The sequence below is a fragment of the Corynebacterium variabile genome (assembly GCF_006539825.1).
GTDB lineage: Bacteria > Actinomycetota > Actinomycetes > Mycobacteriales > Mycobacteriaceae > Corynebacterium > Corynebacterium variabile.
This window is the reverse complement of record NZ_BJNT01000012.1, coordinates 1-55,510: the sequence shown is the minus strand read 5'-3', so window position 1 is coordinate 55,510 and position 55,510 is coordinate 1. Positions and strand designations below refer to the sequence as shown.

At 66.9% G+C, this 55,510-nt stretch carries 55 protein-coding genes and 1 pseudogene (1 of these 56 cut by a window edge); 29 read left to right on the top strand and 27 right to left on the bottom strand.

Features of this window, described 5'->3' with window-relative positions; genetic code table 11:
- Positions 1 to 528: the 3' portion of a CoA transferase subunit B gene (locus CVA01_RS07980; RefSeq protein WP_141329889.1), read on the top strand. It extends 120 nt beyond the left edge of the window; only the last 528 of its 648 coding nucleotides appear in the window; the start codon falls outside the window, past its left edge; it ends in the stop codon at positions 526 to 528.
- Positions 529 to 916: 388 nt separating this feature from the next.
- Here the strand turns inward: CVA01_RS07980 and CVA01_RS07975 are convergent, their stop codons facing one another.
- Positions 917 to 2,677 (bottom strand): helix-turn-helix domain-containing protein, encoded by a 1,761-nt coding sequence (locus CVA01_RS07975; RefSeq protein ID WP_170209729.1) that lies wholly within the window; start codon positions 2,675 to 2,677, stop codon positions 917 to 919.
- Positions 2,678 to 2,779: 102 nt separating this feature from the next.
- On the opposite strand from CVA01_RS07975, the gene CVA01_RS07970 reads away from it, so the two are divergent.
- The 6 genes from CVA01_RS07970 (at position 2,780) to CVA01_RS07945 (ending at position 9,256) form a co-directional block, all read left to right on the top strand.
- Positions 2,780 to 4,087 (top strand): hydroxymethylglutaryl-CoA reductase, degradative, encoded by a 1,308-nt coding sequence (locus tag CVA01_RS07970; protein ID WP_280528068.1) that lies wholly within the window; start codon positions 2,780 to 2,782, stop codon positions 4,085 to 4,087.
- On the top strand, positions 4,080 to 4,511 hold the full coding sequence (locus CVA01_RS07965) for a hypothetical protein (RefSeq protein WP_141329885.1): 432 nt from the start codon (positions 4,080 to 4,082) through the stop codon (positions 4,509 to 4,511). The genes CVA01_RS07970 and CVA01_RS07965 overlap by 8 nt, the downstream gene beginning before the upstream one ends.
- Complete coding sequence (locus CVA01_RS07960) at positions 4,508 to 5,893, top strand: tripartite tricarboxylate transporter permease (protein WP_244938204.1); 1,386 nt, start codon at positions 4,508 to 4,510, stop codon at positions 5,891 to 5,893. The genes CVA01_RS07965 and CVA01_RS07960 overlap by 4 nt, the downstream gene beginning before the upstream one ends.
- Positions 5,894 to 5,908: 15 nt before the next feature.
- Positions 5,909 to 7,702, top strand: a complete 1,794-nt coding sequence (locus CVA01_RS07955; RefSeq protein ID WP_141329883.1) for an acyclic terpene utilization AtuA family protein — start codon at positions 5,909 to 5,911, stop codon at positions 7,700 to 7,702.
- 27 nt (positions 7,703 to 7,729) lie between these two features.
- Positions 7,730 to 8,929 carry an acetyl-CoA C-acetyltransferase gene (locus tag CVA01_RS07950; RefSeq protein WP_141329881.1) on the top strand — a complete coding sequence of 400 codons (1,200 nt, stop codon included), beginning with the start codon at positions 7,730 to 7,732 and terminating at the stop codon, positions 8,927 to 8,929.
- Between the two features lie 72 nt (positions 8,930 to 9,001).
- Complete coding sequence (locus CVA01_RS07945) at positions 9,002 to 9,256, top strand: hypothetical protein (protein ID WP_141329879.1); 255 nt, start codon at positions 9,002 to 9,004, stop codon at positions 9,254 to 9,256.
- A gap of 178 nt (positions 9,257 to 9,434) precedes the next feature.
- Here CVA01_RS07945 and CVA01_RS07940 read toward each other — a convergent pair whose 3' ends face one another.
- The 10 genes from CVA01_RS07940 to CVA01_RS07895 all read right to left on the bottom strand — a co-directional run bounded on the left by CVA01_RS07940 (position 9,435) and on the right by CVA01_RS07895 (position 16,310).
- Positions 9,435 to 10,160: an ABC transporter ATP-binding protein gene (locus CVA01_RS07940; protein ID WP_141329877.1), complete on the bottom strand. Its 726-nt coding sequence runs from the start codon at positions 10,158 to 10,160 to the stop codon at positions 9,435 to 9,437.
- Complete coding sequence (locus CVA01_RS07935) at positions 10,157 to 11,056, bottom strand: ABC transporter permease (RefSeq protein ID WP_141329875.1); 900 nt, start codon at positions 11,054 to 11,056, stop codon at positions 10,157 to 10,159. Before CVA01_RS07935 ends, CVA01_RS07940 begins: the two co-directional genes overlap by 4 nt.
- Positions 11,053 to 12,042, bottom strand: coding sequence for an ABC transporter substrate-binding protein (locus CVA01_RS07930; protein WP_141329873.1), 990 nt, complete (start codon positions 12,040 to 12,042; stop codon positions 11,053 to 11,055). Before CVA01_RS07930 ends, CVA01_RS07935 begins: the two co-directional genes overlap by 4 nt.
- Before the next feature lie 26 nt (positions 12,043 to 12,068).
- Positions 12,069 to 12,380, bottom strand: a complete 312-nt coding sequence (locus CVA01_RS07925; protein WP_141329871.1) for a 4Fe-4S dicluster domain-containing protein — start codon at positions 12,378 to 12,380, stop codon at positions 12,069 to 12,071.
- On the bottom strand, positions 12,377 to 12,700 hold the full coding sequence (locus CVA01_RS07920) for a hypothetical protein (protein ID WP_141329869.1): 324 nt from the start codon (positions 12,698 to 12,700) through the stop codon (positions 12,377 to 12,379). The genes CVA01_RS07925 and CVA01_RS07920 overlap by 4 nt, the downstream gene beginning before the upstream one ends.
- The gene (locus CVA01_RS07915; protein ID WP_141329867.1) at positions 12,688 to 14,052 is read right to left on the bottom strand and encodes an FAD-dependent oxidoreductase; all 1,365 of its coding nucleotides are present in this window, start codon (positions 14,050 to 14,052) and stop codon (positions 12,688 to 12,690) included. Before CVA01_RS07915 ends, CVA01_RS07920 begins: the two co-directional genes overlap by 13 nt.
- 105 nt (positions 14,053 to 14,157) lie before the next feature.
- A complete protein-coding gene (gene brnA, locus CVA01_RS07910; RefSeq protein ID WP_141329865.1) occupies positions 14,158 to 14,397 on the bottom strand; it encodes a type II toxin-antitoxin system BrnA family antitoxin in 240 nt (79 codons plus the stop codon).
- Entirely contained in the window at positions 14,384 to 14,647 is a 264-nt protein-coding gene (locus CVA01_RS07905) for a BrnT family toxin (RefSeq protein ID WP_141329863.1), read from the bottom strand. The genes brnA and CVA01_RS07905 overlap by 14 nt, the downstream gene beginning before the upstream one ends.
- Positions 14,648 to 14,699: 52 nt before the next feature.
- The gene (locus CVA01_RS07900; protein ID WP_141329861.1) at positions 14,700 to 15,395 is read right to left on the bottom strand and encodes a hypothetical protein; all 696 of its coding nucleotides are present in this window, start codon (positions 15,393 to 15,395) and stop codon (positions 14,700 to 14,702) included.
- A 204-nt stretch (positions 15,396 to 15,599) separates the two neighbouring features.
- Positions 15,600 to 16,310: an SDR family NAD(P)-dependent oxidoreductase gene (locus CVA01_RS07895; protein WP_141329859.1), complete on the bottom strand. Its 711-nt coding sequence runs from the start codon at positions 16,308 to 16,310 to the stop codon at positions 15,600 to 15,602.
- 164 nt (positions 16,311 to 16,474) lie between these two features.
- Between CVA01_RS07895 and CVA01_RS07890 the strand changes: the two genes are divergently transcribed.
- The 4 genes from CVA01_RS07890 to CVA01_RS07875 all read left to right on the top strand — a co-directional run bounded on the left by CVA01_RS07890 (position 16,475) and on the right by CVA01_RS07875 (position 19,171).
- The gene (locus tag CVA01_RS07890) at positions 16,475 to 17,398 is read left to right on the top strand and encodes a hypothetical protein (RefSeq protein ID WP_141329857.1); all 924 of its coding nucleotides are present in this window, start codon (positions 16,475 to 16,477) and stop codon (positions 17,396 to 17,398) included.
- Positions 17,399 to 17,497: 99 nt separating this feature from the next.
- Entirely contained in the window at positions 17,498 to 18,004 is a 507-nt protein-coding gene (locus CVA01_RS07885; protein WP_141329855.1) for a hypothetical protein, read from the top strand.
- Positions 18,005 to 18,126: 122 nt separating this feature from the next.
- Positions 18,127 to 18,606 carry a hypothetical protein gene (locus CVA01_RS07880; RefSeq protein ID WP_141329853.1) on the top strand — a complete coding sequence of 160 codons (480 nt, stop codon included), beginning with the start codon at positions 18,127 to 18,129 and terminating at the stop codon, positions 18,604 to 18,606.
- A gap of 283 nt (positions 18,607 to 18,889) precedes the next feature.
- Positions 18,890 to 19,171, top strand: coding sequence for an antibiotic biosynthesis monooxygenase family protein (locus tag CVA01_RS07875; protein WP_141329851.1), 282 nt, complete (start codon positions 18,890 to 18,892; stop codon positions 19,169 to 19,171).
- On the opposite strand, the gene CVA01_RS07870 is transcribed toward CVA01_RS07875, so the two are convergent.
- From CVA01_RS07870 to CVA01_RS07860, 3 genes are all read right to left on the bottom strand, one after another.
- Complete coding sequence (locus CVA01_RS07870) at positions 19,172 to 20,536, bottom strand: dicarboxylate/amino acid:cation symporter (RefSeq protein ID WP_141329849.1); 1,365 nt, start codon at positions 20,534 to 20,536, stop codon at positions 19,172 to 19,174.
- Between the two features lie 68 nt (positions 20,537 to 20,604).
- Positions 20,605 to 22,323 (bottom strand): lipase family protein, encoded by a 1,719-nt coding sequence (locus CVA01_RS15260; protein ID WP_244938203.1) that lies wholly within the window; start codon positions 22,321 to 22,323, stop codon positions 20,605 to 20,607.
- A gap of 12 nt (positions 22,324 to 22,335) precedes the next feature.
- Positions 22,336 to 22,686: a hypothetical protein gene (locus CVA01_RS07860; protein ID WP_141329847.1), complete on the bottom strand. Its 351-nt coding sequence runs from the start codon at positions 22,684 to 22,686 to the stop codon at positions 22,336 to 22,338.
- A 290-nt stretch (positions 22,687 to 22,976) separates the two neighbouring features.
- Here CVA01_RS07860 and CVA01_RS07855 point away from each other — a divergent pair, with 290 nt between their 5' ends.
- Together CVA01_RS07855 and CVA01_RS07850 are read left to right on the top strand one after the other, a co-directional pair.
- Positions 22,977 to 23,783: an N-acetylmuramoyl-L-alanine amidase gene (locus CVA01_RS07855; protein WP_141329845.1), complete on the top strand. Its 807-nt coding sequence runs from the start codon at positions 22,977 to 22,979 to the stop codon at positions 23,781 to 23,783.
- Between the two features lie 172 nt (positions 23,784 to 23,955).
- Complete coding sequence (locus CVA01_RS07850) at positions 23,956 to 24,330, top strand: GNAT family N-acetyltransferase (protein ID WP_141329843.1); 375 nt, start codon at positions 23,956 to 23,958, stop codon at positions 24,328 to 24,330.
- Positions 24,331 to 24,333: 3 nt separating this feature from the next.
- On the opposite strand, the gene CVA01_RS07845 is transcribed toward CVA01_RS07850, so the two are convergent.
- Entirely contained in the window at positions 24,334 to 25,341 is a 1,008-nt protein-coding gene (locus CVA01_RS07845) for a DUF726 domain-containing protein (RefSeq protein ID WP_280528069.1), read from the bottom strand.
- Positions 25,342 to 25,691: 350 nt separating this feature from the next.
- Complete coding sequence (locus CVA01_RS15455; protein ID WP_280528067.1) at positions 25,692 to 25,817, bottom strand: hypothetical protein; 126 nt, start codon at positions 25,815 to 25,817, stop codon at positions 25,692 to 25,694.
- Between the two features lie 93 nt (positions 25,818 to 25,910).
- Between CVA01_RS15455 and CVA01_RS07840 the strand changes: the two genes are divergently transcribed.
- Complete coding sequence (locus CVA01_RS07840; protein ID WP_141329839.1) at positions 25,911 to 26,957, top strand: Gfo/Idh/MocA family protein; 1,047 nt, start codon at positions 25,911 to 25,913, stop codon at positions 26,955 to 26,957.
- Here CVA01_RS07840 and CVA01_RS07835 read toward each other — a convergent pair.
- Both CVA01_RS07835 and CVA01_RS07830 read right to left on the bottom strand, forming a co-directional pair.
- Positions 26,938 to 27,927, bottom strand: coding sequence for a hypothetical protein (locus CVA01_RS07835; protein WP_141329837.1), 990 nt, complete (start codon positions 27,925 to 27,927; stop codon positions 26,938 to 26,940). The two genes, CVA01_RS07840 and CVA01_RS07835, sit on opposite strands and share 20 nt — an antisense overlap.
- A 34-nt stretch (positions 27,928 to 27,961) precedes the next feature.
- Entirely contained in the window at positions 27,962 to 28,228 is a 267-nt protein-coding gene (locus CVA01_RS07830) for a hypothetical protein (protein ID WP_141329835.1), read from the bottom strand.
- Positions 28,229 to 28,298: 70 nt separating this feature from the next.
- Between CVA01_RS07830 and CVA01_RS07825 the strand changes: the two genes are divergently transcribed.
- Both CVA01_RS07825 and CVA01_RS07820 read left to right on the top strand, forming a co-directional pair.
- Positions 28,299 to 29,399 carry a glycerate kinase gene (locus CVA01_RS07825; RefSeq protein ID WP_141329833.1) on the top strand — a complete coding sequence of 367 codons (1,101 nt, stop codon included), beginning with the start codon at positions 28,299 to 28,301 and terminating at the stop codon, positions 29,397 to 29,399.
- The gene (locus CVA01_RS07820; RefSeq protein ID WP_244938202.1) at positions 29,381 to 30,178 is read left to right on the top strand and encodes an SGNH/GDSL hydrolase family protein; all 798 of its coding nucleotides are present in this window, start codon (positions 29,381 to 29,383) and stop codon (positions 30,176 to 30,178) included. The genes CVA01_RS07825 and CVA01_RS07820 overlap by 19 nt, the downstream gene beginning before the upstream one ends.
- A 15-nt stretch (positions 30,179 to 30,193) precedes the next feature.
- Here the strand turns inward: CVA01_RS07820 and CVA01_RS07815 are convergent, their stop codons facing one another.
- The 3 genes from CVA01_RS07815 to CVA01_RS07805 are packed head-to-tail and all read right to left on the bottom strand — an operon-like array spanning position 30,194 to position 34,326.
- Positions 30,194 to 31,672, bottom strand: coding sequence for an NAD-dependent succinate-semialdehyde dehydrogenase (locus CVA01_RS07815; RefSeq protein WP_141329831.1), 1,479 nt, complete (start codon positions 31,670 to 31,672; stop codon positions 30,194 to 30,196).
- A 10-nt stretch (positions 31,673 to 31,682) separates the two neighbouring features.
- Positions 31,683 to 33,209 carry a permease family protein gene (locus tag CVA01_RS07810; protein WP_218024562.1) on the bottom strand — a complete coding sequence of 509 codons (1,527 nt, stop codon included), beginning with the start codon at positions 33,207 to 33,209 and terminating at the stop codon, positions 31,683 to 31,685.
- Positions 33,210 to 33,219: 10 nt separating this feature from the next.
- The gene (locus CVA01_RS07805) at positions 33,220 to 34,326 is read right to left on the bottom strand and encodes an alcohol dehydrogenase catalytic domain-containing protein (RefSeq protein ID WP_141329829.1); all 1,107 of its coding nucleotides are present in this window, start codon (positions 34,324 to 34,326) and stop codon (positions 33,220 to 33,222) included.
- Between the two features lie 109 nt (positions 34,327 to 34,435).
- Between CVA01_RS07805 and CVA01_RS07800 the strand changes: the two genes are divergently transcribed.
- From CVA01_RS07800 to CVA01_RS14915, 5 genes are all read left to right on the top strand, one after another.
- Complete coding sequence (locus tag CVA01_RS07800; protein WP_141329827.1) at positions 34,436 to 36,097, top strand: helix-turn-helix domain-containing protein; 1,662 nt, start codon at positions 34,436 to 34,438, stop codon at positions 36,095 to 36,097.
- Positions 36,098 to 36,105: 8 nt separating this feature from the next.
- The gene (locus tag CVA01_RS07795; RefSeq protein ID WP_141329825.1) at positions 36,106 to 37,110 is read left to right on the top strand and encodes a pirin family protein; all 1,005 of its coding nucleotides are present in this window, start codon (positions 36,106 to 36,108) and stop codon (positions 37,108 to 37,110) included.
- Entirely contained in the window at positions 37,107 to 37,343 is a 237-nt protein-coding gene (locus tag CVA01_RS15255; protein WP_244938201.1) for a carboxymuconolactone decarboxylase family protein, read from the top strand. Before CVA01_RS07795 ends, CVA01_RS15255 begins: the two co-directional genes overlap by 4 nt.
- A 111-nt stretch (positions 37,344 to 37,454) precedes the next feature.
- Complete coding sequence (locus tag CVA01_RS15450) at positions 37,455 to 37,583, top strand: carboxymuconolactone decarboxylase family protein (protein WP_280528066.1); 129 nt, start codon at positions 37,455 to 37,457, stop codon at positions 37,581 to 37,583.
- 295 nt (positions 37,584 to 37,878) lie between these two features.
- On the top strand, positions 37,879 to 38,025 hold the full coding sequence (locus CVA01_RS14915; protein WP_014009534.1) for a hypothetical protein: 147 nt from the start codon (positions 37,879 to 37,881) through the stop codon (positions 38,023 to 38,025).
- 27 nt (positions 38,026 to 38,052) lie between these two features.
- Here CVA01_RS14915 and CVA01_RS07785 read toward each other — a convergent pair whose 3' ends face one another.
- Positions 38,053 to 39,639, bottom strand: coding sequence for a PucR family transcriptional regulator (locus tag CVA01_RS07785; protein WP_244938200.1), 1,587 nt, complete (start codon positions 39,637 to 39,639; stop codon positions 38,053 to 38,055).
- 97 nt (positions 39,640 to 39,736) lie between these two features.
- On the opposite strand from CVA01_RS07785, the gene CVA01_RS07780 reads away from it, so the two are divergent.
- The gene (locus tag CVA01_RS07780) at positions 39,737 to 41,239 is read left to right on the top strand and encodes a CoA-acylating methylmalonate-semialdehyde dehydrogenase (protein WP_141329821.1); all 1,503 of its coding nucleotides are present in this window, start codon (positions 39,737 to 39,739) and stop codon (positions 41,237 to 41,239) included.
- Between the two features lie 9 nt (positions 41,240 to 41,248).
- The gene (locus CVA01_RS07775) at positions 41,249 to 42,631 is read left to right on the top strand and encodes an aspartate aminotransferase family protein (protein ID WP_141329819.1); all 1,383 of its coding nucleotides are present in this window, start codon (positions 41,249 to 41,251) and stop codon (positions 42,629 to 42,631) included.
- A gap of 14 nt (positions 42,632 to 42,645) precedes the next feature.
- On the opposite strand, the gene CVA01_RS07770 is transcribed toward CVA01_RS07775, so the two are convergent.
- The gene (locus tag CVA01_RS07770) at positions 42,646 to 44,157 is read right to left on the bottom strand and encodes a lipase maturation factor family protein (RefSeq protein ID WP_244938199.1); all 1,512 of its coding nucleotides are present in this window, start codon (positions 44,155 to 44,157) and stop codon (positions 42,646 to 42,648) included.
- An 86-nt stretch (positions 44,158 to 44,243) separates the two neighbouring features.
- Between CVA01_RS07770 and CVA01_RS07765 the strand changes: the two genes are divergently transcribed.
- Together CVA01_RS07765 and CVA01_RS07760 are read left to right on the top strand one after the other, a co-directional pair.
- On the top strand, positions 44,244 to 45,104 hold the full coding sequence (locus CVA01_RS07765) for a MetQ/NlpA family ABC transporter substrate-binding protein (RefSeq protein ID WP_141329817.1): 861 nt from the start codon (positions 44,244 to 44,246) through the stop codon (positions 45,102 to 45,104).
- Positions 45,101 to 46,471, top strand: a complete 1,371-nt coding sequence (locus CVA01_RS07760; RefSeq protein WP_141329815.1) for a M20/M25/M40 family metallo-hydrolase — start codon at positions 45,101 to 45,103, stop codon at positions 46,469 to 46,471. Before CVA01_RS07765 ends, CVA01_RS07760 begins: the two co-directional genes overlap by 4 nt.
- An 87-nt stretch (positions 46,472 to 46,558) precedes the next feature.
- On the opposite strand, the gene CVA01_RS07755 is transcribed toward CVA01_RS07760, so the two are convergent.
- Positions 46,559 to 47,422, bottom strand: coding sequence for a sulfurtransferase (locus tag CVA01_RS07755; RefSeq protein WP_141329813.1), 864 nt, complete (start codon positions 47,420 to 47,422; stop codon positions 46,559 to 46,561).
- A gap of 84 nt (positions 47,423 to 47,506) precedes the next feature.
- Between CVA01_RS07755 and CVA01_RS07750 the strand changes: the two genes are divergently transcribed.
- From CVA01_RS07750 to CVA01_RS07735, 4 genes and pseudogenes are all read left to right on the top strand, one after another.
- Positions 47,507 to 48,265, top strand: coding sequence for a DUF1684 domain-containing protein (locus tag CVA01_RS07750; protein ID WP_141329811.1), 759 nt, complete (start codon positions 47,507 to 47,509; stop codon positions 48,263 to 48,265).
- 19 nt (positions 48,266 to 48,284) lie between these two features.
- Complete coding sequence (locus CVA01_RS07745) at positions 48,285 to 49,271, top strand: nucleoside hydrolase (RefSeq protein WP_141329809.1); 987 nt, start codon at positions 48,285 to 48,287, stop codon at positions 49,269 to 49,271.
- Positions 49,272 to 49,415: 144 nt separating this feature from the next.
- Positions 49,416 to 50,507, top strand: coding sequence for a 2,3-butanediol dehydrogenase (locus CVA01_RS07740; RefSeq protein ID WP_073884765.1), 1,092 nt, complete (start codon positions 49,416 to 49,418; stop codon positions 50,505 to 50,507).
- Positions 50,508 to 50,539: 32 nt separating this feature from the next.
- Positions 50,540 to 51,714 (top strand): annotated as a pseudogene (locus CVA01_RS07735) (benzoate/H(+) symporter BenE family transporter).
- Here the strand turns inward: CVA01_RS07735 and CVA01_RS07730 are convergent.
- From CVA01_RS07730 to CVA01_RS07720, 3 genes are read right to left on the bottom strand one after another with little or no spacing between them, the layout of a single operon-like run.
- A complete protein-coding gene (locus CVA01_RS07730) occupies positions 51,686 to 53,341 on the bottom strand; it encodes an ABC-ATPase domain-containing protein (protein ID WP_141329807.1) in 1,656 nt (551 codons plus the stop codon). The pseudogene CVA01_RS07735 and the gene CVA01_RS07730 sit on opposite strands and share 29 nt — an antisense overlap.
- An 11-nt stretch (positions 53,342 to 53,352) precedes the next feature.
- Positions 53,353 to 54,438 (bottom strand): LLM class flavin-dependent oxidoreductase, encoded by a 1,086-nt coding sequence (locus tag CVA01_RS07725; RefSeq protein WP_174775623.1) that lies wholly within the window; start codon positions 54,436 to 54,438, stop codon positions 53,353 to 53,355.
- 45 nt (positions 54,439 to 54,483) lie between these two features.
- A complete protein-coding gene (locus CVA01_RS07720; protein WP_170209727.1) occupies positions 54,484 to 55,398 on the bottom strand; it encodes a nitroreductase family protein in 915 nt (304 codons plus the stop codon).
- Between the last annotated feature and the right edge of the window lie 112 nt (positions 55,399 to 55,510).

The window sequence follows — 55,510 nt, the reverse complement described above, 5'->3', positions numbered from 1 at the left end:
CACGTCGTCCTCCACAGTGAGAACGGCATTCTCGGCACCGGCCCGTACCCCACCGAGGAGCAGCTGGACGCCGACCTCATCAACGCCGGAAAAGAAACGGTGACGGTGAACCCTGGTGCCTCATTCTTCGATTCCTCCCTCAGCTTCGGGATGATCCGTGGGTCTCACCTGGATGTCGCCGTCCTCGGCGGCATGGAGGTCTCCGAGACCGGTGACCTCGCGAACTGGATGGTGCCCGGCAAAATGGTCAAGGGCATGGGCGGTGCCATGGATCTGGTGCACGGAGCAGACCGTGTCATCGTGCTGATGAACCACGTGGCCCGTGACGGCTCGCCGAAGATCCTGTCCCGGTGCTCGTTGCCGCTGACCGGTGTCGGAGTGGTCGATCGGATCATCACCGACCTCGCCTGTTTCGACGTGACCGGTGACGGTCTGGTGCTCACTGAACTCGCGCCGGGTGTGGACATCGAGGAACTCCGGGCCAGGACGGGGCCGGAATTCTCGGTGGTCGACGAAGTGGGTGTGTGATGGCTTCATCGACAGTCGTCGCAAGAGGCCACCGCTCCGCTCCCGACGACTGGAGGGCAGGCGTCTGACCCTGATCACCGGGAGATCCAGGATGCGTTCGGTGTGATGACGGGGCTGTGGGCGACTGACCGGGCGCGGCATCCGGATGCCTATGTGTTCTGTGTTCTCGCCGCCGTGGACCCGAAGACTGCAGATCCCCTGGACATAGCACAGTGGGACTCCGACGTAGCGCAGATGTCACGGATGAACACGGCTCTGACGATGACGTTGTCATCCACGAAAGCGACTGTTTCCCCGAAGAAGGTTACGTTCACAGGCCTGAAAGACGCGGTCCGACGGGCCGGACAGCGCGGGAAAGACGACGGACGATCCTACATAGGCGGTGACGTCACACCGTGGCCCGGAGGGCGTCCAGCGTGAGTGCTGCGAGAACCACGAAAGCACGGGGATGTCGGCGCCAGGTTTCTCCGAGAAGCCGGTCCAGGCGTGCCGCCCGTTGATTGACCGTGTTGGGATGAACACCGAGGTGGACGGCAACCGTCTTCGGGCTGAGATTGTTTTCCAGGAGTGTCTTCGCGGTCTCGGCGAGGGAGGACTGATGCCTGGCATCGTAGGTGAGGACCGGGCCGATGTTCTCCTGGATGAAGCGATCGAGTGCAGCGCTGTCGGGCTCGTGGAACATGGTGGAGAATATGCTCCATTCCTCGACAGAATGTACCGAGTCTCGCACCCCCAGTGCCTCGGCGAAGTTCAGGGCCCTGCACGCGGCCATGTACTCGCCCGACGTGTGCTCGATACGCCCAACATGACCACCGACAATCACGTTGCCTGGACGGTTGCCGTCTGCCTGCCGGAGCAGCCTCTCGGTCAGCTGGCGTATGTCGAGATCCGTCGTTTCCGGTGTGATAAGGATGACCAGCCGGTCATCCACGGAGGCGAACAGCCCGCCGGACCGCTCTGTCCAGTCGGCGGCGACCTGTAGCGCGGACGGGGTGTTGATGTCACTGACAAGGGGGACCGCCCCTCGGTCATCGATGCCGTGCCGTGAGGCCCGTCGGCGCAGCTGCTCCGTCAACTGGGGTGGAGACATCAGAAGCTTGGTCACCAGTTCCGTCGCGGACCGTCGGTCGGCGGCGGCGAGTGCACGGGTTGCGAGCTGGCACAGGGACAGTGACTGTACCGCTCTTTCCAGTACACGCCCCAGATCCGAGTCGACTCTCGGGTTCTCTGGGGTGACCAAGGTTCCCAGTACCCCCTCGCCGGTCACCGCGTCCACGACCATCCACTGTCCGTCATCTGTCCTCACAGAACGCATCCGTGGTGACGGTTCCGCTGAATCAATGATGCGGCCCGCGACCTCCGGAGAGACCACCAGACCTCCTACGGAGAGGTGACGGGGTCGATGCGGTACGGACCGGTCGAGGAAGGCGACCGGGATATCGAGAGTGGAATGGATGGCCTCAAGGATCTCACGGACGGTCGCTCCCTGGATAACCAGATCGCTGAGGGTGCCGTGCACGAGGGCACTGCGGGTGAGGACATCTCTCCGGCGCTCACTCTCCGTCACGGCGTCGGAGAGTCGCGCGAGTGCGGCTTCCTTCTCCTCATCGATCTGGGCGTTGCGTACCGCTATGGCCGCGTGGGTGGCCAGTGCAGTCAGAATAAGAATGTCGTCCTCGTCAAAGCGTTGGGGCCTGCGCCGTGCAGCGAACAGCAGTCCGGTGATCTCCCCTCCGAAGACCAGAGGCACCGCCAGCAGTGTGGCGATGTCGTTGCCGGCGAGCATGTCGTCGTGGGCGGCCTCGTGGCGAATATCCTCATTGCTCAGGTAGTTCTCGACCTGGAAAGGCTCACCGGTCTCCAGGACAATTCCGCCTACGCCGTTTCCCCGGGACACCGACGTGCCCCTTGATGCTGGCGTCAGGTCACCCGACCAGGTACGGACGGCGAAGACAGTCGGGTCATCTGACGTGGGAAGGTCCAGGTAGACGCTGTCACAGCGGAGGAGATGGCGCGCACGCTGTGTGATCTCCTTGAGCACTCCGTCGACGTTTCGCAGGGTGATGAGACTGCCGGTCGCTTCGTGGACTTCACGCAGCCTGTCGTAGCGGCGGCGGAGCGCGTCGTTGTTTACATCCGGGTGTGTCATCAACACAAAACTAGTGCATGTAGTGTCTTCCGAGCACATATTGCATTGCGAAAAGCGAACTTAGAGTGATTCGGGTGTGATGAGCAGCCCATCCGGTCTGCATTGTGTCCCCGCCCATACCCGAGTGAACAGGAGAGAATCATGGTGACCAGCAGGCTGAGCGGTCTGAAGGACCTGACCGTCGAGGAGCGACGCGACCGCATCGTCGCCAATAGTCCGGTAGAGGTCGAGGACCTCGCCGTCCTCGATCCGGCGGACGGACTCGGCGTGGCCGAGGCAGATCACATGGTCGAGAACGTGATCGGTGTCCTCGGGATTCCCGTAGGTGTGGCCGCGAACTTCACCGTCAACGGCCGTGACGTCCTCGTACCGATGGCGACCGAGGAACCCTCTGTCATCGCCGCCGCCAGCAATGCCGCGCGCATTGCCCGCAGTGCCGGCGGTTTCCACACCTCGTCGAGCGGCCCCGTGATGCGGGCACAGATCCAGGTCATCGACGTTGTCGACCCGAATGCCGCGAAGATGCGCCTGCTGCAGGCCTCTGATGATCTGGTCGCCGCAGCCAACGAGGTCGATCCGATGCTCGTGTCGGTCGGCGGTGGTGCAATCGGAATCGAGGTCCATCTTGTTGAGGCTGCGGAGCAGACCTATGTCGTCGTCCACCTCATCGTTGACGTACGCGACGCCATGGGTGCCAATGCCGTGAACACCATGGCTGAGGCTCTCGCCCCGCAGATCGCCGAGATCGCCCAAGGGCGCACGCTGATGCGGATTCTCAGCAACAAGGCGGATCTTCGTCTGGCACGCGCTTCCGCTGTGTTCCCCGCGGCCGAACTGGGTGGGGAGCAGGTCGTGGACAACATCGTCCACAGTGCGGCTCTGGCGGACGCCGACCCCTACCGTGCCGCCACCCACAACAAGGGCATCACCAACGGCATCACCGCGGTTGTTCTGGCGACCGGAAATGACACCAGAGCCGTTGAAGCGGGTCTCCATTCCCATGCTGTGCGTGACGGCCGCTACTCGAGTGTCAGCCGGTTCGAGAAGAACCGCGATGGAGACCTCGTCGCGTCCATCGAGGTGCCGATGGCTGTCGGACTTGTCGGCGGCGCCACCAAGGTGCATCCCGTCGCCCGTCTGGCGGTCAAGATGACCGGCGTCACCACGGCGTCCGAGCTCGCGGAGATCATCGTCGCTGCCGGACTTGCCCAGAACCTGGCCGCGTTGCGGGCCCTGGCCACCGAGGGCATCCAGCAGGGGCATATGTCACTGCACGCCCGAAATATCGCTGTCGCGGCCGGCGCGACCACGGCTGAGGAGATCGCCGCGGTCGCCACCCGGATGGTCGAGGAGAAGAAGGTGCGGCAGGAGCGTGCCGAGGAGATCCTGGCGGAGGTGCGACGTGACTGAGAAAGAACCCACCGATCTCGCTGAGGTCTGGGGAGAGACCGTCTCCCTCCGCAACCTCGCCCTGTCGCTCGCGATCAGCGTGCCCACCACGGTGATCGTCTACTACATCGGACACGCCGTTCTGGTCCGGGCAGTGTCTGACCCGGACCGCGCGGAGACGTTCTCACTGCTCTGCGGTCTTGCGTCCGTCATCATCTGTGCCGTGCTCTGTGCCCGGCTGTTCGCACCCCAGCGAGTGCTCGTCGACGACCCGGTTGCCGACAGCTCATCTGTCGAGGACGCACTGCGGGAACTCTCCGAGGACGAAGGCGGGCTCGGAAGCGTGGCGGACCTTCCTCCGGAAGTTGTCCAGGAGATGAAGGACCTGGAACTGTACGACGCCTTTGCCCGTGCCGAAGAGAAGTACAGGAGGAACGACGCATGATGCTCGAAACCATCCTCCAGGAGCTGCCGAATGCGCTGCTCTGGGGAGTGCTCGGTGCCCTGATCTTCGGGTTGCTCGGGCTAGTCTCCGGAACCGACGAGACTGCGACGATCACCCCCATAACCTTGCTGGTGGTTCTTCTCGGAGTCTCCCCGGTCGGGATCTTCTCCTTCTTCATCGCCGCAGTCGTCGCCAAGCACATGACCCACGCAGTGCCGACGACCCTACTCGGTATCCCCGGGGACACCATGGCGATTCCCCTCATGCGGGAGGCAGACCTGCTCCGGAGACTGGGCGTCCCTCATATTGCCTTGCGCAAGGCCATCAGTGCGGCATTCATCTCCGCGATGATCGCCATTCCGGTCGCCGTCATCGTCGCCGCCGTCCTGGCCCCGGTCGCCGACATCATCGAGGAAGTTGCGCCCTGGGCATTCGTCCTCATCACGATCGTCATCGCCTACCTGACGCCGGCCCGGCTCGGCGGCGTCATGGCGATGATCCCCTTTGTCGTGCTCATCCTCGGGCTCCGGGAGTTCACCGCTGCACATGACACCTCCCTCACCATCAGCTACTTCCTCGGCATCGCGGTAGGTCCGCTCATCGTCAGTCTGTTGGGCGTCCTCACCCCGCACGGCCGGGAAGAGGCGCACAAGGACACAAGAGAGACGTACCACCTGTCCACCCCGTCGGTGAAGGAGAGGAGATACTTCCCGAACCCGTTCAAGGTACTTGACCGGAAGCAGGTCAAGTGGACGGCTTCCACCGCATTGGTCTCCGGTGGTGTCTTCGTTTTCAGCCCGGTCGCCATGACCGTGATGATGGGTGAGGCGATCCGGAAGATCCCGAAGAACGCGTACCACCGTCTGACCTCGATGATGGCGGTGAAGAACGGAACTACGGAGTCCACCTATCTCGGTGAGACCCTGGTCCCGCTTATCGCCTTCGGACTCCCGCTGAGCCCGATGGCCGTCGGGCCGGCGCAGCCGTTGTTCAATGCCCCACCCAGGTTCACCGTTGACGGAGAGTCCGGTGAGGTGAACAACCTCCACACCTACATGAACTCCTGGGAGTTCCTCGTTTTCGGACTGATGGGCGTCATTCTCGCCGGTGTGCTCGTGTACCCGCTGGTCATGCGGTACGCGCCGGCGGCGGCGAAGTTCATCATGCGTCGCGTCAGTCAGGAGGCCATCATCGCGGCCTTCGTCGCGCTGATCGTCATGATCTCCCTCTGGGAGGGCGGGGTGCTCGGCCTGCTGGTGGTGACCACCGTGGGGACCGTCGGCGGCCTTCTGACCAAGTTCCTCCGTATCCACGCCGGGGTGCAGTTCATGGGCTATTACGTGGCCGTCCTCACAGTCCCGGCTCTCCTCGACCTGTTCTAGAAGAAAGGACCGACAATGACCGTCCGAATCGCAAACTGCAGTGGCTTCCTCGGTGACCGGCTCTCCGGCCCCCGGGAGATGGTAGACGGCGGAGCAATCGACTACCTCACCGGTGACTGGTTGGCCGAACTCACCATGAGCATCCTCACCAGACAGCGTGACCGGGACCCCGGCAAGGGTTTTCCAGGGACCTTCATCTCCCAGATGAGCGGGGTACTGGCCTCCTGCGCCACGCGAGGGATCCGGATTATCGCAAACGCCGGTGGCGTCAACCCCCACGCCTGCGCAGCAGCTCTCCGGGAGGTGGTGGACGCTCAAGGTCTGGATACCGTCATCGCTGTCGTTGACGGGGACGATATCACCGAGGATTTCACCCGTAACATCGCGTCCGGGGAGTGGGCCGGATCCCACCTGACCTCCGGTCAGCCGTTCTCCTCCCTTGGAGAGACCCCGACCGTGGTCAGCGCCTACATGGGTGCCTGGGGCATCGTGGAGGCATTGGACGCCGGCGCGACCCTGGTTGTCACCGGACGCGTCAGTGACGCCTCTCCCATCGTCGCTGCGGCGGCACACCATTATGGTTGGGGGCGCGCTGATCTCGACCGCATCGCCGGTGCTGTGGCGGCAGGGCACGTCATCGAGTGCAGCGCGCAGGCCACCGGAGGAAACTTCTCCTTCTTCACGGAAATTGACGATCTCACCCACCCCGGCTTCCCGGTGGCGGAGATCGAGGAGGACGGATCCGCGATCATCACGAAGCACCGGGGCACCGGTGGGGCGGTGACGACCGAGACCGTGCTCTCTCAGCTCCTCTATGAGATTGACGGACCCCGGTACGCGAATCCGGATGTCATCGCCCGCTTCGACACGGTCTCCGTTGACCAGGTGGGAGAGGACCGTGTCCGGGTGAGCGGCGCGATCGGAGAGAGTGTTCCTTCGCAGCTCAAGGCGGGAGCGGTGTGCAATATCGGGTGGAGTGCGGCCATGTCGGTCGCCGTCACCGGCCTCAACCGGGATGCCAAGGTTGATCTCCTGCTGTCCCAGGTCTGGTCGCAGTTTCCCGAGGGTCGTGAGACCTTCGACGACGTGGTCGTCACCGTCACCGGAGGGCTGGAGGACGCGTCGCGGAACCCGCGGAACCTGGACGATGCCACCGCACTGCTGAGGATCGCCGTCGCTGGTCGGGACAAGACTCTCGTGAACCGGTTCCCCCGGGTGGTGGTGGAGCAGCTGCTCGGTGGATTTCCGGGAATGGCGCTGCCGACCCCGCCAACCAAGGCGGGGCTGCGCCAGCAGTTCTGGCCGACCCTCGTCCCCACCGAGCAGGTACCTGAGCGGGTTACCCTCGGTGACCGGCAGTGGTTCGTGAACCATGTCCCAGTCGACGGTCAGGTGGATCTACCGCTTCCCACGGTCGGAGGTGGCGGCTATGACGTCTTTAAGGCCGATGATGCGGCGCTCGTGGAGGTCCCGTTGGGGCGGATCGCGGGTGCGCGGTCAGGAGACAAGGGCGGGAACTCCACCCTCGGTCTCTGGGTGCGCACGGACGAGGCATATGAGTACCTGCGTCAATGGTGGACGGTCGAACACGTGGCGGAACTGCTGGGTGCCACAGAGGACCGGGAACTCCGACTGTGGGCAATGCCTCACCTGCGTTCAGTGGGCGTCACGGTAGTGGGTTGGCTGGGAGAGGGTGCAGCATCGAATCTCCGGATCGATCCGCATGGTAAGGGTCTCGGGGAGTATGTGAGATCTCGTCATATCCCTGTCCCGGAAACCCTGCTGTCCGCTGTTGGCCAGCATGAATGACCACCTGATTCGACAAGGAGAAAACTCATGACTTCCGCTTCAACCCCGACCCCCGAGGACATCGTCATCGTCGGTGCCGCGCGCACCGCCCAGGGCAAGATGCTCGGGGCCCTGGCCTCGAAGACCGCGGTGGACCTCGGTGCGACCGCCATCAGTACCGCGCTTGAGCGCGCCGGTGTCGCCGCTGAGACTGTCGGCCATGTGGTCATGGGTCAGGTCGTGCAGGCCGGCGCCGGTCAGAACCCGGCCAAGCAGGCGGCGGTGGCTGCCGGTGTGCCGGTCTCCACCCCCGCGGAGACGGTGAACAAGGTCTGCCTGTCGGGCCTGGACGCGGTGATCCACGGTTCCCGACTGCTTCGTCTGGGTGATGCGGAGGTCGTTGTCGCCGGTGGTCAGGAGTCGATGACCAATGCGCCGCACCTGGCCGCCGGCGTGCGTGCCGGGGCGAAGTTCGGTTCCCTGGCGCTGCAGGATTCCCTGGAGCGTGACGGTCTGACCGATCCGGTGCACGGTACCGCGATGGGTGTGGAGACCGAGGCCGGTAACACCGCCCGCGGTATCACCCGGGAGGAGCAGGACCGGGTTGCCGCACTGTCGAACCAGCGGGCCGAGGCCGCCATCGCTGACGGTACCTTCGCCGATGAGATCGCCCCGGTGGAGGTGAAGACCCGCAAGGGTACCGTCATCGTCGACACTGACGAGGGTGTGCGTCCTGGTACGACCGAGGAGGGTCTGGCGGGTCTGCGTCCCGCCTTTGCGAAGGACGGGACGATCACGGCGGCGTCCGCGTCGCAGATCTCCGACGGTGCTGCGGCGGTCGTGCTGACCACCCGCGCCTACGCGGAGGCCAACGGTCTTGAGGTGCTTGCTGCGTTGGGTGCCTACGGTCAGACTGCGGGTCCAGACACCTACCTGCACTCCCAGCCGGCGCAGGCGGTCTCCGCGGCGCTGGACAAGGCCGGCTGGGCGGGGTCGGATCTGGATTTCCTGGAGATCAACGAGGCGTTCGCTGCGGTGGTGGTGCAGTCGCTGCGGGATCTGGATTACCCGTTGGAGAAGACGAACATCCACGGTGGTGGTATTTCCCTGGGTCATCCGATCGGTGCGTCGGGTGCGCGTCTGGTCGTCGCTGCGGCCTATGAGCTGAACCGTCGTGGCAGCGGTAAGGCCGCAGTCTCCTTGTGCGGGGGCGGCGGTCAGGGTGACGCCCTGATCCTCTGGCGGTGAGCGGGGACTGGACTGATTCTGGTGCGGACCGCCCCGACGCTCCAGGGAAGTCTTCCGCATATCCTCGGCCGTATGACCACTCCGAGTCAGCAAGCCCCGCCACCACCGGATCCCGCCTACCACGGCCCGCTCGTCCCGACGCCGAAGTCGGGGGAGGAACAGATCCGTGACGGACACGGAACCACTCGTGGCGACCTGCTCGGATTTTGGAGGTGGGCGTACTCCCAGACCCTCGACAACGCGCTGCGGGGCGTCCTCGCCGAGTACCTGGTCGGGCTCGCCCTCGGTGGTCCTGACCGGGACGCCCGGGTCGAATGGGACGCCTAAGACCTGAACAGTCCGGACGGGGTGAAGGTCGAGGTGAAGTCCACGGCGTATCCGCAGTCCTGGGCGCAGGGGAGGAGGAGCCCGTTGAAGTTCGGCATCCCGGAGACCTCTGTGTGGGATCCGGAGACCGGGTCCTACGCAACCTCGCGGGTACGGCAGGCGTTGACAGCACCACCCCTCACCCCACCTCCTCGCTCACCCCCAGGTCCGCGAGCAGCTTCGCGCGCAGGTCGCTGAACCCGGGCAGTGACCGGGAGCGGCGTCGTCCGAACGGCACCCCGTACTCCGCGCCGATGGCGCCGTCCTGCAGCACCAGGATCCGGTCGGCCAGCAGGATCGCCTCATCCACGTCATGCGTCACCAGCACCACTGACGGGTTGTGCCGCTCGTGCAGGTCGGCGACCAGCGACTGGATCTTCAACCGGGTCAGTGCATCCAGCGCACCGAAAGGTTCATCCAGCAGCAGCAGGTCCGGCGACCGGATCAGCGCCCGGGCCAGCGCCACACGCTGCGCCTCACCACCGGACAGGGAGATCGGCCAGGCGTCCGCGAAGCCGTCGAGCCCCACCTCAACCAGCACCTCGGCGGCCAGGGCGCGCCTCTTCGTCCGACCGCCGGGCACTCCGACGGTGATGTTGTCCCACACCCGCCGGCCGTTGACTAGCCGTGGCTCCTGGAAGACGATCGTCCGGTTCGGCCTGGTCAGCACCGTCCCGGAGTCCGACGACTCCAGTCCGGCGAGGATCTTGAGGATCGTCGACTTGCCGCCGCCGGAGCGTCCCAGCAGCGCCACGAACTCACCCTGGTCCACAGTGAAATCCACCGAGTCGAGCACGCGGCGTCCCGCAAAGCTCTTCGTCAGCCCCTCGATGATGACGGATGTCCGCACCTGCGTGGCGGTCATTTCCGAGCCTCCTTCGAGAACTTCCAGGGCATGGTCACACGCTCCAGGACGCGCACCACGGTGTCCGCGAGCAACCCGGCGACCGCGTAGAGCACGATGCAGGCGACAACGATGTCGGTCTGGAAGTACTGCTGCGCCGAGGTCATCAGGAAACCGAGACCGGCCTGCGTGTTCGACAGCTCGGCGACGACCAGCGCCCCGAGTGCGGCGGTCATCGCGATGCGGAAACCGAGCAGGATCTGCGGCAGCGCCTCAGGGATCACCACGGTACGCACCAGCCGCGCGTGCCCGAGTCCGTACGCGCGGCCGGCCTCGATGAGCTTCGCGTCCACGTGCCGGACGCCGAGATGGGTGTTGATATACGTCGGTATCCCCGCGGCGAGGGCAATGATGATGAGCTTCGGAAGCTCATCGATCCCGAACCAGATGATCAGCAGCGGGGTGACGGCCAGGATCGGGATGGTCCGAACGATCTGCACCGTCGGGTCGATGAGCTGGTCACCGAGGCGCGACAGTCCGGAGACGATCCCCAGGAGCAGCCCGACCGCGATACCCACGACCAGGCCGATCGCGGCGCGTCGCAGGGACACGGACAGGTTCGCCCACAGCTCGCCGGACCGGGCCAGTTCAGTGAACGCGTTCCAGACCTCCCACGGTGCGGGGAACTGCTGGGAGGTGACCGCACCGGACGCGGACGCCGAGAACCAGGCAGCCACGAGCACGGCCGGTCCGGAGGCCCTGAGCAGAAGGTTCAGCCAGAACGGCTGGGCCCGACGGGCCCGCACGGTCGGCGGGACCAGGCCCGCGGTCGCCGCTGTCGGGTCGGAGGGGGATGCCGGGGTGGAGGACGCCTCCTCCGGGCGCCCGGTGCCGCGGTGCAGAACGGAGGTACTCATGAGTTCACCCACTCGTCGATGTCGAAGGGCTTCTTGACGATGCCCTGGTCCACGAGGAAGGCCAGCGAGTTCTTCAGCGTGGACACCCCGTCCGGGTCGACGCGTTCATCGCTGAAGTTCCAGGTGTTCGAGACCCGGAACGAGTTCGCCGAGACCTTCTGCTGGTCAGATGCCCAGTCAATGTACTTGTCCAGGTCCTTGCGGATCTCGGCGATGCCCGCCTGCTTGACCTCCCAGTAGGCGTCACTGATCTCCGGGTGGTCCTCACGGAACTGGTCGGTGGTCACGCTCACCCCGGTGGACAGGAGATCGGGATCATCGATCTCGGCCTTCGAGGCGACGGTGAAGTCGTTGTTCTCTAGCCACACCGCGGCGGTGTTCGCGGGAACAGCCACCGCACTCACGCTGCCCTTCTGCAGGGCGGGCAGGGCGTCCGCGAAAAGGAGGTTGACGAGGTTGCCGTTGTCCAGCGCGCCATGCCGGTCCAGCGCCGCACGCCCGTAGCGGTCGAAGTTCGACCCGAACTGTAGGCCGACCTTCCTCCCCTTGAGTTTCTCGATGCTGTCCAGCGCGGGGTCGTTGGTGAGGAACCAGATGCCAGAGGTCGGCCGGTCTACGGAGATCGGGCTGATCGTCTGTCCGTTGCCCCTGGCCTGGACGGAGGGGACGTCGCCGAGGTTGCCGAGGGTGATGTCCCCGCTCTGCAGGGCCTGGATCACCGGCGGGCCGTTGTTGAAGCCGACGTAGCGGTCGAACTCGAAGCCGTGCTTCTCGAGGATCGGTTCGGCCAGCCCGAGGGACTCGGCGTAGCCGAACGGGCCGGTGTCTCGCGGGGTGGAGCCGGCGCCGCCGTTCCACGGTAGTCCGACGGAGATCCTGGTCAGGCCGCTGTCGCTCGCGGCGTCCGAGCTGCCGCAGGCCGCGAGTCCGCCGACGAGGGCGATCCCGGTGAGGACGCCGCCGAGGCGGCGCAGGGGAATGGTCATGGTGTTCTCTTCTCAGGTCAGTCAGGTCAGTGTGTGGTGGTCTTGGTGCGGCGCCAGCCCACGGCGTCCCGGTGGCGTCCGAGGAAGTCCTTCTCGCGCAGGGACGCCAGGTCGGCGTCCCCACCGTTCCCTGGGACCAGTCGTTCGGTGGACCGGGAGGGGTCGACGAACAGGGCGTCCGCCGGGCAGTAGGTCTCGCACTGGAAGCAGGTCTGGCAGGAGACCTTGTCCGCGATGACGGGGAAGCCGTCGGGACGCAGGGTGAAGACGTTCATCGGGTAGACCTGCGCGCACAGGCCGCAGTTCGTGCAGCGCTCAGGGTCGATGACCTCGATCATGCGGCCACCTCCGCGCGGGACTGCTGACGCTGCACCCGGATCTCGTCGACTCCGGACGTCACCAGCCGGTAGGTGGCGGTCGGGTCGGTCTCTGGGTGGTCGACGCGGTAGTGCATCGCGCGGGACTCCCGACGTTCCAGCGCGGACGCCGTCGCCCACCGCGCCATCGCTGCCATACCGGCGACCTCACGGAGCCGGTAGTGCTCAGCGGAACTGCAAGGGGCGGCGTCCTGCAGATCCGACCAGACGGTGTCGAGGTTGGCGAGCATGCCGGTGAGCCGGTCTTCGGTACGGAAGACGGCGTTGGTCAGGGGAAGCATCTGGCTCCGGACGCGGTCGGTGAGCCCCCCCAATCCGGACTGCTGCTCCGTCGGTCGCCGGAGCGGGCGGACGCAATGCTGTCCAGGTGCACGCCGGTATCCTTCCTGACCTGGCCTGAGGCGTGTCGGGCGGCGTGCCGTCCCGCCCATGCTCCGGACGCCACCGCCCAGGCCAGGTTCGGACCGCCGGCCCCGGTCGCTGCTCCTGTGATCTTGTCGCGGGCGGCGACATCTCCGGCGACAAAGAGACCGGGCAGGCCCGCGGCGCAGGTCGTGTCATCCACCCGGATGCCGCCGGTACCGCGGACAGTCCCTTCGTTCACCCAGTCGATGGGGAAGAACTCGGTGAAGGGGTCGATGCCGAGCTTGTCAGTGACGGCGAAGAAGTTCGGCATGGACGAGCGCACCCGGCCCCACTGGTCCGGGGTGAACTGGGAGAACCGCGAGTACACGGTGCCGCGGACGGAGTGCTCGATGATCGGGACACGCGAATAGTGCAGGTCGGTGTAGGTGATCGGTGTGCCGCCCGCGGTCCGGTACTCGGCCTGGATAAAGTAGCCGTTCTTGTCCATGGAGGTACCGAAGGGGACCATACCCTGGAAGTTCGAGAATTCCATCGCCGCGAGATCTGCGCCAGCTTCGGCGGCCATGAGCTGGCCGTCGCCGGTGTTGGTATCTCCGCCGAGGGAGTGGCTGCGCCAGGTGGTGCCGCCGGTGGCCAGCACCACGGAGGACGCGTGGACGGTCCATCCCCGGTTGGCCTGTGTCTGGTGGCCGTGGGCGCCGGCGACGGCGTCCCGTGTGTCGGTGACGAGCAGCCCGGTGGCCGGGCTGTGGTCGAGGATGAGGACGCCGCGCTTCTTCACCTGTCCGCGCAGGAAGCGCAGGTAGTCAGGTGCAGGTCCACGGAAGTAGGGGACTCCGGAGGGGTTGTCGCCGGTGAGGTCGAGGCTGGGGACGGTCTGCTTCTTCTGGACCCGGTTCCAGCCCATGTCCGGTAGGCGGCTGATCTGGGCCCAGGTCTCGTCGAGGAACGCGTCTGTCCATGCCCAGTCGGAAAGACCACCGCCGGTGGCATCCTTGACCCCGAAGGTCTCGCGCCGCTGTGGCGCGCCGGGTGGGGTGAGCCAGTGGCCGACGCCGGCGGTGGCGGCGACTCCACTTGCCCCGCACCAGCCCTTGTCGACGAGGGTGACAGAGAGTCCATGTTCGGCGGCAGTGTCGGCGGCATTGATGGCGGCCCAGGTCGCGGCCGGGCCACCGCCGATGATGAGGATGTCGGTGCGGATTTCCAGAGCATCCTGATCGTCACGGAGGATGTCGGGAGAAGGTCGTGTGAATCGTGTGGTCATAAGACCGCTCACTGTAGACAGAGCGGTCTATAAGTGAGAAGTGTACGGACCAGGGTGAATGGAAGAGCCTGCCAATCTCATGGGCCCGGTCGTCGTTTCGTCTACTCAAGCAGCGGGATTCTTGCGCTGTTCGAGACGCTCCGCGAGCCACAGCTTGATGATCGACTGGCGTGTGACGCCAAGATGGCGGGCTTCAGCGTCCAGTGCGGCGACCATCCAAACGGGGAAATCAACGTTGACCCGTTTCTGCTCCTCGCCGGGACGACGGGCGGTGCTGAGGTCGAGGTCATCGAGGATGTCTTCGCCACGGTCAAATGCCTGATCGAAGTCCTTACTGGTCTTCATAGAGGGTTATCTCCTTCTGTCTTGCTCGCCGAACTGAGATGATGCGGATGCGATCCGGCCTGTAGGTGAACACCGCCGACCAGAACCTGCTGTTGTAGCTGGCGATCAGTAGCCAGCGGGGCTCGTCCTGCGTTCTGGCTCTGACTTCGAGACGGTTCTGATCCAGCCAGAGCTGTTGTGCTTCAGTGAAGTCAATGCCGTGCTTGACGAGATTGGATGCACTTTTCACGGGGTCGAACTCAAAGTCCACGGCGTGCTCATGGATAGAAAATATACCTTTTCTGGTACTTCATGGCCACCCCTCACCTCGCCTGCTCCACCAAATCCAACTCCAGGTACCTGCCGACCTCACGCACCCGATCGTCGTAGTCGAGGATCCGGGTGTGCTCCTCCGGAAGTCCTGCCGCGAGACATGCGTCCTTCACCACATCGCCACAGTCCCGCCAACCCCAGAACGCGAACAGTCGGTCACCGTCCGTGTCCAGAAGATCGCACCCGGCGGCGGCGAACACGGACTCGACATCCACCCACCAGTCCTCGAGGATGCCGTCGTCGCGGTCCGCCGCATTCCCGTAGGGGATGAGTTGTCCGCTGATCCCGGGGCCGGCGATCTCCCTCCGGCTCTGCTCGGCACACCCGTCGATGATGGCGAGAACACCGGGGATCAGCGTCCGGACGTGGGTGAGTACCACCGGCGCGTAGACATTGGAGTTGGCGAAGTCTTCCCAACCCTGGTTACGTCTGGCTTTCTTCGCCTTCTTCCCCCGGCGCATCCCCTTGTTCCGCTGCGCGTTCTGCTGTGCTTTCTTCTCCGCCCGGTCCTGCCCCGGCATTCCCGCGACCATCCAGGTCAGCGTGTACTCCGCCTCGCTGCGTCCTTCCTCGGAGTCGAGCGGGACGGTCTCCACCACATCCCCCGGAACCAGCGGTAGCGCGTGACAGAAGTTGGTCAGACCGCGGACGTGCGGTGGTGCACCGGGAACGAGCCCGCTGGGCACCATTTCCCCTGGGCCCGGTCCGGGCCACCTGCGGCCCGGTGATGTGATGGCCAACGGCAGTGCGTCGAGCCCGAAGTCAGGCATGAGTCTCTCGACCATGATTCCCCCTGTGATAGGTGTGTCCGGCGGCCCCTCGCCGCGGACTGGTGCCGATGGTGTCAGGTGGGAAATGTTCTGGTGGGGAATGCGGGGAAGAGGTCGGACTCAGTCTCCGAATGGATTGCCGATCAACCTGTCAACGGCTTTCTGCAGCACTGAAGGGGCGATCCGGTGTGCCCCGGTGATCAGTGCGGCATCCTTCCCGATCGCGGCGCGCGACCGACGGGCCAGTGCTGCCCTGAGGATCGCGGCGGCGACATCAGCGGCAACGTTGCGGGCGATCCGCCGACGGAACCGCTCAGCGACATCCCTGGCTTCCTGGGTTCCTGCACGATCCGCTGCCCGGTCAAAGATGGGGGTGTCGACCCCGCCCAACACACAGTCGGTGACCGTGGCTGGGGAGAGTTCCGGGCGCAGTGCAGACACCGCCATTGACAGGGCAGCTTTCGACGCGGAGTATGCGCCGTATCCGGGCGCGGTGATCAGGGAGAACGCGGAGTTGAGGACGACCACCCGCCCGCGATGCTGCCTGATCTGCTGTGCGGCCGCGCCGGCGACCGTCACCAGCCCCATGATGTTGACGTCCGTGACTGACCGGATCTGGTCGATGGATTCAGGTCGTGTAAGCAGACCGGAGGCAGCGATACCGGCGGCGTAGATCACCGTGTCCACCTCAGGATGGTCGGCGAACCAACGGTTCACCATGGCGGAGTCCGCGACATCGAATCCGGTGGAGATGTCGAGGGAGGTCACGGTGCCGCCCGCGTCCGCGCACTGGCGACACAGCTCCTGCCCTATGCCGCCCTCGCCACCGATGACGACAACCCGGTGCCCGGACCAGGCTCAGCTGTGGCGGGTGGAATCGCGGAGAAAGTGAGGGATCAGCATAGATAACAGGCTATCGGTGCGGGGAGTCTGCGGTGGTTGTCGATCCTGTGAATGAACCGTGCCAGTCTTGTGGCTCAGCTACTTTGAACATCGTGAACCGAAACAAGTTGCTCCTCACCGGTGTGCTCCTCGGCAGTGCACTGCTCGTCCTCTCCGCCTGCAGTTCCGATTCCGATGACGGGGACGCGGTGTCCTCGGAGACTGTGTCGACCGCAGGGACAACCGCGCCGGCCGTGACCGACGTCAACCCGGCGTCCTTCGAGATGGACGGACGCTACGTCTTCGATGTGCCCATGGGCGACGGGACCACCAGCCTCTGCGTGATGGCAGACAGCTCCATCACCTGCTCCGGCAAGGCTCCGGAGGACGCCCCGGACATCACGGTCGAACCGTTTCCCACGCAGCCACCGGGTGCGATCACCCTCGATGAGGACGGTCTGACCTGGTACATGCTCGAGGGCGTTCCGCCTGCCCCTGGGAAGCTGGAGCACTCCCAGCGCATCACCCACGGCGGCATCACTTGTGAGACCGACGCGGAGGGCACGCTGGACTGCGCTCTCGGCGATAACGGCTTCACCATCAACCACGAGGACGCTGCGATCAGCCTCCGCGGAACGGTCCGGGTCACCGCGGAGGCCGAGGCGCCGGAGGCTGAGGCGTCGTCGACAAAGCCCACCGCCGTGGACGGTGGTGTCGACGGTGACTACAGCTCCACCGATGAGCCGATGGGTGAGGGGACCTGGTGTGGAGTCGCCCATCCTGAAGAGACCGAGGCATACGTCCACAAGGGCTCAGTCGGCTGCCTCACCGCTCAGGAGGTGATCGCGGAGTACCGCGACCGGCGGATGTCCGAAGGTGGTGGCAACACCCTGGCCATGCAGGTCGGGGAGTGGAACTGCTCGTCACCGACGGCAATGAGTAGTCAGGAGCTGAGCGAGGAGATCTTCAACGGGACGATCCCGGTCGCCACGGTCTGCGATAACCCGGACGGCACCAGGATCGCGGCTGCAGTTTGACCGGGTGGTTGTTCGAACGCCACGCGGAGCTGTCCGGCGAGGACGCTACAACTGACGTGGACCGAGGAGTCGACCGACTCCGCTGACCTTAGGAGAGACATGACCATCACCAAGTTCACCGCCGGTGCCGTCGCACTGGCGACTGCCCTGGCACTCGCCGCCTGCAGCGACGATGACAATGAGGGCGCCGCGGGCACCACCTCTGCCGTCACCACCGACCAGGCCGCGGAGAACACGCAAGACGCCGGGGATACCGACGCCGGCGAACAGCCCGTCTCCGACATCCAGGCCGCGGTGGACACCTTCATCGGCGCCCTCGATGACCTCGGCATCGAGCACTCCGAGCCCGTGCGCGGGCAGGTCCAGCTGTCGGGAGCGAAGGCTGTATTCGACCTCACCGTCAACGGATACGACTCCGGCATCAACGTTTACCCGGATGCGGAGTCGATGGCGACCTGGCAGGAGGCCAGTGAAGCCCTCGGCGGCATCCACGTCGCCAAGGACCTGGCCGTGTTGAGCCTCAACACCACTGAGGGTGTCGCCGACTCGGCAGAGATCGCCCCGCGCATCGCCGAGCACATTGACGGCACCGCCCGCGGCGTCTAGGGATCCGACTCCACGTAGGTGCCGGAGGGTTGCAGCGCTTTCCCGTAGATGCGGCCATGGGTAGGGGAGTGCTACACCTGAGTGGGGAACAGGAATACAGTCTGCTGCCTTTCAGGAGAGACATGTCCATCAGGAAACTCACCACCGGGACCATCGTGCTGGCGTCTGCCCTGACCCTGTCCGCCTGCAGCGACGATGACGACGAGACCGCCGCGGCTACCACCACGGCCATCACCACCGACCAGGTAACCGAGAGCGCGGACGATCCTGACGCTGAGGTCGAGGCAGCCAGGGACCTCTTCATCGGTGCCCTCGACGACCTCGGCATCGAGCACACTGAGCCCGTACGCGGCCAGCAGCAGCTGGGGGATGTCGAGGCCCGGTTCGATCTCACCGTGAACGGATACGACACCGGCATCAACGTCTTCCCGGATGCTGAGGTGATGGCGGACTGGGAGGAGACCAGCGACACTCTCGACGAGATCTATGTCGCCAAGGACCTCGCCGTGCTGTCCTTCAATACCGAGGAGGGTGCCGCCGATGCGGTGGAAATCGTCCCGCGTATCGCAGAGCGCATCAACGGCACCGCCCACGGCATCTAGGAACCCGAACACTGTTCAGCGTTAGCGTTTCCGTGTGGAACGTTATGACGAAGCGGAAGTCCGCTATGCGACATGGGCAGATGTCGCCGAGCGAGGAGCGTTCCACCCGACCGGAGAGGTCTGGATCAACCCGGAGCATCCTGACGCGCACCAGTCATGATGTGCATGGTTCGGAGTGGGGTAGCCGACCCTCACCCACGAACGGGTGAGATCCCTTGACCGAGTGGTCGGACCTCATAAGATCAGAGGTGACAACCAGCTCAGAATCAAGGAGTGAAGGATTATGGCCTTCGTCAGTATCGTGGTCCTCAGCTATCCGGCAGGCATGGAGAGCGAGATCGAGGAACGGTTCGCCCACCGCCACCAGAACGTCGACAAGTTCGAGGGCTTTGAAGGCTTCGAGATGCTCCGTCCCGTCTCCGGCGGGAAGAGCTACTTCGTCATCACACGCTGGGCGGATGAGGCGTCCTACCAGAAGCGGATGGACGCCCGTGCCGAGCGCGAGGACACCGGCGAGGGCCTGTCCGTCGAGCCGTTGGGCTTCGAGGTCGTCGACCTGGGGTAATCAGTCGTCCGACCGTGCAGCGTCCTCCAGCAGGTCCTCGTCCATCTCCGCTGTGACAGTGGAACGTCCGTGGTAGACGTCGTGGTCGATCTCCTTCTCATCGTGCGCGACGAGCATGGCGACGAAGGTGTCGCCGTTGACGTTGAGGAAGGTGCGCAGGATGCCGGTGAACCAGTCCACCGCGATGAGCAGGCCGACGGCCTCGACCGGCAGATCCAGGGAGGACGCCAGGAACATCGCCACCACCGGGAACCCGCCCGGCACCGTGATCGTGCCCATGTTCAGCATGATCGACAGGAACACACCGAGCACGATGTCCCCGGCGCTGAGGTCCACGCCGCCGGCCTGGGCGAGGAACATGATGACGATCATGTAGTTGAGCACCGCGCCGTAAGATCCCATCGTCAGGCCGATCGACAGGGTGAAGTTCGCGACGCGCTGGCTCACACCGACCTTCTCGACCGTGTTGCGCAGCACCGTGGGGAAGGTGACGGCGGAGCTCGTCGTCGTCACCGCGATGACGGTCTGCTCGGCGAGCTTCGCTCCGAGCTTGACCACGTTCAGGCGGGTCTTCAGCCAGATGACCACCAGGAACGCGACCATGAGGATGAGGACGCCGAGCGCGGTGACCCCGAGGTACGACAGCGCCGAGGTGACGACCGACAGGCCCTGTTCACCGGTGAGGGACGCCAGCAGGCAGAACACGCCGATCGGGGCGACGTACATGACGTACTGGATCATCAGCAGCACCACGTTCTGAATCCCCTCGAACAGGCCGAGAAGCGCGCGGTTGCCTGTCTTCGCCATCCAGCTGTTAAGCGCCACGCCGAAGATCAGCGAGAAGACGATGATCGGCAGCATGTCGGCGTTGGCCATCGCCTCGACGACGTTGGTGGACACGAAGTTCAGCAGGGTGTCCTGCCAGCCCTCGGTCTTGTCCGCCTCCTCCTGAAGTGTCGGGTCGAGTTCACCCTCGAAGACCATGCCGTCGCCGGGGCGGAACAGGCCACCGAGCCCCCAGGCGACGACGGCGGCCAGGGCGGAGAACCCGAGCATCCAGCCGAAGGTGCGTGCGGCCAGTCGTCCGGTGCCGGCCCCGGTCATCGACCCGGTGGCGACGATGACGGACGCCATGACCAGCGGCACGATGGACATCTGGATCAGGCGGATGAACCTGTCGCCGATGAACTGCAGGTTCGCGGCCCAGTCGCCGAGGATCAGTCCGGCGATGATGCCGGCGATGGCTCCCAGGCCGATGAGGACGGCAGGGTGGCGTAGCGCGAGCCAGACTCGTCCGGGACCGGTCGTGGCGAAGGACTGTGGTGCGTCGCCGTGGGGCAGGGGTGTGGGATTCTCCTGTGTCATTCCGCGGAGGTTAGGTGCCGGGTGTTTCAGGAGGTTTCTGTGCTGTGTCGACGGAGTGACAGTCCTGCTCACTCCTTCAACTGCGCCTCCAACCAGCTCACCGTCTGCATGCCGAACAGGTCCGTGCCCCAGCCGTAGATGTCCGTGACGAACCGCGTCATCGAGCAGTCCGTCGGTTGGTAGCTCACCGGGGTGCCACCGGCACGGTAGCGGTCGGCCAGGTTGCGGGCGTCCGCCGCCGGCACCAGCGACATCGGCGAATCGTCGGCGACGCAGGAAGCGATCAACACGGGCGCCTCCGGGGACGCACCCTCGGCGCCGAGCAGGTTGTCATCGTAGACGTGCTGGAACTCGGGGATGTCCGCCGGCGGGATCCCCGCGGTGAACAGCGCGGACAGTGGGACGAAGGGCATCGAGAAGTACGCGGGGGTCTGGCACTCGCCGCGGTACCAGTCTGCGATCTGCCGGCCCAGGGGAGTGAGGTGGGAGTTGAGGTCCATCTCCGGGTACTTCGGCTCCGGACCCAGCAGGGTGGCGAAGACGAAACCGGAGCCCAGCGACCCGTCCGAGCCGCGAAAGAAGTTGCGCTGGTCGACGACCATGCCCTCCAGTGCCGATCCGCGGATATTGAGCTCCGGAGCGTAGGACGCCGCCCTCTCGGCCGCGAATCCTGCCCCGACACCACCACCGGCGATGCCGAAGATCCCTACCGGGGCCTGCGGGTCGAGGCCCGCGTCCTCCAGTTGCATCGCCGAGAGCACCCCGTCAAGCAGGGTGTGCGCCGCGTACTTCCCGGCGAAGGCGCCGCGCGGCGATTCCTGGGCGTCATTGCCGACGTCGCTGATCATCACCGCCCAGCCGCGGTCGAACATCATCGCCAGCGGGCCGAGCGCTGACCAGGAGGACCCGTCCATGGGGTTCGACCCGGTCCACTGGGTCGACGGGTGGCAGCGGGCACCGACCGAGTCATTGGCCTCCTGGTATCCGATGACGGGACGGGTGGCGTCGTCGCGGCCGTCGTCGGGGACCATGAGGATGCCCCTGCTGATCGACTGGGTGCCGTCCATCTCCTCGGCGATCGCACCGAGGTTGGCAAGCGGTCGGTGCAGCTGCATCTGCAGTGCCATCGGGGTGTTGAGCTGGGTGGAGAGGGTGTCCCAGTGATTGTCGACCTGGTCGGTGTAGCCGGGCAGCAGCTGGTCGGTGATGTAGTCCCACCGCTCATCGAAGTTCGACCAGTCCCAGTCCGGCAGCGGCACGGTGACCTGTGCGGTCTTCCCACCGGCGAGTTGCCGGGTGAAGTGGATCGGACGCCACGACCGCATCGGCTGGACCCCGCCCACCGACGGCGAGCCGACCATGGTCGTGGCGTAGGTCAGGGCCTCGCCGAGGTTGCCTCGGTAGGTGCGCACAGCGTCCCACCGCTCGCCGATGACGGTGAGCTGTTCGCGGTGCAGAAACACCTCATTACCGGCGGCGATGCGGGCAGGCTCGCCGGAGGCGATGTCGCGCCAGGCGTCGATGATCTCCGGTCCGAAGACGCCGGCGTCCGCCATCTCCTGCAGGGCGGGCAGTCCGCCGTCGACGTAGGCCTGGTGCATCGGCATGAGGTCGCAGAAGATGGCCTTCTGCATCACGAGGATTTCGCCGATGATGTAGTCCATGTCCGAGGAGGTCAGCTCCGGCATGGTGGCCAGGGCGCGCAGTCCGGAGGGGAGTTGGTCTACGGCGTCCTGACCGGCGGCGTCGCGGATGCCGGCCACGATCTGCTGGGCGAGCGGCTGCACGCCGTTGATCCGTTAGACGGTCGCCATGATGTCCATGTCGAGCAACCCTCCACCGAAGTCGGCGCCGGGGAGCTCGCCCATGCCGGCCCACTGCAGTTCACGGTGGTCACGTTGGAAGGCGAGGTAGCGGTCGTAGCTGCGCTCCAGGTTGGCGGTGTTCGCCGCGACACCGGCCCGTGGGGCCCAGGCGTCCAGGTCGATGCCGGCGGTGTCGGTGACGCGACGCAGCCAGGTCTCGTGCAGTGCGGCTGCGTCACCGGTGAGCGGCCCGTCGGTGGTGACCGGGCAGGACGCCCCGGCCCAGGTCTCCACATCGCGGTCGGTGGCCGTGGCGGCGGGCATCGCGAGGGTGGCAGCTGTCATCGACGCCATCAGCGTGGCTGTGACGCGACGTCCGGAAAGACTTGGGGCAGGTGCAGGGGCACAGGATTCTCCCGGGGACAGAGTGCAGGGGCACAGGATTCTCCCGGGGACAGAAAGGGCTGGGCGGACAGGAGCCCAGAACGACGGTGCGGCGAGGTCCGACGTGCCTGTCCGGGCGCATCGGACGCTACGGGGTCGGTGCAGGGGTCGCCGGGGATTCGGGTGAATCAAGGTCACGATCGTTAACCTCCGTCACTCTGTTCACGTCAGTCACAGGTATTCTCGACTCCATGAGTTTCCTGAGGATTACGGTGGGCGTCTTCACCGCTGTCATAGCTGTCGGATCCGCGACCGCAGAAGGTGCTGATCTCCCGGGGTCGTCCGTCTTCTCGTCCGGCGGGGCGGTACCCTGCACCGTCGCACTGGATCCGGGGCACAACGGGGTAGCGACGAACACCTTCGACCCGGTGACGGGCGTCCTCATGGCGGACTACCCGAACGGGCAGGAGGACGCGGACGCCCTCGAGATCGCCCGTGCTGTCCGCGACCGCGTGGAGGCTGCCGGGTTCGGAGCGGTCCTGCTCAAGGACGCCATCGACGACAATGTCAGCTACCGGGACCGGGTCGACCGTGCGGCAGCCGGGGACGCGGTGATGGGTGTGTCGATCCACACCACGCCTGGGGCGGACGGCTCCGCGGTGTATCCGCAGCGGGTGGGCGGTTTCCGTACCGGCGAAGGCGCCGACGGGCAGCGGACCACGGTGACCTTCGGGGACGTCACCACCGCCGCGGAGTCGCAACGCTTCTCCACCATGATGGCAGGTGCCCGCTCGGTCGCGGAGCTGCGTGGCGTGCCGGTCACGGATCTCAGCTTCGACGGTCGGGAAGGGTTGTGGGGCGGGAATCTGCCGGTCATCTCGCTGATCGCGGACACCCCGTGGGTCTACAACGAGTTCGGCAGTGCGACCGGCGGTGGGGCCCACGGCATCAGCACGGCAGAGAAGGCCCGCTACGTCGACGGGCTGTCCGCCGGGATCCTCGCCGGCCTGACGGCCTCACCGCAGTGTGCGGTGGCAGGGTCCGCGGGGTCACTGTAGAAGGACACGGTGGCCACACCCGTGAGGGGCACCTGCTGTGCACCGAAAGTGAGCCGGAGGCCGCGGCGGGGGTGTCTCCCGATGAACAGGGAATGTACCCTCGTTAGGGTATGCGTTCGTTCCGGAACGCACCGGCACTGCCTGAGGACACCGAGGGAACGAGGACCATCACATGACAGACACCACCGACCAGCTCACCGACCGCGAAGGCAACGCCGTGGAGGTCCGTTACCTGCCGGGCGAGGACGCCTACGGCATCTTCGTCGAGGGAGAGGTCAATCCCGCCGGGAAGGCGCACTACCTCGACCGTCCCGGTGAGGACGGTGCGGAGCGGGTCTTCCACCACACCGTGGTCGACGAGGCGTACGGGGGGCGCGGTCTGGCCGGCATCCTGGTCGACAAGGCTCTGGCGGACGCCGCGGCGCAGAATCTCACCGTCATTCCGTTGTGCTCCTATGTCGCCCACTGGATCGAGAAGAACAACTGGCAGGGCAAGGCCGCACCCGCGACTGATGAGGTTCAGGAGTGGGTCGCGAACCAGGGGTAGGGGTCAGTCGACCAGTTCGACATTGTCGTAGTACTCACCGTGGTTGCTGACTATCTCGGACACGTTGTGGTCGACGATGTTGGGGTACTGCGAGTGGAACCCGACGCGACCGACTGCGGACTGACCGAACTGCGCGGTCGAGTACAAGTACTTCAGGACAGGGTCTTTGGCGGAGTGGTAGTTATTCACCGTCCCGTTCACCGCCTCACTGAGGGGACGCCAGTTCCGCTTGCCTCCGATCGCAGCGCCCATCAGGTGGATGTCCCGGATCTTCGGTGCTGCTCCGAAACCGGCCATCGCTGTTGCCGCAGTCACCATGACCCGGCCGCCGAGACTGTGCCCGACGAGGACGAATTCCTTCTGCTCGGTCTTGGCCAGCAGTGCGGCCAGAGCGGTGCCCGTCTGGTTTGCCCGGTTGACCGCGGTGTGCCATGGGTTCTTGAGCAGGCTGCCCGCAGCAAGCGTAGGTGCGATCGGTGCGGCTTTCTTCGCCATGACTTTGCCGGCGCGTCCGACTGTCTTCAGCAGAGCTTTCTTACCAACCTGTCCGACCGCTTGCGTGCCTGCGACAGCGCCCAGATGTTTGAGTTCCTTGCTTCCCCAGTTCAGTTCGTAGACGGGGGAATCCGGGTAGAGCTTCTTCACCGCACGCACGGCCTTGTACCATTCCGGGTTCTTCTCGTTGAGGAACCCGCGGGCGATGACGACAGGGACACCGGCACCGTCGCCGATCTTCTCGATGCGGAAGGACTTGTCGGCACCGATGTAACTGCCGAGAATGCGGTCACCGTAGACACCGCCGAGCAGTCCACCTGCGGTGGCGACAACGTAGGTGCCGCCGGCCATGCCCAGACCACCGGCGGCGACAGAACCACCACCGAGGGCTGCCAGACCAGCATTGGTGGCCGCAGCGCCGGAGTATCCGAGGACCTGGGCACCGATGAGTCCGCCGATGACCGGTGCGGCGAGGAAGGCGACACCGGCTGCACCGCCGACAGCTGCCACACCAATCGAGGCGCGGGTGGTGAGCTTCGCCAGATCAGGCTTGTCGAACTGGACGAGCGACTCCCAGTCGGAGAGGTCGGCGATAGTCTCGGCGGAGCGTTCGAAACTGGGGATGTCTTCTTCGCCGTCTTCGCTGAGGCGCGTGCCGCAGTCTCGTAGCTTTTCACGAGCTCGGCACTCGCTGCGTCGTCTTCGCTCTCAGCCTCCTCGATCGCGAGGCCCTGGACATACCCACTGGCCGCGGTCCAGAGATTCTGGGCGATAGCGCGGTTCCGGGTCAGCTCCGCATCACCGGTCACCGTCGGCTCCGGATCGTGGAGATTGCCGAACACCTTGAGTGAACGGCCCTTGGGGGACTAGATCTCACAGGTGAAGTGGCCACTGTCATCGGGCGCAGTGAAGGTGATGACGTCATCGACCGGGTGCAACTGTGCTTCTTTCTCCAGGTGAAAGGTGACGTGCAGAAGTGCGCCGCCAGACATGTCATTTTATCGCCAGAACGACCGTTGAAGTTACGTTCGTGACGTACCGGGTGCACCCTGATTACCTGTGTCACCGGTAACTACAGTGGCCCCATGACCATTCGTACAGCTGTCCTCGGGTTCGGTCTGTCCGGCCGGATCTTCCACGCCCCCTTCATCGCCGCGAATCCTGCGTTCGAGCTGGCCGCGGTGGTGACCGGCAACCCTGGTCGTCGCGACCAGGCCACAGCGGAGTACCCCGAGGTGGAGGTCCTGGACTCGGTCCACCTGGTCTTCGACCGGGCGGACGACTTCGACCTGGTGGTCATCGGAACCCCGAGCGGTACCCACTCCGATCTGGCGGGACGCGCCCTGGGGGTTGGCCTGCATGTCGTCGTCGACAAACCCTTCGCCGTCACCTCAGAGGACGGCCGTGCCCTGGTCACCAAGGCTGAACAGGTCGGCAAGGTCCTCACCGTTTTCCAGAACCGTCGGTGGGACGGGGACTTCCTCACCCTGAAGAAGCTCATCGACGCCGGCGAACTGGGGGAGGTCCGCCGCTTCGAGTCCCGGTTCGAGAGGTGGAAGCCGGAGCAGGGCTCCGCTTCCGCCGGCGGCGCAACCTGGAAGACCACCAGTGTCCGCGGCGAGGGCGGCGGCATCGTCTACGACCTCGGCGCCCACCTCATCGACCAGGCCGTGCAGCTCTTCGGCCCCGTCGCCGACGTCTACTCCGAGATAGACACCCGCCGTGAACAGGTCACTGCCGAGGACGACGCCTTCATCGCCCTGCACCACGAGTCCGGAGTCCGATCACAGCTGTGGATGAACGCGGTCGCGCCGGGACCCGCACCCCGGTTCCATGTCCTGGGCTCCGAGGCCGGCTTCACGAGCTGGGGCCTGGACCCCCAGGAACTGCAGTTGCTCTCAGGCATGCGCCCCGGTGATCCGGACCTGGGCGTCGTTCCCCAGAGCAGATGGGGGACGCGCTGGGCCGGTCTCGAGCAGCGGACCGTGCCTGCTGAGAAGGGGAACTACTCCGAGTTCTACCGACTTCTGGCGGACGCGATCGAGGGCTCCGGTCCCGCACCGGTGGATCCCTCGGACGCGGTCTACTGCCTCGAGATCCTTGAGAAGGCCTTCACGCAGTCGGCTCAGTAGCCTCCCCGGAACCGCTCGCCCCGCCGGCCTCCACCAGCTCGGTGGCGGCCAGGCAGTCGCCGGTCACGTCCAGGATCTTCGCCGCGATCTCCGGGGTGGTGGTCCCGGTCTGTCCGAGGTGGTCGGCCGCGGCGGCGAGGATGTCGAACCACAGGGCATTGGCCAGGTTGGCGTTGCCGCCGGTCAGTCCGGTCAGCCGTCCGGACACTGTGGCGTCCGTCGGGGAGATCATCGTCGTCTTCGCGATGCCGGTGGTCTCCAGGTTCTCCAGGGTCGTGTAGCCGGCGGCGAGGTCATTGCCGGCGACCTCGTAGGGCAGCAGGATCGCCTCGGCACCGTGCTCGGCCAGTGCCTCGGTGAAGACCTGCACCGCCAGGGCGAACAGTGCGGTGATCACGCCCTGGTCGATGTCGAGGTGACCGTGGTCGCGCCAGGAGCGGCGAACCTCCACGATGCGCCCCCGGTCGCCGGCTTCGGCACCGTCACTCTCGTCGGTGATGTCGATGACCTGTGCCTGCGCTTCGCGTCCCTCCGCGGCGAGTTGGTCGAGTACGGCCGCGGCGACACTGTGCAGGACGATCCGGTCGACTTCCTCGGTGGCGAAGGCGTCGACGCTGTGCAGCGCGAGCACGGCCTGGATCCACGCGCCGGTGACTGTGGTCCGCGGCAGTGCCCGGAGCTCGTCGAGCAGCTCACCGGGAGCCTCAACGAACAGCTGGCGTGGCTCCATGCCCTGGGCACCGACGGCGACGATCAGGCCGTTGTCGTCGATGACCGGGGGCTGCAGGAACGCATCCGTCATCTCGACAGCGCGGATCTGGTCGACGCTGCCGGCGGCGGTCTGCAGCAGCAGATCCAGTGCCTCCGGGTTGATGTCGTCGACCGGCGTCCTGGTCAGGGCGGTGAAGATCTCCTCGGCGCGGTCGTGGTCGGGTCCGGTGAAGGCGAGGTCGAGTCTGGCGTCGTTCATGGCGGCCATCCTAGGGGCCGTGACTGTGCCTGTCTCAGGCGGCCGCCGAGTCCGGCGGTTCCTCGCGCCGACGCCTGGTCGATGGTCGGAGGAGGAAGAGCTCGAAGGCGTGCTCCTGCCCGGCAGTCATCCCGGAGACCGTGGTCACCTCCTCCTGTGCTGGTGTGCGGTCCGGGCCGGTGTCCATGTCGCGGTCGGCGGCCCGCTCGCGGAGGATCGCGGCATCCAGGTTCTCGGAGAAGTCCTCCGGCAAGGTCGGTGAGGTGATCAGGGAGAACAGGGTGTGTGCGGTGGTGTCCATGGTCAGAGACGTTAAACTCCGGAAAGGACAACACCGTCGGCCTCCACCATCCAATAAGAACAGGTGTTCGATGAGAATCGTGATCGCCCCGGACTCCTTCAAGGAGTCCCTTACCGCCGTCGAGGCCTGCACAGCGATGGCAGCCGGTGTCCGAGACATCCTGCCGGACGCCGAGATCATCGAGATTCCGATGGCAGACGGTGGCGAGGGCACCGCCCACGCCTTCGCCGCCGCCCTTGACTTGGAGGAACGCACCACCACCGTCACCGGTCCACTCGGTGATCCGGTCGAGGCGCACTGGTGCGGTGACGGCACCACCGCCGTCGTCGAGCTCGCCGAGGCCGCCGGGATCCACCTCGTCGCACCCGAACACCGCGACATCTGGGCCGCCGACACCCGCGGCGTCGGTCAACTTCTCAACGCCGCACTGGACACCGCACCGCAGAAACTCATCATCGGCCTCGGTGGCTCGGTCACCACTGACGGCGGACTCGGCCTGCTCGCCGCCCTCGGTGTCACTGCGGTGGACGCCGCCGGCGAACCCGCAGACCTGCGCCACGCCGCCCGTATCACCGGAGAGCGTGACCCCCGCTGGAATGACATCCAGGTCGTCATCGCCGGTGACGTCGACAATCCGCTCTGTGGCCCGACCGGTGCCGCCGCCGTCTTCGGCCCGCAGAAGGGTGCGACCGACGAGGACATCCCGGAGCTGGACAAGGCCTTGCACCACTGGGCTGGCCTGCTCGCCGACCACACCGGCACAGACAGTACGACGATCCGCGACACTCCCGGAGCAGGGGCCGCCGGTGGGGTCGGTGCCGCACTGCTCAGCGTCCTGCATGCCGAGATGCGCTCCGGGGCCGACCTGCTGCTTGACCTCGTCGACTTCCGCAGCAAGGTCGCGGACGCCGACTTCGTGCTCACCGGGGAAGGGACGATCGACGCACAGACCGGGTACGGCAAAGCTCCTGCTCGGGTCGCGCATTCCGCGGGCAACGTACCGGTCTTGGCCTTCGGCGGACGGGTGGACGCCACCGCAGAGTCCCCGGTCCCGGGGATCTTCATCGACACCATCCCGATCAGTGACCCGGCGTCCTCGCTGGAGGAGAATCTGGTCAACGCCGCAGACAGCCTACGGAAGGCGGTGGCGTCATGGCTCGCCGCGCGGTGATGCTCCTGCTGGCGTCCCTGCTGCTCGCCGGCTGCAGCAGTGGCGGCAGCAATGACGAGGGACAGGCCACCAGCGTGTTCTTCGGTGACAGTCTCACTGACGACGGCTCCGACGGGATGCGCTACACCACCATGCCCGGGGAGATCTGGGCACAGCTCGTCGACCCGGACGGGCTGAACTACGCCGTCGGCGGCGCGAGGATCGACGGGATCACCGGGCAGATCGACGACTTCCTCGCGGAGTACGACGAGATCAGTCCCGACCAGCTCGTCACCGTCTTCGCCGGCACCAATGACGTGCTCTCCGGCGCTGAGACTGCTGCTGTGACCGCCGCCGAGGTCGACCAGATCGGACGGCTGCTCGACGCCGGAGCACAGAAGATCCTTGTCTTCACCCTCTTCGATCTCGCCGCGACACCCGCTTTCGGAGGCACGGACACCGACGCCCACCTGGGCATCCACGACCGCACCCTGTCGTACAACCAGTCCCTGCTGCAGGGGCTCGCCGAGCGCTTCGGTGACGACGACCGTATCGGTGTCTTCGACACCTTCGGCGCGGTCAACGGGATGGTGACGGACCCGGCGTCCTACGGTTTCACGCACGGGGCGGGGGAGGACGCCTGCGCCGTTCCGGGCGCGGCCTGGTGCGACACGGAGAGTCTTGTCGCCCCGGACGCCGACCAGACCTACATCTTCGCCGGGGGAGTGCACCTCACCACGAGAACCAATGAGCTCCTCGCCGCAGCCGTGAAGGCGCGCATCGAGGAGCTCTGGGGCTGACCGGAGCGGATCAGACTAGACCGCGTAGGGGTCGCGCTGGCCGACGTACTGGATGGTGGAGTACTCGGCGATGCCCTCGGCGGCACCCTCGCGGCCCAGACCGGACTGCTTGACGCCACCGAACGGGGCAGCGGCGTTCGAGATCACGCCCGAGTTCCAGCCCATGAGGCCGAACTCCAGGCCGTCGGCGAGACGGTACATGCGCGCCGGATCCTGGGAGAAGACGTAGGACGCCAGGCCGAACTCGGTGTCGTTGCCCATCGCGATGGCCTCCTCCTCGGTGGAGAAGGTGAAGATCGGGGCGATCGGCCCGAAGATCTCCTCGCGGAAGACGCGTGCCGACGTCGGGGCGTCCACGATGACGGTCGGGGCGAAGAAGTGGCCCTTGCCCTTGACCGGGGTACCACCGACGATGGCGCGGCCACCGGCGGCGACGGCGTCCTCCACCAGGGACTCGAGGTTGGTGACGGCCTTGGCCTCGACCATGGCGCCGACGTTGACGCCCTCGTCCATACCGTTGCCGATCTTGAGCTCGGCGACCTTGGCGGCGAACTTCTCGGTGAACTCCTCGACGATCGACTCGTGGACGAGAATGCGGTTGCCGGCGGTGCAGGCCTCGCCACCGTTGCGCATCTTGGCGGCCATCGCACCCTCGACGGCGACGTCGATGTCGGCGTCCTCGAAGACGATGACCGGGGCGTTGCCGCCGAGCTCCATGGAGGTGCGCAGCACGTTGTCGGCCGCGGCCTTGAGCAGGGTGACGCCGACCGGGGTGGAGCCGGTGAAGGAGACCTTGCGCAGGCGGGAGTCTGCCATCAGCGGGGAGGAGATGGAGGACGCGGACTTCGAGGAGACGACATTGAGAACACCGGCCGGGAGTCCGGCGTCCAGCATGGTCTGCGCGAAGTACTGGGAGGTCAGCGGGGTCAGCTTCGCAGGCTTGAGGACCATGGTGCAGCCGGCGGCAATCGCCGGGGCGACCTTGCGGGTGGCCATCGCCAGCGGGAAGTTCCACGGGGTGATCAGCAGGCAGGGGCCGACCGGCTTGTTGCGGGTGGTCATCTGGAGGGTGCCCTCCGGGACGACGGTGTGGCGGCCGTAGTGGCGGACGGTCTCCTCGGCGAACCAGCGCAGGTACTCGGCACCGTAGGTGACCTCGCCGTAGGCCTCGGCCAGCGGCTTGCCCATCTCCAGGGTCATGAGGGTGGCGAAGGTGTCCTTGCGCTCGGTGACCAGTTCGAAGGCCTTGCGGAGGATCTCGGAACGGGAGCGCGGGGAGGTGCGCGCCCACTCGTCCTGGACGGCGGCTGCGGCGTCGAGGGCGGCGAGGGCGTCCTCGCTGGTGGCGGAGGCGAGGGTGGCGAGGTGTTCCTCGGTGGCGGGGTTCTCGACGTCGAAGGTGGCGCCGTCGGAGGAGTCGCGCCACTCGCCGTTGATGAGCAGGCCGGTGGGGACGTTCGCGAGGATGGAGGAGATGGTTGAGGAGTCAGTCATGTGTGTTGTCCTATTTCGTGTTCTTGGTGGGGTCATCGGATTCGGTGGGGCCCGAACCGCTTGGCGTGTCAGCTGCGGCCTCGGTCATATCAGGTTCAAGACTAGGCGTGGTCGAGACGACAGGTCGGGCGGGGGCGGCGGTCGGTCCATCCTGCTCCGCCCATGTGACGGTCTCCTCGGCAACGGAGCCGCGGGAGGGGGCACCGGAGAAGACACCGTCATCCTCGCCACGGAAGAAGTCCTTCGCGAAGAAGATGAGGCAGAGGACGATTCCGGCGCCGACGCCCCAGCTTGCACCTTCGGAGGCGAGGATTGCGGCGATGACGCCGGCCACCCCAAGCTCGGTGCGGGACCGGGTCTCGAGGATGCCGACCTTGATGGAGACGAAGCCCTGGATGAACAGGGTCAGTGCCAGCGCAACACCGAGAATCGGTTCAACGAGGGAAACGATCGGCAGCAGCCACAGAGCGGTATTCGTCCCCCATCGGAAGGACCCGACCCCACTGAAGATGGACTGCATCGCCCGGGGCCCCTTTTTGTACCGCTCGGTGGTGGTCACGGTCATTGCCGCCCACAGCGGGCCACACATTGCGGTATCCGGGCCGGCGACGCTCATCACGGTGTTACGGGCACCGAAGAGGAGGTGGGACCGGTTCTCGTCGTACTCGATCTTCTGATCGGTTCGGACTTCGTTGGCTTCGTCGAGGACGGCCCGGGTCTGCAGGACGTCGCCGAATACGACGATGTAGGCGGCGAGGACCGTGGGGATCGCTGCGAGGAACATCGAGGCAGGGGGAAGACCGAGACCGAAGACGGTGTACTCGCTGTACAGGGTGCCGAAGTCCGGTGCCGAGAAGCCCCAGTCCAGGGACGGCCACGGTGCCTCGCCAAACAGGGGAGCGACGATGATCGCGGACAGCATGGCGGGCAGGATGCCCAGGTTGCCGACAAATCGAGCCCAGGCGTACTTCAGCTGCCAGGACTGGAAGAGACGGGAGTACAACAGGAAGAATGCGAGGCCGACGCAGATCGTGATGGCCCAGGGGAAGGTCTCGAAGCGTCCGCCCTCAACAAAAAGTCCCTGGATCGCGGCGATTCCGGCGCCGACCACGATTCCGGCGCGCAGTGCATTGGGTACCAGTCGCACGATCTTGGACGCTAATCCCGTGGCGCCCAGGAATATGCTCAGCACTCCCAGGACAAGCTGGAAGGCAATGAGCGCATGGACCCGCTCATCCATGTCGTAGTCTTCCAGGTACAGCATGAGAAGCGGGATCGCGGGCGTGATCCAGCCGGGAACTACCGGGTCGCCGAGCAGGTGGTGGATCAGGTAGAGCAGCCCGTTGAGGATGACGATCGCCAGCGCAGCCTCGAAAGGCATGCCGAGCATCTCAGTCATCAGGGGGATTGCGCTGAGGTCGACCGCGCACATGACGAGACCTTGGGTGTAGTCCTGCCACTCAAGGCGGTAATGGACGCCGGGGAGGTTGACCCGGAACGGGCCCGCTTTCCAGGCCTTTGCGTAGGTTCTTGGCATGATCGGCGTCCTAGTTGAAGAGAATGACCTGGCGGACGGCCTTGCCGTCGGCAAGTTCATCCATGGCATCGTTGATCTGGTCAAGTCGGATGGTTCGGGAGATCAGCTTCTCGATGGGGAGCTTCCCGGAGCGCCACCAGTCGGCGAAGGTCGGGATGTCACGCTGCGGGACAGCGGAACCGAGGTAGCTGCCGATGATGGTTCGGGCTTCGCCTGTGATGACGGCAGGAGACACCTCGGACTTCGCCTCCGGGTGCGGAAGTCCGACAGTGACCGTGCGTCCTCCCGGCTTCGTTGCGGCGAAAGCGGTCTCGAAGGCGCGCGGGTGACCGGCGCATTCCAGCGTGTGGGACGCCCGGATGCCCTGCTCGACGACCTCGGTCGGGGTGTAGACCTCATCTGCGCCGAGGTCGCGGGCCAGTTCCAGCTTCTCGGGCAGGGCATCGACGGCGATGACCGGCCCCTTGGCCTCGGCGATGGCGCAGAGCAGCGCGGAGATGCCGACGCCGCCGAGTCCGACGACCATGACGGACTCGCCCTCGGCGCGGTCCACCGCATTGAGCAGGGCACCTCCGCCGGTGAGGACCGCGCAGCCGAGGACGGCGGCGATCTCCGGCGGGACGTCGTTGCCGATCTTCACCAGGGACGCCCGGTCGACCACGGCGTAGGTGGCGAAGCCGGACACGCCGAGGTGGTGCTGGACCGTTTCGCCGTCGCGGTCCAGGTGGCGGGAACCGTGGAGCAGCGTGCCGGCGGTGTTGGACGCGGTGCCGCGCTCGCAGGGTAGGCGACCGTCAGTCCTGCAACCGTCGCACTCACCACAGCGGGGCAGGAACGCCATCGTGACGCGCTCGCCCTCGGCCAGATCGGTGACCTCGTCGCCGGTGGAGACGACCAGTCCAGCAGCCTCGTGGCCGAGCAACATGGGCACAGGGCGGGGCCGGTTGCCGTCAACCACGGAGAGGTCGGAGTGGCAGAGGCCGGCGGCCTCGACCTTGACGAGCACCTCGGTGGGGCCGGGGGCGGTGAGCTCGAGTTCGCTGACAGTAATGGGGGCGGACTCTGCGTATGGCCGCTGACGTCCGATCTCCTCGAGCACTGCTCCGGTGATCCTCATGATTGTTACCTCTCTGGAGTGTCAAGATCATTGTTCGCTGAATCACAGTAGAGAGGTGATGAGGAGGTCGAAAGTGGCAATTCATCCGTAAATCACAGAGAATATGTGCATGAGTGACAACAACGAAGGGTGGCTCCACCGCCGACTCCAGTCCGGAACCCAGCTCACCGAGCTCCGCGACACAGAATCCACTCTCCAGGTGGTCGTCCGGCACACTCGCGGGCTGATGGACGCCGACATGGCCTACGTCAGCTTCACCGACTTCGACAGCAACGAGACGGTGATCCGGAAGACTGACGGCGTGCGCACCGGTGAGTACGCGTCGATCCGCCAGCCGCTGGGTACCGGCGTCCTCGGTCGCGTCGCGATCGGGCACGCGTCCTACTGGACCTCCGACTACCGCACTGACGAGAAGCTGCACCACATGGGACCGATCGACGAGATCGTCGAGGGGGAGGGGGTGCGCGCCCTGCTCGGCGCCCCGCTGAGTGTGGCGGGACGCGTCATCGGTGCGCTGCTCATCGCCTTCCGTAGTCCGCGCGAGTTCAGCGACACCGAGGTCGACCGCCTCGAATCACTCGCTGACCAGGCGGCGGTCGCCATCGACAACGCCCAGCGTCATGAACAGCTCATGGCGCTGGTCGAGTCCGACGTTGACCATCGCGGCGAGCGCAGCGACACCGACATCGCCGAACTCTCCCGCAGTCTCGACCTGGACCGACGCCTCGTCGAGGCCGTCACCTCGGAGCTGCCGTCGTCCTCGCTGCTCGCCATCGGTGCCCAGGCGCTCGGCTGCGACCTGTGGTTGACTGATCTCACGGGGACGCGCAGGTTGGCGTCCTCCACGGACCGGACTCTGCCTGACCGGACCGACGGGACCTTTGTCACCGTCACCGCCGCCGGCCAGCAGTTCGGTCATCTGCTCACCGACCGGTCCCTCAATGAGGCGGAGCAGGCGGTGCTGGAGCGCGTCAGCCTGCACGTCGCGTTGTGGATGATGCTCACCCGGGCGCGCGAGGCCGTGGAACTGCGCGACGGCACCGAGGCGGTGAGTGCCCTGATCGACGGAACTCTGGACGCCGCGGGTGCCCGCAGTGTGCTGGAGGAATGGTGGCTCCACCAGGTGGAACGGTGGTGTGTCCTTGTGCTGGAGACCCCGGATCCGGTGGTCGACCGGGTGGTGCGGGCGCTGTCGGCGTCCTCACCCTCCCCGGTGATCGTCGCCCCGCACGAGGGGCATATCTGCGTCATCTCCGGTGACGAACGCTGGGTGGACGCCCTGCCGTCGCTGTTCGCCCCGCGCGGCTGGACGCTGCGTGGCGGGATGACCTGGGTGGACGCGCCGACGGATCTGCCGGACGCCCACCGGACCGCCGAGCTGGCGCTGTCCGCACAGGTGTCGCTGGGGCGGACCGGGTTGTCCGACGGTACGGGGCTGGGAGTGGTCGCTGCGGTGCTGCACCTGGGGGCGTCCGGCGGTCTGCCGACCAGTCTGATCGCGGACCTCACGCCGCTGACCTCCTATGATTCCTCGCACCACAGTGACCTGCTGCGCACCGCGGACGTGTACTTCTCGGCGGACGGCAATGTCGCCCGGACGGCGACGGTGCTGGGTGTGCACCGCAACACCGTGCGGCAGCGGCTCGACCGGATCGGTGAGTTGATGGGGGAGGACTGGAACCGGATGCCCCGTAAGCTGGACCTGCAGCTCGCGCTGCGGGTGCACACGGTGGCTCCCGGGGGTGGCGGAGCGTCGGAACGCCAGGCATAGTGGTTGACATGTCAACTACAAGTGAGGCTGTGCCGGTCGAGATCATCACTGCCCGCGATGTCCCGCTCGGCGGGCCCCGCGCGATGACCGTGTACCGCACCCTGCCGCAACGCCGCCGCAGTCTCATCGGGGCCTGGTGCTTCTGCGACCACTACGGTCCCGACCACGTCGCCGCTACCGGCGGGATGGACGTCGCGCCGCACCCGCACACCGGGCTCCAGACCGTCACCTGGCTGTTCACCGGCGAGATCCGGCACGATGACGCCCAGGACGTCCACGCTGTCGTCCGCCCCGGCGAGGTCAACCTCATGACCGCCGGTGCCGGCACCTGCCACTCCGAGGTCTCCACCGAGGAGACTGACATCCTCCACGGCGTGCAGCTGTGGACCGTCCTGCCGGAGGACGCCCGGCACGGCCCGCGCCGCTTCGACCACCACGTCCCGGACACGGTGTCCTTCGACGGTGGGGAGGCCCTGGTCTTCCTCGGCTCCCTCCTCGGGGAGACCTCCCCGGTGCACACCTTCACCCCGCTCGTCGGCGCCGAGATCCGCCTTGACCCCGGCGCCTCGGTGGACCTGGTGGTGGATCCCGGCTTCGAGCACGGCGTCCTCGTGGACACCGGCAGGATCACCCTGGAGGGGACACCGGTCGCCCGCACGGAGATCGGCTACACCGGCACCGGGGCGTCCACCCTCCACCTCGTCAACACCGGCGACCTGCAGGCACGCCTGATCCTCCTCGGCGGCGAGCCGTTCGCCGAGGAGGTCGTGATGTGGTGGAACTTCGTCGGCCGCTCGGACGAGGAGACCCGCAGCTACCGTGAGCAGTGGAACGACCTCGACCATGCGGCGGAACGCTTCGGCGTGACCGAGGGCTACGTCGGTCACGACCAGGAGGGGCAGCGCCGACTGCCCGCCCCGGTCATGCCGGAGACGCCGGTCCGCGCCCGGACCAACCCCGCCCCCGTCGCCCGCCCCGGTGACGACCCGTACCGACCGAAGGATGCACGGTGACCGACCGTCCCTATATCGACAAGACCCAGCCCGCCGTCTACCGGGCGCTGAACAACACGACCCGGGTCGCCAAGGAGGCCTACGAGGCCGCCGGACTGTCGCCGGCGCTCATTGAACTGGTGGATGTGTGGGTCTCCCAGATCAACGGCTGTCCGACCTGCCTGTCCATCCATGTTCCTGGTGCGCGCAAGGCCGGGGTGGAGCAGCGGATGCTGGATCTGCTGCCCAGTTGACGGCAGGACAGCTCCGGGTTCTTCTCCGCCCAGCAGCGTGCCGCCCTGTACCTGGCTGAAGCACTCACAGAACCGCAGCCCGGTTCCGGACGCACTACTGCGGAGGACGCCGTGGAGGCCGCTCTGACTGAGTTCACCGCCGAGCAGGTGGCGGCGCTGGAATGGGCGGTGGTGCTCATCAACGCCTACAACCGGATCTCCATCGGCTCCGGTCATCCGCCACTGCCGACACGGGGATAGGTGGAGGTCGGGCGTCCGGGGTCATCGGGGAGGGTAGCCATGGTCCGCCATCGTGCAGCACATCTGCGTCAGGCACGAATCCGGCATTCTGTGACACAGAGGTCCGGATCCGTGCCTGACGCAGTTCTGAAGCCCCTCCATTGGGGTCAGCTCGCCTACAGCGGACTATGCCGATGAGAAGGGCGCCGAGAAGACTTGCCCTGCGTTCGATGAGCTTGGGGGCGCTTTGTATCCATGTGAGTGCTGGGACTACGAGAGGTTCGCGCCATGCCTGACCCGATGTACACCACGGAAGGTGGATGTCCGTCCGGGAGACACTGCCCTGATCAAGGCCCAGAAGACGTTGAAGGCCTACGAGGAAGCGCTCCCAGAGTACGAGGAGAACAAGCGCCTCGAGGAGGAGCGGCGGAATAAGGGCTTCTTCGGACGCCTGTTCAGTTAGTCGAGGGGAGCGCGAACCCCGGCTACCTCACCTCACCCGCACCGCCAGACCCAGCGCGAACTGCACCTCGCCGTCGGCCAGGTCCATGTCCAGCAGCCGCTCGATTGTGGCGATCCGTGCATAGAGTGAGGTCCGCGACAGGTGCAGTGCCGTCGCCGCCGCCGACCGGGACGCCGGATGTTCCAGCACCACCCGCAGCGTCTCCACCAGATCACCGCCGTGCCGAGCATCATGGTCGACCAGCGGCCCCAGGAGCCACCGGGAGAAATCCCGGACATGTACGTCGGCGCTCAACGAATCCACGAGCGTCGAGACCGGCGTCCCTCCGATGACGGTCACGCCGGGCTCCGCCTCGGTCACCCGCGACAGCGACCGCAGCGCCCGGGCCAGGTCGCTGGCGTCCCGACGTACGGGGGAGAGCAGCACCGCAGCCCCCGGCCAACCCGTCAACGACTTCAGCATCGACAGCGGGTCGCCGCCGACAGGCGCCGAGACCACCGCCCAGATCCGGTCGGTCAGGTCGGTCGCGGCTCCCTCTGTGACATCGCCCGGCGCCGCCAGCACATCCCAACCGGTCCGGTCCGCGATCCGGCGCACCGCCGTGGCGTCCACGGCGCCGGCGGCACCACCCCGCACCTCCACCGCGATGAGCGAGCGGTTCCGCGTCCGGAACCCGGACGCAGCCAGCACCTCCGCCAGCCCGTCGGTGGTGGTGTACAGGTTGCCGGTCAGCCGGTCCATCGCCGCGCGGTGCAGCAGGTCCTCCCAGGTGAACGGGCGAGACGCGCCGAGCCGCTCCACCGCCAACGCCATGGCCGCCTGCCGCAGCACATGCGATGTCCCCGCCACCGGCGACGGATCACCGAGCACGAGGAGACGGCCCCAGTGCGTCCCGCGGGCCATGACATCCACACACCAGCCCGCGGCGTCCGGCAATGCCACCGGCTCGGCCACCATCCCCACCCGGCCGACCGCCGCCGACCAGCGCGCCGAGCGGGACGCCCAGTTATCCAGCAGTGACGACGGCAGCTCCAGGCCCACGGCGTAGTAGACGACCCGGTGCGCCGGATCCTCCAGCACCACCGCCGCACCGAGCAGCCGGGCGGCCTGGAGGATGAGCTGTTGCGGGGGAGCACCGTCGACGATCATCGCGGTGAAGGTCTCGGCGACCTCGCGCATCGCCTCCACCCGGGCGATCTCGCGACCCAGCAGTGTGGCGTGCACCTGCTCGGACACATCGAGGAAGCGGATCTCCGACCCGGTGGTGATCAGCGGCAGCCCGGTCCGCCGGCACTCCGCCACGACCTCCTGGGGCACGTCGGACCAGTACTGGCCGATCTCCAGCACCAGGGCCGCGGCCCCGGCGTCATGGAAGGACCGGACCAGGGCGCGCCGGGACGCGGCGTCCGCACCCCAGCCGGACCCGGTGGCCAGCAGCAGCTCTCCGCCGCGGAGCAGCTGGCCGGCGCGGGCGGATTCGGCGACATGGACCCAGCGCACCGGTCGGTCGAGCTGGCTCTCACCGACAAGGACGCGCACCGCGGTGTTCCGGAACGCGGGCAACGCGAGCGTATCCTGGACGGTCAGCGTGTGGTTGACAGTCTGTTCAGTCACAGGCACAGAGTGCCACAGATCGCCGCTGTGCCGCAGGGGGCGTCGCCGTAATGTCCGTGGGGACAGCACGACACACCCACGACTTCAAGGAGCCGGGATGACCAGCACCCTCAACGACATCGAGACCCTCCACCACCTCATCGGTGGCGAGGCGATCAGTACCGCGAACCGCACCGGAGCGGTGTACAACCCGGCCACCGGAGAGCAGACCGGCACCCTGCCCTTCGCCGACGCCACCACCCTCGGACACGCCGTCGACATCGCCGCCGCAGCCCTGCCCGGCTGGCGTGCCACCGGCATGGCCAAGCGCGCGAACATCATGTTCAACCTCCGCCAGATCATCGTCGCCCGCCGCGCCGAACTCGCCGCCATCGTCACCGCCGAACACGGAAAAGTCCTCGACGACGCCGACGGCGAAATCACCCGCGGCCTGGAGAACGTCGAATTCTGCGCCGGCCTGGTCCACCACATGAAAGGCGAAACCCTCGAACAGGCGTCCACCGGTGTGGACGTGTCCCAGATCCGTCAGCCCGTCGGTGTCGTCGCCTGCGTGACCCCGTTCAACTTCCCGGTCATGGTCCCGCTGTGGATGGTCACCACCGCTATCGCCGCCGGCAACACCGTGATCCTCAAGCCTTCCGAGAAGGTCCCCTCCGCCGTGCTCTGGCTCGCCGAAGCCTTCCGCGAGGCAGGCCTGCCCGACGGGGTGCTCAACGTCGTCCACGGTGACAAGGAGACCGTCGACGCGATCCTCGACGAGCCGCGCATCAAGGCCGTGTCCTTCGTCGGCTCCACCCCGATCGCCACGTCGATCTACACCCGGGCCGCGGCCAACGGCAAGCGCGTCCAGGCCCTCGGCGGGGCGAAGAACCACATGGTCGTCATGCCCGACGCCGATCTCGACGCCGCCGCGGATGCGGCGATCTCCGCCGGATACGGTGCCGCCGGTGAACGCTGCATGGCCGTCTCGGTCGTCGTCGCCGTCGGTGACATCGCCGACGATCTCGTCGCCCGTATCGGACAGCGCATCAAGGACGTCAAGGTCTGCGACGGCACCACCCCGGGTGCGGACATGGGCCCGGTGATCACCGCCGCGTCCAAGCAGCGCATCGAGGGTTTCGTCGCCGGTGCTGCTGCCGAGGGTGCGACCGTCGTCGTCGACGGTCGTGACCACGACATGCCCACCACCGGTTTCTTCACCGGCCCGACCCTGGTCGACAACGTGAAGCCCGGCATGGCGGTCTACGACGAGGAGATCTTCGGGCCGGTCCTGTCGGTCGTGCGTGTCGACACCTACGACCAGGCGGTCGAGCTGATCAACAACTGCCGGTACGCCAACGGCACCGCCGTGTTCACCCGCGACGGACGTACCGCCCGGTCCTTCAAGTTCGATATCGAGGTCGGCATGGTCGGCATCAACGTGCCGATCCCGGTGCCGATCGGGTCGTTCTCCTTCGGTGGTTGGAAGGACTCCCTGTTCGGTGACACGCACATGTACGGGCCGGAGTCGTTCAATTTCTACACCCGGCGCAAGGTCGTCACCGAGCGCTGGCCGCTGCCGTCCGAGTCCCAGATCACCATGGGCTTCCCGACCAACTAGGAATCACTGATGACTACCACTGCACAGGCATCCGACACGTACTTCCCGGCCCGCCCGTCCACCGATGAGGCTGTCCGCGATCTCGACCACGCCCACGTCTTCCACTCCTGGTCCGCCCAGGACGAGATCAACCCGCTACCCGTCGCGTCCGGCTCCGGGGCGTCCTTCACCGACTATGAGGGACGCGAGTTCCTCGACTTCGGCTCCCAGCTCGTCTACGTCAACCTCGGCCACAGTCACCCGCGGCTCATCCAGGCGATCAAGGACCAGGCGGACACCCTGCCGACCATCGCCCCCGGCTTCGCAAACGACGCCCGCGCCCAGCTCGCCGCGATGATCGCCCAGGTCGCCCCCGGCAACCTCAACCACGTTTTCTTCACCAACGGTGGGGCGGACGCCAACGAGAACGCCGTGCGCATGGCCCGCGCGTTCACGGGTCGGCCGAAGGTGATGAGCGCCTACCGCTCTTACCACGGTGCGACCTCCACCGCGATCAGTCTCACCGGCGACCCGCGTCGCTGGTCGAATGAGCCGGGCGACGGCTCCGTCGTCCACTTCTTCGGCCCCTACCTGTACCGCTCGATGTGGCAGGCCGAGACCGCGGAAGAGGAGACCGCCGCCGCACTGCGCTCCCTGGAGCAGCAGATCATCCTGGAGGGTGCGGGCACCATCGCCGCGATCATCCTGGAGTCCGTCGTCGGCACCAACGGCATCCTCGTCCCGCCGCCCGGCTTCCTCGCCGGCGTGCGCGAACTGTGCACGAAATACGGCATCCTCTACATCGCCGACGAGGTCATGGCGGGGTTCGGACGCACCGGCCAGTGGTTCGCCGTGAACAACTGGGATATCGAACCCGACCTCATCACCTTCGCCAAGGGCGTGAACTCCGGCTATGTGCCGCTCGGCGGCGTCGTCATCTCCGACGAGATCCGCGAGTTCTACGCCCACCGGTCCTTCGGCGGCGGTCTGACCTACTCGGGCCACCCCCTGGCCTGTGCCGTGGCGGTCGAGTCGATGAAGACCTTCGTCGACGAGGGCATCCTCGAGCGCACCCGCGATCTCGGCGAGCGCGTCGTCAAGCCCCGCCTGGAGGCCATGAAGGAGAAGCACGCGGTTGTCGGTGACGTGCGCGGCCTGGGGCTGTTCTGGGCCATCGAGCTGGTGAAGGACGGGGAGACGCGCGAACCCCTGGTCCCGTTCAACGCCGCCGGAGCCGACAACGCCCCGATGGCGGAGTTCACGAAGCTCTGTCAGGCCGGGGGCGTGTGGCCGTGGACCCACTTCAACGGCGTCCACGTCGGCCCACCGCTGGTCATCTCCGAGGAGGACCTGGTCCGCGGCCTCGAAGTCATCGACCGCGCGCTCGGCGAACTCGACAGGTATGCGCAGTAGAGCGCGTCGGCCGATCAACTGCTCCGGAGCATCTGTTCCAGATCCACCGACGGGACCAGTTCGTAGCGACGGTCCCGTACCCAGAACGCGCCGGTCCTCCGGTGCTCGGCCCGGTCGGTGAAGCGGTAGCGGTACGAGATCACCCGCACGGCTGTGGGTGCCTGCCCGTCGAAGGGGTCGGACGCCAGCAGCCGCAGCGTCGGTGCGTCCGCCTCGAGCAGGCGGCGCAGCAGGACGGCGAACCAGCCGTCGAGCCGGTCTCCCAGGGGAAGGAACCACATCATCCAGTCCAGCCGCAGGTGGTAGGGCGCGAACTGACCGGGACGCCGCATCACGTCGCCCGGTTTGCCACGGAACTGGTACTCGGCCCAGTCCTCCTCGGACGGATTCTCGGCCAGCGTTCCCTCGATGACGTACTCCGTGCGGGTCCTCGTCACCGTCCCGAAGGCACCGTAGGCGTTGCCGAGCCCCCACCGGTTGAAGGCGCCGTTCATCACCTGGTTCCGGGAGAAGAGATTGCGTGCCGCCGGCCAGTTCAGACCCAGATACACTACGGCGACGGTGGTGGTGAGGACCGTCCACCACAGGGGCAGGGCGGCGTCCTCCCCGGAGCTGAAGTCGGAGCCGGAACCGGGGATCCCCACCGCGGCGAAGGCGAGGACGATTGTCGCCCAGTTCAGCCAGGCGAAGTTGCCGGTGAGGACCAGCCACAGCTGCGTCACCACCATGACACCCGCCGCGACCGCCCCGACGACCATCGGCCAGGACTGATCCGTGACCAGCGAGAACACCGGGACGAACAGCAGCCAGGTCACGCCCAGCTGGGTGACGTGGTTGCCGATGACCTCGCCTTTGTGGAACCAACGGGGGAGCAGGTGCGCGGTCCGGCTGAACGGTCCGGGCATCGGCTGGGTCTCGTGGTGGAAGGTCAGTGCGGTGAGGTCGCGCCATTCGCGTCCGCCGCGGATCTTGATCATCCCGGCGCCGAACTCCAGCCGGAACAGCAGCCACCAGAACAGCACGAGGATGACCGTCGGCGGCGGCTGCGCGGTTGAGCCGAGGAAGGCGGCGAGGAACCCGGCCTCGCACAGCAGCATCTCCCAGCCGAAGCCGTAGAAGCGCTGGCCGATCGCGGTGACGGACATGTACCCGCCCCACATCGCCAGGAAGCACAGCATCGGCACCCACGGCGGGCCGGCCTGGGGGAGTCCGGCGATGAGGATCACCGCGAGGACGCAGCCTGCCGTGCACAGTGCGACCGGGCGACGGTCGGTGTATCTGACCAGGCTGAACACGGTGGGACGCAGCACTTTCTTCCCGCTGCGTTCCCGGAGCCGGCGCATCCGGTCGAGGAAGGCCGGGGCAGGCAGCAGGCCGTGCTCGCCTGCCAGCGGTCGGAACTGGAGGAGCGTGGAGAGGAAACCGATGAGGTAGAGCGCCGCGATGCCCCGCTGGAGGACCTCACGGGCCACCCCGAAGTCCACGGCGGCGAACCCGTTCATGGTCACCAGGGTAGGCGTGGTCATCTCCCGACACCCCCACCCTCACCAAAACAGACGGCTTGGTCTAGTCTGGCATGATTGACGCTGACTTCCCATGACAGGAGAATTCCATGCACACGTCCCGCATCTTCCGCACCCTCGGCGCGACCACCCTCGCCGCCGGCCTCGCCTTCGGTCTGTCCGCCTGCGCCGACGACGGCTCCGACAGCGACGACCAGACCATCCGCGTCGCCGCGTCCCCCGGGCCCTACACCGACCTCTTCCGTGACGGGGTCGCCCCGATTCTCGAGGACGAGGGCTACACCGTGGAGTTCAAGGACTACACCGAACTGCAGCAGGCGAATATCGCCCTGCAGGAGGGTAGCGCGGACCTCAACGTCGACCAGCACACCGCCTACATGGAGGCCTTCAACCGGGACTCGAACGCCGACCTGGCGTCCCTCACCCAGATCCCGACCGTCCCGGCCGGCCTGTTCTCCTCGAAGCACACCAGTCTGGATGACGTGAAGGACGGTCAGACCGTCTCCATCCCGGACGACTCCTCCAATACGTCCCGCGCCTACCGCATCCTCGTGCAGGCCGGCTGGCTGACCCTGAAGCCCGGCACCGATGACACGCAGATCACCGGTCAGGACATCGCCGAGAACCCGCACAACCTGAAGATCGACACGGTGGATTCCTCGATCATCCCGCGTGCCCTCGATGACGTCGACTGGGCCGTCATCCCGGGTTCCCGCTCCTATGCCGCCGGCACCGACCCGAAGCTGCAGGTGCTGCAGGAGGAGCTGCTGCCGGATCTGGTGCTCGTCGCCGTCACCCAGTCCGACCAGAAGGACTCGGACCGGGCGAAGGCCGTGGTCGACGCCTACCACTCCGAGGAGTTCGCGGACTTCCTCGCCGAGGAGAATAAGGACGGCTACTGGTTCGTGCCGGAGAGTGAGGACGCCTCCACCTCGGAGGCCGCGAAGTGACCCTCTTCGACGATTCCCTGACACTGCTGCAGACCCTGGTCCGCAACGCCTGCGTCAACGACCTCACCCCGGACTCCGGCCAGGAGGTGCGCAACGCCGACAGTCTCGAGGAGTTTTTCTCCGCCGAGATCGCCGCAGGTCGCGACTCCGGCGCGGTGACCGTCCAGCGACTGGAGCCGCGCCCGGGGCGCACCAGCATCATCGTCACCGTGCCCGGCTCCGACCCGGACGCCGAACCGCTGACCTTCCTCGGTCACACCGACGTCGTTCCGGTGGACGCTGCCCACTGGACACGAGACCCTTTCGGCGCACAGATCGAGGGCTCCGGTGCGGACGCCCGGATCTACGGTCGCGGCACGATCGACATGCTCGGACTCACTGCGCCGATGGCCGTGGTGACCCGTGAGGTCGCACGGGAAGCACTTGCCGGGCGTCCTCCCCGTGGGACACTTACCTTCGTCGGTGTCGCGGACGAGGAAGCCCGTGGCGGTCTCGGCGCGAAGTGGCTGTCCGCCGAACACCCGGAGGTGCTCGACTGGCGTAACTGCATCTCCGAGACCGGCGGCTCGCATCTGCCCGTCGCCGACGGGTCGGACGCCGTGGTCGTCACCGTGGGGGAGAAGGGTGCGGCACAGCGTCGGCTGCACGTCACCGGCGAACCCGGCCACGGGTCCCAGCCGTGGGGACGCGACCTCACGATCGCCCGGATCGCCGAGGCCGCCCGGCGTATCGCCGCCATCGCCCCGGCGGTCTCGCAGGACCCGCTGTGGTCCGGCTTCGTGACCGCGTTCCGCTTCTCCCCGGAGATTCAGGACGCCCTGGTCACCGCCCCGGAGGAGGACGACTACCTCGCCTTCACCGACCTGGCCCGGTACGCTCACGCGGTCTCCCACCTGACGGTCTCACCCACGGTGCTGTCTGCCGGCAAGGCGATCAATGTGCTGCCCAGCTCGGCGTATCTGGAGCTGGACATCCGTACGCTGCCGGGGCAGACCGACGAGGACGTGGACGCCGAGCTGCGTCGCGCGCTGGGTGATCTGGCTGACGAGGTCGAGTTCGAGCGGCTCATCTGCGAGCCTGCCGAGGTCAGTCCGGTGGATTCCCCGCTGTACGCGGCGATCACGGAGACGGTCGGGGAGTTCTTCCCGGACGCGGCGGTCGTTCCGGTGCTCTCCGCCGGCGGGACGGACCTCCGCTTCGCCCGTCGGCTCGGCGGCGTGGGCTACGGCTTCGCCCTGAACGCCCGCGAGCGGTCGCTGGCGGACATCAACGCCGAACTGCACAGCCATGACGAGCACCTCTACCTCGAGGACCTGCGGTTGACGGTTGAGGCCTACCGGTCGCTGGTCGCGCGGTTCGTGGGGTAGGTGTCCACCCGTTTCCTCGGGAGTTTGCGCCGACATACCGGTCATTCTGTGCCACAGATGGAGCGAAAAGTCGGCGCAAACCCGCGTTCAGTCCAGTCCGGTGTGGCTAGCGGACCTGTCCACGAGGTCCTGCGACCACTGGGACCAGGAACCGGGGAACAGTGCCAGGTTGATGCCGACAGAGTCCGCTGCGGCGACGAGGACCGCGGCCGAGACCCCGGAGCCGCAGTAGGCCCCGGAGACCGGGTCACCGTCACCTTCCGCAACACCCACACCGGCGAAGACCTCGCGTAACTGGTCCGCCGGCAGGAACCGGCCCTCCTCGTCGAGTACCGCGGTCGAGGGGAGGTTCGCAGCACCGGGGATGTGCCCGGCCACCGGGTCGATCGGCTCGGTCTCCCCGCGGTATCGCTCCGGTGCCCGGGCGTCGAGCAGGACGCCGAGTCCTCCGGTGTGTGCGACCTGTTCCTCGGTCAGTACGCGACGGGCGCCGTCGTACAGGTCATCACGGGTGACGGTGACATCACCCGGGGTCGGCGTCCTCCCCGTACCTGTCTCGCTCTCGCCGCCGTCGGCCTGCCAGGCGGCCCACCCGCCGTCGAGGACCCGTACATCACTCACTTCTGCGGCGGTGAGTGTCCACCAGGCACGCGAGGACCCGGCGGCCTGGGCGTCGTCGTAGACCACGACCGTGTCGCCGTCACTGACGCCGAGGCTGCGCAGCGACTCCTGCAGTGCAGAACCGGTCGGCAGGGGGTGGCGTCCCAGCCCGGTGCGGGAATGGTCGCTGAGCTGGGAGTCCAGGTCAACGTACTGCGCGCCGGGGATGTGACCGGCGGCGAAGGCGTCCTGTCCGTCGGGGTGGGCGAGCGTCCACCGGACATCGAGGACGCGGACCGGAGCCTCGGTGGTGAGCAGGTCGCGCAGGGCAGTGGCGGTAATGAGAGTCATGGTCTCCTGTGTACCGCAGTTCCGACGGGCTCACGGTGAACGCATCACTGGCGTCCCGTGCACGACCAGGGGCAGGGTAGGGCCATGACACACCCAGATACCGCAGCAGACACAACCACGCTCACCGACATCAGGCCTCTCACCGCCGACCAGCAGGAATTCGCGGCGCTCACCGGCACCCACTGGATCCGGGCGTCCTCCCCGTCAGACGCCGTCACCGTCCCCGGAGCCCCCGGAACCTGGTACACCGCTGACGGTGCTGTCATCGGGACCGGGCTCCCGGACAACCCGCAGGGACAGGTCCGGCTTGCCCCCGGCGACCGCATCGTCGACGGTGGGCGCGTCCTCGCGGGACATGCCCGCGCCGGGGTCGCTGCGTTGCGCACCTTCGACCGCGACTCGGGCGGCGCCTGTTCCGTGACCGGGGTCGAGGTCTTCGGGCAGGATGACGCCTGGGTCGTCGAAGCGGAGTTCACCGCGGACCCGCAGACAGTCACCGTCATCAGCGCTGACGGCGTGGAGGGGCCCGGAGAGGTCGTCGGCTGGTTGAGCTTCTCCGTTCCCGGTGACGCGCCGGGGGAGTCACACCGCCTGCAGGTCACGGAGCAGAACGGTGACTACTTCGTCTCCTTCGGGGACGCCGGGGCGCAGGCCGGCACCCATCCCTTCCGATTCCTCAACGTGCCCGCCGCAGACCCGGACGGCCACACCACCATCGACTTCAATGCCGCCTGGCTGCCGGCTTCCGCCTTCTCCGACGCGTACCTGTGCCCGTTGCCGTCGGCGGTGAACGTTCTCGATGTCGCCGTCCTGGCCGGGGAGAAGCGGGTGGTCAGGAGGTGAGGTCAGTAGACTCCCGGGAATGACCGAGACTCTCCACCCCGTCTACCTCGACTGCGACACCGGTATCGACGACGCCCTCGCCCTCGGGCACCTGCTGGCGTCCCCGAATGCGGAGCTCGTCGGCGTCGGCACCGTCCACGGCAACATCGACGCCGCCGGTGCCGCCGAGAACACGCTGCGCCTGCTGAACCTGGCCGGACGTTCCGGCGACAACGCCGTCCCCGTCGCGGTCGGAGCGGGGAAACCGCTGGTGGGGGAGTTCTCCGGCGGGGCGGTCGCGGTGCACGGCGACGACGGCATCGGTGGCGTCCGCGCATCCCTGCCGGAAGCGGACGCCGCCCCGGACACTGAGGACACAGAGGACTCCGTGGACCTCCTGGTCCGGCTGTCCCATGAGTACGCCGGCGAACTGCAGATCCTCGCCATCGGCCCGCTGACCAACCTGGCCCACGCGCTTGTCCGGGATCCGACGCTGGTCGACCGCATCGCCGGGGTGACCGTCATGGGTGGAGCGGCCCTGGTGCCGGGCAATGCCCGGCCCGCCGCAGAGGCGAATATCTGGCACGATCCGGAGGCCGCGCAGGCCACGGTCGCGGCGTCCTGGCCCGTGACCCTGGTGCCGCTGGATACGACGATGGAGCACACCCTCGACGAGACGTACCGGCGACGCCTCGCCGAGGCCACCTCCCCGTATGCCCGGGCCTGCGGGGAAATGCTCGACGTGTACCTCAATTTCTACGAGACCGTGGTTCTCGGACGCCGCGCCGCCGCCCTGCACGACCCGCTCGCCGCGGCGATCATGCTCGGCGAGGTGGCGCTGCTGGATGCCCCGCGGGTCCATGTTGAAGTCGACTGTACCGACGGTCCCTCGCGTGGCAGCACCGTCTGTGATCTGCGCAGTCAGCGCAAGGCGCCGGGGGATGTGCCCGGGGCGACGGTGCGCGTCGTGCTGGAGACCGCGCCGGGCTACGTGGATCTGCTCACCGAACTGCTGGAGAGTCTCTGACGCAACCCCCGGGGGGAGGTTTTGGGAGGGTCTACTTTCTCACAGTGCCTCTGTGACCGGGGAGGCCTACGATCGGTAAGTGTCAGCGGGAGGTTGGTCCACAGTCCGCCCCGCGCGAAAAACACCGAGAACAGGGAGAACCCCATGAAGGCAGCACGCTACTACGGCAACCACGACATCCGCATCGAGGACATCGACCAGCAGACCCTGGAGCCCGGCACCGTCCGCATCGACGTCGCCTGGTGCGGCATCTGCGGTACCGACCTGCACGAGTACCTCGACGGCCCGATCTTCTGCCCGACCTGCGAGACCCCGCACCCGATCTCCGGGGAGACCGCCCCGGTCACTCTCGGCCACGAGTTCTCCGGCGTCATCTCCGAGGTCGGCGAGGGCGTCACCGACCTCAGTGTCGGCGACCACGTCGTCGTCGAGCCCTACATCATCCGCGATGACGTGGACACCTCCACCGACAACGACACCTACCATCTCTCCGAGGACATGAACTTCATCGGACTGGCAGGACGCGGCGGCGGACTCTCGGAGAACATCGTCGTGCGCCGTCGCTGGGTGCACAGGATCGACAACTCCCTCCCGCTCGACGAGGCCGCACTCATCGAGCCGCTGTCCGTCGGCTACCACGCCGTGAAGCGCTCCGGCATCACCGAGGAGAACGGCGCCGGCAAGGTCGCGCTGATCGGTGGCGCCGGTCCGATCGGCCTGCTCACCGCCGCCGTCCTCAACGCCATGGGCGTCACCGTCGTCATGTCCGAGCTGTCCCCGCTGCGCCGCCAGAAGGCCCTGGACTCCGGCGTCGCCGCCCACGCCTTCAGCCCCGCCGAGACCGATATCGTCGACGAGGTCAACAAGCTCACCGACGGCAAGGGCGCCGACGTCGCCTTCGAGTGCACCTCCGTCCAGGTCGTCCTCGACACGCTGATGGACGCGGTGCGCCCCACCGGCGTCATCGTCGTGGTCTCCATCTGGGGCCACAAGTCCGACTTCAACATGCACAAGCTCGTCATGAAGGAGATCGACCTGCGCGGCACCATCGGCTACGTCAACTCCCACCCGGACACCATCAAGCTGGTCGAATCCGGGAAGATCGACCTCAAGCCGTTCATCACCGGCAAGATCGGCCTCGACGGCCTGGTCGACGAGGGCTTCGACACCCTCATCAACCGCAACGAGACCGCCGTGAAGATCCTCGTCTCCCCGTCCGGTGAGGGGCTGGAGTAAGCACCCACCACGCGGAGAATCATGCGGGACCTGTGACATCTACAGGTCCCGCTTCCGCGTCCGCAGGCATCATCACCGCACTGGTCGGTTTCACCGGTTCCTTCGTCGTCATCCTCACCGGCCTGCACGCCGCGGCGCCTCCGACGGACAGGCCGCCAGCGGGCTGCTGGGCCTGTGCCTGGTCGTCGGTGCGTCCACCCTGTGGCTCGCGCTGCGCCACCGCGTCCCGGTGACGACGGCCTGGTCCACGCCCGGCGGCGCGGTTCTCGGTACCGCCGGGGCCTCCGCCGAGGGGTTCGGGGACGCCGTCGGCGCATTCATCGTCTGCGCCCTGCTGCTTGTCCTGTCCGGGCTGTGGCCTGCGCTCGGCAGGCTGGCGTCCTCCATCCCCACCCCGGTTGCGCAGGCGATGCTCGCCGGGGTCCTCCTGCCGCTGTGCATGAAGGCGGTGACGGGGCTGGAGACGTCGCCGGGTGCGGTGATCCCCGTGCTGGTCGTGTGGCTGGCCGGCACGGTCCTTGTTCCCCGCTGGGCGGTGCCGCTGACCTTCCTCACCGCCGGTGTGGTCATTGCGGTGCATCTGCTCATCGATGACGCAGCCTCACTCGACACCGCCGCGATGGCTCCGCATATGGAGTTCACCACCCCGACGTTCGGCGTCGGGGCGGTCGTCGGAATCGCACTGCCGCTGTACGTGGTGACCATGGCGTCACAGAACCTGCCCGGCGTCGCTGTCCTGAAGACCTTCGGCTATGACACCCCGTGGAAGGACGCTCTGGTCACCACCGGTGTCGGAAGCCTGCTTGTCGCGCCGGCCGGTGGTAGCGCGATCAATCTGGCGGCGATCTCCGCGGCCCGGTCCGCCGACCCGGCGACCGGGGTGGCCAAGGATCTGCGCTGGCGCAATGCGGTGTGGAGCGGGTCGACCTACCTGGTGCTCGCCGTGTCTGCCGCGGCGGTCGTGGCGCTGGCGGCGTCCGCACCGGTCGGACTGCTCGCCGCGGTCGCCGGTGTGGCGCTGCTGGGGGCCTTCGGCGGTGCGGTGCAGGGGGCCTGGTCGGAGGAGCCGCTGCGGCTGCCGGCCATCGTGACCTTCCTCGTCGCGGCATCCGGTACGACGTTCTTCGGGATCGGCGCGGCGTTCTGGGCCCTGGTCGCCGGCGTGGTCGTCGTCGGGATCACCGCAGCCGGTTCACGGCGGCGGTGATCTCCTGGACCCTCGGCAGTGCGAGACTGCCGGTGGCCCGGGGCAGGACCTCCCAACCGTCGTCGCGGATCCGGTCGTGCAGGGTGCGCGCCTTCTCCACCAGCGTGCCGGGGGTCTTGTCGAGCAAGGGGAGCAGCGCGGCGATCGCGCGGGTCTGTGAGGTGTCGACGAGTTGGACGCAGGCCGACAGGTCGAGCTCCCCGTCGCCGTGTCTGATGGTGTCCCGCTCCTTCGCCTGCGGCGGCTTCCTGGTCTGTCCCACCCGTGGCGTCCGGCCGCCGGGCATCGGGAAGGATGCACTCTCCGCCACCGGTTCCGCCAGCTCACGGGCCTGTGCGGTGACATCGACCGGGTGATAGGCGTCCAGCATGATGACCGTGTCCGCGACATCGAGGAAAGCCCCGGAGCCGCCGGCGACAAGGACGGTCGAGACCCCGTGATCGCGGTACAGGGCACGCGCCCGGTCGACCAGCGGGGTGATCGGCTCTTTGCCGGCGGGCACGAGGACGCGCATCCGGGCGTCCCTGACCAGGAAGTTCGTTGCCGAGGTGTCCTCGTCGATGAGCAGGCAGGACGCCCCGGCCTCGCACGCCTCGACCAGACCCGCCGCCTGGGAGGTCGAGCCGGAGGCGTTGGTGGTGGAGAAGTCGGTGGTGTCCGTGGTGTTCGTGGCGCCCGACTGATCGGGCAGGTCGTGGAGGAAGGCGGAGATGTCGACACCGCGTACCGCCCGGCCGTCCTCGGCACGCAGGGTGACGGCGTCGTCGACGGTGACGCAGAGCTCGCGTCCGTCACCGGGAATGTGGTCGTACACGCCCCGTTCCAGGGCCTTGAGCACAGTGGATTTGCCGTGGTAGCCGCCGCCGACGATGAGGGTGACACCGGTCGGGACGCCGAGCCCGGTGATACTCCGGCCAGACGGCAGCTCGACCGTCGAGCGCAGGCTCTCCGGGGAGGTGAAGGGCACGGCGTCCTTCATCGGGCGCTGGGAGTCCCCGGATGTCCGGGGCAGAAACGCGCCGTCGGCGAGGAATCCGACGAGGTTGTGTCCCGGGAGCGCATTTCGGAGAAACTGCTGGTCACGCCAGGAGTCCACCTGCTTCCGCAGCGGTTCCAGGAGTTCCTCGGTGAGGTCGAGCAGGGCATCCCCGAGGATATCCGGGAGGACGCCGCAGAGCAGGTCGGCGGCGGCGTGACCGTTGATCCGGCGGCCGTGGGCGGGAAGCGCGGCCTGCAGTCGGATACGGAGAATGTCCCCGTTGTGCACGGTGACGGCGCTGCGGTCGAGGATCTCCTGGCCAGGCACGTCGATGCGCAGGTGCCCCGCCGATTTCCCACCGCGCGGATTGCGCCGGTCGATGGCGCCCGCCAGACGCCGGAGGAGATGGTCGCGCACCGGGACGGGGTCCGCGAGCAGATCCCCCGGAATACCCGTGTAGCGCAACGGAAGGTCGACACGCAGCGCGGACGGCGGGGCGTAGGGGTCGGCCTGGACGTGCTCGAGGGTGAGTTCCAGGTCGTCCCGGGGATCGCCGACGGGGAAACGGCGCCCGGTGAGCTTCCGGTAGCTGCCGTACCCGGACTCGTCGAGGCCGGTCAGGAGACGGTCGAGAGGCTGTCCTGTCATGGACGCCGAGCCTACGCGGCAGGTGTCCACCCGAGCTTCGGGCCGAGCTCGCCGGCCATGTCGGTGAGGATCTGGGTGTAGTCGTCCGCCTCGAAGTCGAAGGGGAGCGCGAAGGCGACTTCCTCGACCGCGCGGAAGGCGGCCAGCTCGATGAGTTGCTCGGCGATCTCGTCGGAGCTGCCGATGAGGTCGGGGGCGGTGATCATCTTCTTCGGCCCGAACTGCTGGATCCGGCCGACGCCGACGGACGCCCGGTGGTCGACATAGGCCTGGTAGCGGGCCTTCTGCTCGGAGGTGGCGTGGTCGGTGGGGATGACGACAAGTCCCTGGGAGATCCGGGGCGTCCCGCCGAGAACGTCGGAGTAGTGCTCACGGTAGAGGTCGATCTGGGAGCGCTGGTTGACGTCGAAATTGTCGCTGACCTCGGCGGAAATGACGCTGGAGGTGAGGAAGTTGAGCCCGTTCTCCGCGGTCCACTGTGTCGAGGCGCGCGAGCCGGAGCCGTACCAGAGCCGGTTGACCAGGCCGGGGGAGTGCGGCTGGACGACATCAGAGAAGTCTTCCGCATTCTTCAGTGCGGGGAAGTTGCCGACATGGTCGCCGCGGAGGTTCTCGACGAGCCGGGAGACTCGACGTTTGGAGAAGTCCTCGGTCTCAGCGGTGTCCGGGTAGAGGGCGTCCTTCCACCCGTCGAAGCGCATCGGGGTGCCGACGGAGACGCCGGGGTTGAGACGTCCACCGGTGAGAAGGTCGACGGTGCCCATGTCCTCGGCCAGGCGCAGGGGGTTCTCCGGGCCGAGCGGTGTGACCGCGGTGCCGAGGTTGATACGGCTGGTGCGCTGGGAGGCGGCGGCGATGACGGTCATCGGGGAGGTGATGCCGTACTGCATGTGGCGGTTGCGCAGCCAGGCACTGTCGAAACCGAGGTCCTCACCGAGGCTGATGATGTCGAGGGTGGCGTTGATGCCGGTGACCGGGTCGGCGGGATCGAAGGTGCCGATGGTGAGGAAGCCGAGCTTCTTCAGCGGCAGGTTCGGGTCACTGTCCGGGGTCAGGGAGGTGATGTGGGTGGTATCCGGCCAGTCTGCGGTGTTCATGGGAGTGACTCTACGCCGATATAGTTGACATGTCACCTTAATTGATCATCGGAGGTTGAACCCGGCCCTGACCAGGACATCCCGGAGGAAGCGACGCTTCGACTTCTCGGTCGCCTTCGCGCTCAGGCGGTTGAGGAGCTGGTCTGACCAGCGCTGGTGCGCACCGTAGCGGGAGTAGTAGGTCGCCAGGGCGTCGTTGTAGTTCTCGAGCAGCTCAGTGGTGGCGGCGGGATCGTCATCAGGGTTCCGGTAGCGGTCCTCATGGAGGAAAAGCTCCATCGGCAACCGGGGTTTGATGCCGGCGTTCTCGGCAGGATCGGCGTACCCGAGTTCCAGTGCGAGGAAGGGGACGACGTTATCCGGGATACCGAGGGCGTCGCGGACCTCGTCGATGTCATTGCGCAGTGAGCCGAGGAAGACGGTGCCGAGGCCGAGCGACGCCGCGGCGAGGGCAGCGTTCTGCGAGGCGATGCCGATGTCGGCTGCCGCCATCATCGGTTCGTCCATGTAGTTCAGCGCGCCGAGGTCGGTGGCAGGGCGACCGGTCACACCGTGACCGGCCTCGGCGGGTGCGGGAGTGCTCCCCGCGGCGGTGTCTGTCTCTTCCTCGGCTGCGAGGAAGCGGGCGAGGGAGAAATCGATGAGCCAGACGAGGGTGACAGGTGCATCGATGATGTGTTGGGACATCTGCCGGCCGACGGCCGCGAGGCGCTGCTTCGCCGCCGTATCCCGGACGGCGAGGACTGAGACGATCTGCTTGTTGGAGGAAGTCGGTGCCGACTGTGCTGCGGCGAGAACGGTGCGCAGCGTGGCGTCGTCGAGGTCGCGGGGTAACCACTGTCGCACAGAGCGGTGGCTGACCATGAGATCGAGGGTGCTGTTCCAGGACGGGGGAGTGAAGGATGCCGTGTGCCCGTAACGCCGGGCGAGGAGAGCCTGGATGTCTGTGCTGACGGTCATGGTCACCATGGTGCCACAGGTACTCTGACCTGGCAGTTTGTGGCGTCGCGGCGGGGTGTGTAGATTAGTCCGGGTCGCCGCGAGCGGCCGGGACACTGTCCTGGTGAGCAGC

What these genes read in the sequence shown, in the direction of transcription:
- CVA01_RS07975 (WP_170209729.1), bottom strand. Translation starts at nt 2,677, where the DNA reads ATGACACACCCGGATGTAAACAACGACGCGCTCCGCCGCCGCTACGAC.
- CVA01_RS07960 (WP_244938204.1), top strand. Translation starts at nt 4,508, where the DNA reads ATGATGCTCGAAACCATCCTCCAGGAGCTGCCGAATGCGCTGCTCTGG.
- CVA01_RS07955 (WP_141329883.1), top strand. Translation starts at nt 5,909, where the DNA reads ATGACCGTCCGAATCGCAAACTGCAGTGGCTTCCTCGGTGACCGGCTC.
- CVA01_RS07950 (WP_141329881.1), top strand. Translation starts at nt 7,730, where the DNA reads ATGACTTCCGCTTCAACCCCGACCCCCGAGGACATCGTCATCGTCGGT.
- CVA01_RS07945 (WP_141329879.1), top strand. Translation starts at nt 9,002, where the DNA reads ATGACCACTCCGAGTCAGCAAGCCCCGCCACCACCGGATCCCGCCTAC.
- CVA01_RS07940 (WP_141329877.1), bottom strand. Translation starts at nt 10,160, where the DNA reads ATGACCGCCACGCAGGTGCGGACATCCGTCATCATCGAGGGGCTGACG.
- CVA01_RS07935 (WP_141329875.1), bottom strand. Translation starts at nt 11,056, where the DNA reads ATGAGTACCTCCGTTCTGCACCGCGGCACCGGGCGCCCGGAGGAGGCG.
- CVA01_RS07930 (WP_141329873.1), bottom strand. Translation starts at nt 12,042, where the DNA reads ATGACCATTCCCCTGCGCCGCCTCGGCGGCGTCCTCACCGGGATCGCC.
- CVA01_RS07925 (WP_141329871.1), bottom strand. Translation starts at nt 12,380, where the DNA reads ATGATCGAGGTCATCGACCCTGAGCGCTGCACGAACTGCGGCCTGTGC.
- CVA01_RS07920 (WP_141329869.1), bottom strand. Translation starts at nt 12,700, where the DNA reads ATGCTTCCCCTGACCAACGCCGTCTTCCGTACCGAAGACCGGCTCACC.
- CVA01_RS07915 (WP_141329867.1), bottom strand. Translation starts at nt 14,052, where the DNA reads ATGACCACACGATTCACACGACCTTCTCCCGACATCCTCCGTGACGAT.
- brnA (WP_141329865.1), bottom strand. Translation starts at nt 14,397, where the DNA reads ATGAAGACCAGTAAGGACTTCGATCAGGCATTTGACCGTGGCGAAGAC.
- CVA01_RS07885 (WP_141329855.1), top strand. Translation starts at nt 17,498, where the DNA reads ATGACCATCACCAAGTTCACCGCCGGTGCCGTCGCACTGGCGACTGCC.
- CVA01_RS07880 (WP_141329853.1), top strand. Translation starts at nt 18,127, where the DNA reads ATGTCCATCAGGAAACTCACCACCGGGACCATCGTGCTGGCGTCTGCC.
- CVA01_RS07875 (WP_141329851.1), top strand. Translation starts at nt 18,890, where the DNA reads ATGGCCTTCGTCAGTATCGTGGTCCTCAGCTATCCGGCAGGCATGGAG.
- CVA01_RS07870 (WP_141329849.1), bottom strand. Translation starts at nt 20,536, where the DNA reads ATGACACAGGAGAATCCCACACCCCTGCCCCACGGCGACGCACCACAG.
- CVA01_RS07860 (WP_141329847.1), bottom strand. Translation starts at nt 22,686, where the DNA reads ATGACAGCTGCCACCCTCGCGATGCCCGCCGCCACGGCCACCGACCGC.
- CVA01_RS07855 (WP_141329845.1), top strand. Translation starts at nt 22,977, where the DNA reads ATGAGTTTCCTGAGGATTACGGTGGGCGTCTTCACCGCTGTCATAGCT.
- CVA01_RS07850 (WP_141329843.1), top strand. Translation starts at nt 23,956, where the DNA reads ATGACAGACACCACCGACCAGCTCACCGACCGCGAAGGCAACGCCGTG.
- CVA01_RS15455 (WP_280528067.1), bottom strand. Translation starts at nt 25,817, where the DNA reads ATGTCTGGCGGCGCACTTCTGCACGTCACCTTTCACCTGGAGAAAGAA.
- CVA01_RS07840 (WP_141329839.1), top strand. Translation starts at nt 25,911, where the DNA reads ATGACCATTCGTACAGCTGTCCTCGGGTTCGGTCTGTCCGGCCGGATC.
- CVA01_RS07835 (WP_141329837.1), bottom strand. Translation starts at nt 27,927, where the DNA reads ATGAACGACGCCAGACTCGACCTCGCCTTCACCGGACCCGACCACGAC.
- CVA01_RS07830 (WP_141329835.1), bottom strand. Translation starts at nt 28,228, where the DNA reads ATGGACACCACCGCACACACCCTGTTCTCCCTGATCACCTCACCGACC.
- CVA01_RS07825 (WP_141329833.1), top strand. Translation starts at nt 28,299, where the DNA reads ATGAGAATCGTGATCGCCCCGGACTCCTTCAAGGAGTCCCTTACCGCC.
- CVA01_RS07820 (WP_244938202.1), top strand. Translation starts at nt 29,381, where the DNA reads ATGGCTCGCCGCGCGGTGATGCTCCTGCTGGCGTCCCTGCTGCTCGCC.
- CVA01_RS07815 (WP_141329831.1), bottom strand. Translation starts at nt 31,672, where the DNA reads ATGACTGACTCCTCAACCATCTCCTCCATCCTCGCGAACGTCCCCACC.
- CVA01_RS07810 (WP_218024562.1), bottom strand. Translation starts at nt 33,209, where the DNA reads ATGCCAAGAACCTACGCAAAGGCCTGGAAAGCGGGCCCGTTCCGGGTC.
- CVA01_RS07805 (WP_141329829.1), bottom strand. Translation starts at nt 34,326, where the DNA reads ATGAGGATCACCGGAGCAGTGCTCGAGGAGATCGGACGTCAGCGGCCA.
- CVA01_RS07800 (WP_141329827.1), top strand. Translation starts at nt 34,436, where the DNA reads ATGAGTGACAACAACGAAGGGTGGCTCCACCGCCGACTCCAGTCCGGA.
- CVA01_RS07795 (WP_141329825.1), top strand. Translation starts at nt 36,106, where the DNA reads ATGTCAACTACAAGTGAGGCTGTGCCGGTCGAGATCATCACTGCCCGC.
- CVA01_RS07780 (WP_141329821.1), top strand. Translation starts at nt 39,737, where the DNA reads ATGACCAGCACCCTCAACGACATCGAGACCCTCCACCACCTCATCGGT.
- CVA01_RS07775 (WP_141329819.1), top strand. Translation starts at nt 41,249, where the DNA reads ATGACTACCACTGCACAGGCATCCGACACGTACTTCCCGGCCCGCCCG.
- CVA01_RS07770 (WP_244938199.1), bottom strand. Translation starts at nt 44,157, where the DNA reads ATGACCACGCCTACCCTGGTGACCATGAACGGGTTCGCCGCCGTGGAC.
- CVA01_RS07765 (WP_141329817.1), top strand. Translation starts at nt 44,244, where the DNA reads ATGCACACGTCCCGCATCTTCCGCACCCTCGGCGCGACCACCCTCGCC.
- CVA01_RS07755 (WP_141329813.1), bottom strand. Translation starts at nt 47,422, where the DNA reads ATGACTCTCATTACCGCCACTGCCCTGCGCGACCTGCTCACCACCGAG.
- CVA01_RS07750 (WP_141329811.1), top strand. Translation starts at nt 47,507, where the DNA reads ATGACACACCCAGATACCGCAGCAGACACAACCACGCTCACCGACATC.
- CVA01_RS07745 (WP_141329809.1), top strand. Translation starts at nt 48,285, where the DNA reads ATGACCGAGACTCTCCACCCCGTCTACCTCGACTGCGACACCGGTATC.
- CVA01_RS07740 (WP_073884765.1), top strand. Translation starts at nt 49,416, where the DNA reads ATGAAGGCAGCACGCTACTACGGCAACCACGACATCCGCATCGAGGAC.
- CVA01_RS07730 (WP_141329807.1), bottom strand. Translation starts at nt 53,341, where the DNA reads ATGACAGGACAGCCTCTCGACCGTCTCCTGACCGGCCTCGACGAGTCC.
- CVA01_RS07725 (WP_174775623.1), bottom strand. Translation starts at nt 54,438, where the DNA reads ATGAACACCGCAGACTGGCCGGATACCACCCACATCACCTCCCTGACC.
- CVA01_RS07720 (WP_170209727.1), bottom strand. Translation starts at nt 55,398, where the DNA reads ATGACCGTCAGCACAGACATCCAGGCTCTCCTCGCCCGGCGTTACGGG.